The organism is Mesorhizobium sp. P2_A8, from assembly GCF_056404935.1.
Genome location: NZ_JBFUDB010000013.1, coordinates 1 through 56,942, shown reverse-complemented (window position 1 = coordinate 56,942; position 56,942 = coordinate 1). Strand labels below are relative to the sequence as shown.

At 57.5% G+C, this 56,942-nt stretch carries 52 protein-coding genes and 3 pseudogenes (1 of these 55 running past the window's edge); 20 read left to right on the top strand and 35 right to left on the bottom strand.

Annotation, left to right across the window (positions count from 1 at the left end; translation table 11 throughout):
• Nucleotides 1–230 carry the final stretch of a relaxase/mobilization nuclease domain-containing protein gene (locus tag AC1D10_RS32350; protein ID WP_477278875.1) on the top strand. Its footprint begins 2,008 nt before the window's first position, so only the last 230 of its 2,238 coding nucleotides appear in the window; its start codon lies off the left edge, out of view; the stop codon is at nt 228–230.
• A 205-nt stretch (nt 231–435) separates the two neighbouring features.
• On the opposite strand, the gene AC1D10_RS32345 is transcribed toward AC1D10_RS32350, so the two are convergent.
• Entirely contained in the window at nt 436–1,074 is a 639-nt protein-coding gene (locus AC1D10_RS32345) for an FMN-binding negative transcriptional regulator (RefSeq protein WP_477278873.1), read from the bottom strand.
• Nucleotides 1,075–1,101: 27 nt separating this feature from the next.
• The gene (locus tag AC1D10_RS32340; RefSeq protein ID WP_477278871.1) at nt 1,102–1,767 is read right to left on the bottom strand and encodes a helix-turn-helix domain-containing protein; all 666 of its coding nucleotides are present in this window, start codon (nt 1,765–1,767) and stop codon (nt 1,102–1,104) included.
• Between the two features lie 86 nt (nt 1,768–1,853).
• Here AC1D10_RS32340 and AC1D10_RS32335 point away from each other — a divergent pair, with 86 nt between their 5' ends.
• On the top strand, nt 1,854–2,990 hold the full coding sequence (locus AC1D10_RS32335) for a trans-sulfuration enzyme family protein (protein WP_477278869.1): 1,137 nt from the start codon (nt 1,854–1,856) through the stop codon (nt 2,988–2,990).
• 39 nt (nt 2,991–3,029) lie between these two features.
• A pseudogene (locus AC1D10_RS32330) lies at nt 3,030–3,667 on the top strand (LysE family translocator).
• Between the two features lie 407 nt (nt 3,668–4,074).
• Here AC1D10_RS32330 and AC1D10_RS32325 read toward each other — a convergent pair.
• Together AC1D10_RS32325 and eutB are read right to left on the bottom strand one after the other, a co-directional pair.
• On the bottom strand, nt 4,075–5,067 hold the full coding sequence (locus AC1D10_RS32325) for a cyclodeaminase (protein WP_477278867.1): 993 nt from the start codon (nt 5,065–5,067) through the stop codon (nt 4,075–4,077).
• A gap of 11 nt (nt 5,068–5,078) precedes the next feature.
• A complete protein-coding gene (gene eutB / locus AC1D10_RS32320; RefSeq protein ID WP_477278865.1) occupies nt 5,079–6,044 on the bottom strand; it encodes a hydroxyectoine utilization dehydratase EutB in 966 nt (321 codons plus the stop codon).
• A gap of 263 nt (nt 6,045–6,307) precedes the next feature.
• Here eutB and AC1D10_RS32315 point away from each other — a divergent pair, with 263 nt between their 5' ends.
• Nucleotides 6,308–7,489 (top strand): M20 family metallopeptidase, encoded by a 1,182-nt coding sequence (locus AC1D10_RS32315; protein WP_477278863.1) that lies wholly within the window; start codon nt 6,308–6,310, stop codon nt 7,487–7,489.
• 169 nt (nt 7,490–7,658) lie between these two features.
• Here the strand turns inward: AC1D10_RS32315 and AC1D10_RS32310 are convergent, their stop codons facing one another.
• The 5 genes and pseudogenes from AC1D10_RS32310 to AC1D10_RS32290 all read right to left on the bottom strand — a co-directional run bounded on the left by AC1D10_RS32310 (nt 7,659) and on the right by AC1D10_RS32290 (nt 14,761).
• On the bottom strand, nt 7,659–9,038 hold the full coding sequence (locus tag AC1D10_RS32310) for an aminotransferase (protein ID WP_477278861.1): 1,380 nt from the start codon (nt 9,036–9,038) through the stop codon (nt 7,659–7,661).
• 31 nt (nt 9,039–9,069) lie between these two features.
• Nucleotides 9,070–10,562 (bottom strand): annotated as a pseudogene (locus AC1D10_RS32305) (NAD-dependent succinate-semialdehyde dehydrogenase).
• A gap of 133 nt (nt 10,563–10,695) precedes the next feature.
• The gene (locus AC1D10_RS32300; protein WP_477278859.1) at nt 10,696–11,187 is read right to left on the bottom strand and encodes an Lrp/AsnC family transcriptional regulator; all 492 of its coding nucleotides are present in this window, start codon (nt 11,185–11,187) and stop codon (nt 10,696–10,698) included.
• A gap of 55 nt (nt 11,188–11,242) precedes the next feature.
• A complete protein-coding gene (locus tag AC1D10_RS32295; protein WP_477278857.1) occupies nt 11,243–12,256 on the bottom strand; it encodes a GlxA family transcriptional regulator in 1,014 nt (337 codons plus the stop codon).
• Nucleotides 12,257–12,286: 30 nt separating this feature from the next.
• Complete coding sequence (locus AC1D10_RS32290) at nt 12,287–14,761, bottom strand: GcvT family protein (RefSeq protein ID WP_477278855.1); 2,475 nt, start codon at nt 14,759–14,761, stop codon at nt 12,287–12,289.
• A gap of 118 nt (nt 14,762–14,879) precedes the next feature.
• Between AC1D10_RS32290 and AC1D10_RS32285 the strand changes: the two genes are divergently transcribed.
• Both AC1D10_RS32285 and AC1D10_RS32280 read left to right on the top strand, forming a co-directional pair.
• A complete protein-coding gene (locus AC1D10_RS32285) occupies nt 14,880–15,110 on the top strand; it encodes a hypothetical protein (RefSeq protein WP_477278853.1) in 231 nt (76 codons plus the stop codon).
• On the top strand, nt 15,107–15,487 hold the full coding sequence (locus tag AC1D10_RS32280) for a cupin domain-containing protein (protein ID WP_477278851.1): 381 nt from the start codon (nt 15,107–15,109) through the stop codon (nt 15,485–15,487). Before AC1D10_RS32285 ends, AC1D10_RS32280 begins: the two co-directional genes overlap by 4 nt.
• Nucleotides 15,488–15,542: 55 nt before the next feature.
• Here the strand turns inward: AC1D10_RS32280 and AC1D10_RS32275 are convergent, their stop codons facing one another.
• The 21 genes from AC1D10_RS32275 to AC1D10_RS32175 form a co-directional block, all read right to left on the bottom strand.
• Nucleotides 15,543–16,409, bottom strand: a complete 867-nt coding sequence (locus AC1D10_RS32275; protein ID WP_477278849.1) for a maleate cis-trans isomerase family protein — start codon at nt 16,407–16,409, stop codon at nt 15,543–15,545.
• A 33-nt stretch (nt 16,410–16,442) separates the two neighbouring features.
• Nucleotides 16,443–16,913 carry an Lrp/AsnC family transcriptional regulator gene (locus tag AC1D10_RS32270; RefSeq protein WP_477278847.1) on the bottom strand — a complete coding sequence of 157 codons (471 nt, stop codon included), beginning with the start codon at nt 16,911–16,913 and terminating at the stop codon, nt 16,443–16,445.
• Between the two features lie 218 nt (nt 16,914–17,131).
• The gene (locus AC1D10_RS32265; protein ID WP_477278845.1) at nt 17,132–18,313 is read right to left on the bottom strand and encodes a M24 family metallopeptidase; all 1,182 of its coding nucleotides are present in this window, start codon (nt 18,311–18,313) and stop codon (nt 17,132–17,134) included.
• Between the two features lie 30 nt (nt 18,314–18,343).
• Nucleotides 18,344–19,309 (bottom strand): glycine betaine ABC transporter substrate-binding protein, encoded by a 966-nt coding sequence (locus tag AC1D10_RS32260; RefSeq protein ID WP_477278843.1) that lies wholly within the window; start codon nt 19,307–19,309, stop codon nt 18,344–18,346.
• Nucleotides 19,306–20,817 (bottom strand): ABC transporter permease, encoded by a 1,512-nt coding sequence (locus tag AC1D10_RS32255; protein ID WP_477278841.1) that lies wholly within the window; start codon nt 20,815–20,817, stop codon nt 19,306–19,308. The genes AC1D10_RS32260 and AC1D10_RS32255 overlap by 4 nt, the downstream gene beginning before the upstream one ends.
• Nucleotide 20,818: 1 nt before the next feature.
• A complete protein-coding gene (locus tag AC1D10_RS32250; RefSeq protein ID WP_477279067.1) occupies nt 20,819–21,949 on the bottom strand; it encodes a quaternary amine ABC transporter ATP-binding protein in 1,131 nt (376 codons plus the stop codon).
• 314 nt (nt 21,950–22,263) lie between these two features.
• On the bottom strand, nt 22,264–23,295 hold the full coding sequence (locus AC1D10_RS32245) for a nitroreductase family protein (RefSeq protein WP_477278839.1): 1,032 nt from the start codon (nt 23,293–23,295) through the stop codon (nt 22,264–22,266).
• A 140-nt stretch (nt 23,296–23,435) separates the two neighbouring features.
• Nucleotides 23,436–24,215: a carbon-nitrogen hydrolase family protein gene (locus AC1D10_RS32240; protein ID WP_477278837.1), complete on the bottom strand. Its 780-nt coding sequence runs from the start codon at nt 24,213–24,215 to the stop codon at nt 23,436–23,438.
• 71 nt (nt 24,216–24,286) lie between these two features.
• A complete protein-coding gene (locus tag AC1D10_RS32235) occupies nt 24,287–25,249 on the bottom strand; it encodes a glycine betaine ABC transporter substrate-binding protein (protein ID WP_477278836.1) in 963 nt (320 codons plus the stop codon).
• 627 nt (nt 25,250–25,876) lie between these two features.
• A complete protein-coding gene (locus tag AC1D10_RS32230; protein WP_477278835.1) occupies nt 25,877–28,024 on the bottom strand; it encodes a type IV secretory system conjugative DNA transfer family protein in 2,148 nt (715 codons plus the stop codon).
• Between the two features lie 13 nt (nt 28,025–28,037).
• Nucleotides 28,038–29,063: a P-type DNA transfer ATPase VirB11 gene (gene virB11, locus AC1D10_RS32225; protein ID WP_477278834.1), complete on the bottom strand. Its 1,026-nt coding sequence runs from the start codon at nt 29,061–29,063 to the stop codon at nt 28,038–28,040.
• Nucleotides 29,060–30,523: a type IV secretion system protein VirB10 gene (gene virB10 / locus AC1D10_RS32220; protein ID WP_477278833.1), complete on the bottom strand. Its 1,464-nt coding sequence runs from the start codon at nt 30,521–30,523 to the stop codon at nt 29,060–29,062. Before virB10 ends, virB11 begins: the two co-directional genes overlap by 4 nt.
• Complete coding sequence (locus AC1D10_RS32215; RefSeq protein WP_057143246.1) at nt 30,523–31,320, bottom strand: TrbG/VirB9 family P-type conjugative transfer protein; 798 nt, start codon at nt 31,318–31,320, stop codon at nt 30,523–30,525. Before AC1D10_RS32215 ends, virB10 begins: the two co-directional genes overlap by 1 nt.
• A complete protein-coding gene (locus tag AC1D10_RS32210) occupies nt 31,317–32,036 on the bottom strand; it encodes a VirB8 family type IV secretion system protein (RefSeq protein ID WP_477278832.1) in 720 nt (239 codons plus the stop codon). The genes AC1D10_RS32215 and AC1D10_RS32210 overlap by 4 nt, the downstream gene beginning before the upstream one ends.
• Nucleotides 32,037–32,102: 66 nt before the next feature.
• A complete protein-coding gene (locus tag AC1D10_RS32205; RefSeq protein ID WP_477278831.1) occupies nt 32,103–33,146 on the bottom strand; it encodes a TrbL/VirB6 family protein in 1,044 nt (347 codons plus the stop codon).
• Between the two features lie 182 nt (nt 33,147–33,328).
• Nucleotides 33,329–34,063, bottom strand: a complete 735-nt coding sequence (locus tag AC1D10_RS32200; RefSeq protein WP_477278830.1) for a type IV secretion system protein — start codon at nt 34,061–34,063, stop codon at nt 33,329–33,331.
• Between the two features lie 9 nt (nt 34,064–34,072).
• Nucleotides 34,073–35,230: a transglycosylase SLT domain-containing protein gene (locus AC1D10_RS32195; protein WP_477278829.1), complete on the bottom strand. Its 1,158-nt coding sequence runs from the start codon at nt 35,228–35,230 to the stop codon at nt 34,073–34,075.
• Nucleotides 35,214–37,616: a VirB4 family type IV secretion/conjugal transfer ATPase gene (locus AC1D10_RS32190; protein ID WP_477278828.1), complete on the bottom strand. Its 2,403-nt coding sequence runs from the start codon at nt 37,614–37,616 to the stop codon at nt 35,214–35,216. Before AC1D10_RS32190 ends, AC1D10_RS32195 begins: the two co-directional genes overlap by 17 nt.
• A complete protein-coding gene (locus tag AC1D10_RS32185; protein WP_006339854.1) occupies nt 37,613–37,906 on the bottom strand; it encodes a VirB3 family type IV secretion system protein in 294 nt (97 codons plus the stop codon). Before AC1D10_RS32185 ends, AC1D10_RS32190 begins: the two co-directional genes overlap by 4 nt.
• 3 nt (nt 37,907–37,909) lie before the next feature.
• On the bottom strand, nt 37,910–38,224 hold the full coding sequence (locus AC1D10_RS32180) for a TrbC/VirB2 family type IV secretion system protein (RefSeq protein WP_023720448.1): 315 nt from the start codon (nt 38,222–38,224) through the stop codon (nt 37,910–37,912).
• 12 nt (nt 38,225–38,236) lie between these two features.
• Nucleotides 38,237–38,845, bottom strand: coding sequence for a lytic transglycosylase domain-containing protein (locus AC1D10_RS32175; RefSeq protein WP_477278827.1), 609 nt, complete (start codon nt 38,843–38,845; stop codon nt 38,237–38,239).
• Nucleotides 38,846–38,977: 132 nt separating this feature from the next.
• Between AC1D10_RS32175 and AC1D10_RS32170 the strand changes: the two genes are divergently transcribed.
• The 3 genes from AC1D10_RS32170 to AC1D10_RS32160 are packed head-to-tail and all read left to right on the top strand — an operon-like array spanning nt 38,978 to nt 40,286.
• A complete protein-coding gene (locus tag AC1D10_RS32170; protein ID WP_477278826.1) occupies nt 38,978–39,580 on the top strand; it encodes a hypothetical protein in 603 nt (200 codons plus the stop codon).
• Entirely contained in the window at nt 39,577–40,125 is a 549-nt protein-coding gene (locus AC1D10_RS32165; protein WP_477278825.1) for a thermonuclease family protein, read from the top strand. The genes AC1D10_RS32170 and AC1D10_RS32165 overlap by 4 nt, the downstream gene beginning before the upstream one ends.
• On the top strand, nt 40,122–40,286 hold the full coding sequence (locus AC1D10_RS32160) for a hypothetical protein (protein WP_164753924.1): 165 nt from the start codon (nt 40,122–40,124) through the stop codon (nt 40,284–40,286). The genes AC1D10_RS32165 and AC1D10_RS32160 overlap by 4 nt, the downstream gene beginning before the upstream one ends.
• On the opposite strand, the gene AC1D10_RS32155 is transcribed toward AC1D10_RS32160, so the two are convergent.
• Nucleotides 40,283–40,627, bottom strand: a complete 345-nt coding sequence (locus tag AC1D10_RS32155) for a hypothetical protein (RefSeq protein WP_127385701.1) — start codon at nt 40,625–40,627, stop codon at nt 40,283–40,285. The genes AC1D10_RS32160 and AC1D10_RS32155 overlap by 4 nt on opposite strands.
• 338 nt (nt 40,628–40,965) lie before the next feature.
• Between AC1D10_RS32155 and AC1D10_RS32150 the strand changes: the two genes are divergently transcribed.
• Together AC1D10_RS32150 and AC1D10_RS32145 are read left to right on the top strand one after the other, a co-directional pair.
• The gene (locus tag AC1D10_RS32150) at nt 40,966–42,579 is read left to right on the top strand and encodes an RcgA family putative transporter (RefSeq protein ID WP_477279065.1); all 1,614 of its coding nucleotides are present in this window, start codon (nt 40,966–40,968) and stop codon (nt 42,577–42,579) included.
• Nucleotides 42,569–43,594 (top strand): RcgR family putative quorum lactone hydrolase, encoded by a 1,026-nt coding sequence (locus tag AC1D10_RS32145; RefSeq protein ID WP_477278824.1) that lies wholly within the window; start codon nt 42,569–42,571, stop codon nt 43,592–43,594. The genes AC1D10_RS32150 and AC1D10_RS32145 overlap by 11 nt, the downstream gene beginning before the upstream one ends.
• 452 nt (nt 43,595–44,046) lie before the next feature.
• On the opposite strand, the gene AC1D10_RS32140 is transcribed toward AC1D10_RS32145, so the two are convergent.
• The gene (locus AC1D10_RS32140; RefSeq protein WP_477278823.1) at nt 44,047–44,574 is read right to left on the bottom strand and encodes a helix-turn-helix domain-containing protein; all 528 of its coding nucleotides are present in this window, start codon (nt 44,572–44,574) and stop codon (nt 44,047–44,049) included.
• 96 nt (nt 44,575–44,670) lie between these two features.
• Between AC1D10_RS32140 and AC1D10_RS32135 the strand changes: the two genes are divergently transcribed.
• The 3 genes and pseudogenes from AC1D10_RS32135 to AC1D10_RS32125 all read left to right on the top strand — a co-directional run.
• Entirely contained in the window at nt 44,671–45,273 is a 603-nt protein-coding gene (locus AC1D10_RS32135; RefSeq protein ID WP_477278822.1) for a hypothetical protein, read from the top strand.
• A gap of 56 nt (nt 45,274–45,329) precedes the next feature.
• Nucleotides 45,330–45,788 (top strand): hypothetical protein, encoded by a 459-nt coding sequence (locus tag AC1D10_RS32130; RefSeq protein WP_477278821.1) that lies wholly within the window; start codon nt 45,330–45,332, stop codon nt 45,786–45,788.
• 521 nt (nt 45,789–46,309) lie between these two features.
• Nucleotides 46,310–47,160 (top strand): annotated as a pseudogene (locus AC1D10_RS32125) (transposase); the annotation flags it as partial.
• Nucleotides 47,161–47,237: 77 nt separating this feature from the next.
• Here AC1D10_RS32125 and AC1D10_RS32120 read toward each other — a convergent pair.
• The 3 genes from AC1D10_RS32120 to AC1D10_RS32110 all read right to left on the bottom strand — a co-directional run bounded on the left by AC1D10_RS32120 (nt 47,238) and on the right by AC1D10_RS32110 (nt 50,398).
• Nucleotides 47,238–48,269, bottom strand: a complete 1,032-nt coding sequence (locus AC1D10_RS32120) for an NAD(P)-dependent oxidoreductase (protein ID WP_477278820.1) — start codon at nt 48,267–48,269, stop codon at nt 47,238–47,240.
• A gap of 259 nt (nt 48,270–48,528) precedes the next feature.
• Nucleotides 48,529–49,107 (bottom strand): aspartate/glutamate racemase family protein, encoded by a 579-nt coding sequence (locus AC1D10_RS32115; RefSeq protein ID WP_477278819.1) that lies wholly within the window; start codon nt 49,105–49,107, stop codon nt 48,529–48,531.
• A gap of 124 nt (nt 49,108–49,231) precedes the next feature.
• A complete protein-coding gene (locus AC1D10_RS32110) occupies nt 49,232–50,398 on the bottom strand; it encodes a M24 family metallopeptidase (protein ID WP_477278818.1) in 1,167 nt (388 codons plus the stop codon).
• Nucleotides 50,399–50,500: 102 nt separating this feature from the next.
• Here AC1D10_RS32110 and ehuR point away from each other — a divergent pair, with 102 nt between their 5' ends.
• The 6 genes from ehuR (at nt 50,501) to AC1D10_RS32080 (ending at nt 56,578) form a co-directional block, all read left to right on the top strand.
• Nucleotides 50,501–51,898 carry a MocR-like ectoine utilization transcription factor EhuR gene (ehuR, locus tag AC1D10_RS32105; protein ID WP_477278817.1) on the top strand — a complete coding sequence of 466 codons (1,398 nt, stop codon included), beginning with the start codon at nt 50,501–50,503 and terminating at the stop codon, nt 51,896–51,898.
• A gap of 298 nt (nt 51,899–52,196) precedes the next feature.
• Nucleotides 52,197–53,078 (top strand): ectoine/hydroxyectoine ABC transporter substrate-binding protein EhuB, encoded by an 882-nt coding sequence (gene ehuB, locus AC1D10_RS32100; RefSeq protein ID WP_477278816.1) that lies wholly within the window; start codon nt 52,197–52,199, stop codon nt 53,076–53,078.
• Between the two features lie 103 nt (nt 53,079–53,181).
• On the top strand, nt 53,182–53,967 hold the full coding sequence (ehuA, locus tag AC1D10_RS32095; RefSeq protein WP_477278815.1) for an ectoine/hydroxyectoine ABC transporter ATP-binding protein EhuA: 786 nt from the start codon (nt 53,182–53,184) through the stop codon (nt 53,965–53,967).
• Nucleotides 53,968–54,020: 53 nt separating this feature from the next.
• A complete protein-coding gene (gene ehuC / locus AC1D10_RS32090; protein ID WP_477278814.1) occupies nt 54,021–54,692 on the top strand; it encodes an ectoine/hydroxyectoine ABC transporter permease subunit EhuC in 672 nt (223 codons plus the stop codon).
• Nucleotides 54,693–54,696: 4 nt separating this feature from the next.
• The gene (ehuD, locus tag AC1D10_RS32085) at nt 54,697–55,356 is read left to right on the top strand and encodes an ectoine/hydroxyectoine ABC transporter permease subunit EhuD (RefSeq protein WP_477279063.1); all 660 of its coding nucleotides are present in this window, start codon (nt 54,697–54,699) and stop codon (nt 55,354–55,356) included.
• 100 nt (nt 55,357–55,456) lie between these two features.
• Nucleotides 55,457–56,578, top strand: a complete 1,122-nt coding sequence (locus tag AC1D10_RS32080) for a M14 family metallopeptidase (protein ID WP_477278813.1) — start codon at nt 55,457–55,459, stop codon at nt 56,576–56,578.
• The last annotated feature ends 364 nt before the right edge of the window (nt 56,579–56,942 follow it).

Genomic DNA, 56,942 nt, shown 5'->3' with positions numbered 1-56,942 from the left:
AGCAGCAGCGTCGTGGTGGTGGCGGTGGCGAGCCGCTCCCCGAGCGCGAGGCACGAGGCCGACACCTTCCAACTCGCGACGATTCCCGCCAGCCAGAGCCGCCGCGCACCGGCACTGAGCAGGAAAAGGTGAAAGCCAAGCAGAAGGACGCGAACAAACAGAAGGCTCAGCAGGCTGAAGAGCAGGACCGCAAGACTCAGCGCTCGAACGATAACGATTATGAGCGCTGAGCGAAGATTGCTTACCGGGCCTTGAGGCGCGGGAGAGTGCAGGGAAATGTCGCCGAAGCTCGTTCGTGCCTCCGAAGGCCAGGATCGACAATCACGCGTCTCATTGCGGGGCAGTCAGATGCTGGTCCGTTTCAAGCGAGCCGAGGCATTTGTCTCTCAAGGTCACCCGTTGGGAAATCCAGGACCTGTGGTTAGCACATAGTTGCTATTGGGATTTGGCCGCCGCAGCCTCGAGCATCGCCTGTCCCAGCTCATCAGCGCCTTGCGCAGTCAGAGTCTCACCGGCGTTCTGGATGTCGCGCACCTCTTTGTTCTGACTGAGCTTGAATTTTCCAACCAGGCTGGTGATCTCGATCTCCAAAGCCACGATCGCTTTGGTCATCGTGTCTATGAAATCCTTCGGCGCGTCGCCCATCTTCCACGGGGCCGGCTGGTTGGCCTCCTGCATGTGAGTGAGCTTCGCGACGTTGCGGCGCACATAGCGCTCATCGTCCCGGACAGTGATGCGACCATGGGCGTGGGCAACGAGATAGTTCCAGGTCGGCACCTGCTTATGGAATTCGTGTTTGCTGGGATACCAGTTCGGCGAGATGTAGGCGTCGGCCGCTCGGAAGACGACGAGGACTTCGTCGCCATTGACGACTTCCTCCCAGACAGGGTTTTTGCGGGCGACATGGCAATTGAGGACGCCCTTATCGCCCTTTGAGCGGTCGAGCTCGAAAGGGATATGGTTGGCGTCGAGTGCGCCTTTGCTGTGGGTGATCAGGATACCAAACGGGTGTTTTTCGATAAGATCGAAGAGCGCATTCTGATCGGGCACGGCGAAATGCGGAGGAACGTACAACGGGGATCTCCTGTCGCGAGGGGGTTGTTAGTGGTCTGCGAGGTCTTGCGAAACAGCCAGAGGCGACGTCGGTGCCGGCGAAGATGGGGCCGGAACCCGCTGTCCGCCGCGCTCAAGCACCGCCATCGAGAAGTGGGCGGGCACGTCGGATGCCGCGGCATACGAGTGGGGTTGATCGGTAACGAGGCGCGCACTCTCGCCTGCATTTAGAATGATCTCGTCGCTGCCCACCGTGACCTTGAGCGAGCCTTGGGTAACCGAGAGCAGTTCGCGCGTATCGGGACTGTGCGCATCGGCGGCAAACACATCACCCGGCATGAGGACCCAGCTCCAAAGTTCAAACATCGTGCGTCCCGAGGTCGATGTGTGAAGTTTTGCCTGGCTGCCTTTGGCACTCGTCCAAAGCGTCCTGGAAATACTTCGTTCGATCGGGTGTTCGGGTGCTGAGGATGGTTCGTCGTTCAGCAGATCGGCAACCGATAGGGAGAACGCCGCCGCTAGACGGCAAAGGATGGCGATACTCGGGTTTGCCTTACCCTGTTCAAGAGCCACAACCGTGCCTTTGGAAAGGCCGGTCAGTTTGGCCAATCCATCGAGCGTTAGTTTTTGGTCGCGTCTTAGATCCTGAATCCGGATCGCAATCGCCTGGCCCAGCTCCTGCTCGGTCTCTAAAGGTGTCGGAGTGTCGGTCATTATATTGACTTCGGCTTTTGCATCGCTTACGGTCAATATAATGACCGGCTCAAAATTGCAACCGCGCTTTTAAAAGGAATTGGCGAGTGCGCTTAGAAACGAAGGCAATCCATAGCGGTCGAGCTGTCGATCCATCCACCGGCGCGGTTTCATTGCCGCTTCATACCAGCACGACGTTCGAGCGCGGCGCGGACGGCTCGTTTCCGTTTGGGTTCGAGTACACCCGCGATGCCAATCCGACGCGCAATGCATTCGAGAAGGCGATGGCCGCGCTTGAAGGCGGACACGAAGGCATAGCCTTTGCGTCGGGCATGGCTGCAATCGCTGCTGTCTTTGAAAACTATCCCCCGATGGGACGGATCGTTCTTCCCGACGATATGTATTTTGGCATCCGCTCGCTGATCGACGAAACCGATATCGGGTCTCGCTTCGACTTCGCCGCGGTCGATATGCGGGATCTGGATGCGGTGCGTGCCGCGGTCACCTCAAAGCCGACTGGCCTCGTGTGGGTCGAGACGCCCTCGAACCCGATGATCCGCGTCGTCGACATTTCGGCCATCTGCAAAATCGCGCACGAGGCCGGCGCCATAGCGGTGGTGGATAATACCTGGGCAACGCCCGTGCTTCAGCGGCCGCTTGAATTCGGGGCGGATGCGGTCATGCACTCGGCAACAAAGTACATTGGTGGCCACTCGGATCTGATGGCGGGCGTCGTTGTTGTCCCGCAATCGTCGCCACTCGGACGGCCGCTACGGATGGTCCAGAAACACAAGGGCAGCGTCGCAGCACCCTTCGACTGTTGGCTGGCATTGCGGGGGCTGCAGACCTTGCCGATCCGCATGCGTGCTCATTGCGAAGGCGCCCAGAAAATTGCGGAGGCCTTGGCGCCTCATCCACGCGTCGAGAGAGTGCTCTTTCCAAGCCTGCAAGATGATCCGGGACACGATCTTGCTACGCGGCAAATGAGCGGTTACGGAGCGATGCTTTCCTTTATCGTTGAAGGTGGAACCGATGCTGCGATGGCCGTGGCTGGCCGCCTTAAGCTAATTGTCCGGGCGACAAGCCTTGGCGGGACGCACTCTCTGATCGAGCATCGCGCATCCGTGGAGGGTGCGAAGTCCAAAGCGCCAAGCGGACTGCTGCGAATGTCCGTAGGGCTCGAGCACCCTCAGGACATTATCGACGACCTAATGCAGGCCCTAGGCGCAACCCCCAATGTGTAAAGCAAGGCCAGATGGACCTCGTCGGGCAAAGGATCTGTGATGGGCCATAACCTAAGCCATCTCTTACTCGTCTATGCCGCCTATGTTATCGCAGCCGGCAGCCCGGGTCCGAGCACCATGCGGATCATGGGAACGGCGATGCATCAAGGCCGCCAGGCCGCCTTCGCTCTGGCCGCCGGCGTTGTCACCGGCTCGGTTTTCTGGGGCGTCATGGCGGCCACGGGCGTTTCCGCCCTTTTTGCCAGCTATGCCAAGGCTCTCGTCGTCCTGAAAATTCTAGGGCTGTTATCTGCTCTTTCTTGCGGTCAAGGCGGCGAGGGGAGCTTTGACACCCGACAAGCCTGACAGTGTGCCACAGCTGGGGGGCCAACCGGCCGGTGTCTGGCTTGGCGCTCTATAGGCGTGGTCTGCTGATACATCTAAGCAATCCCAAGTCGATTCTTGCCTGGATAGCGTTGGTCACACTTGGACTCGGCAAGGATGCCTCGGCGACGGACGTAATCCTCATTCTCGCAGGATGTGCGGTGCTGAGCGTGACGATTTTTTGCGGATATGCCGTCGTGTTTTCCACGCAACCCATGGTCAGCATGTATCGGCGGGCGCGGTGGGGAATTGAAGGAGTCTTGGCGGTCAGTTTCGGCTGTGCGGGCCTCGGGCTCCTGCTTTCTCGAATCTGAAAAACCTTCGTCTCTCCTGTACGACGGCGCATTCGAGCTTCAATCAATCGAGCTAAGGATACCAAGATCGACTCTCGGATCGAACCAAGCTTCCTCGCCAATTTCCGATGACGGTTCTTGGAGATGGAAAGCGCTGTTTGAAAGCTATCCGCAGGTGTTGACGGTGCCCCGAAAAACCCCGTTTTACAGGGCATGAAACTGACTTTGCCCGCCGGCACACGGTGCATCGTATATGACGTAAAGGACACTATGTCATATATCATCAGTCAGCCTTCAGACTTGGCTTTGGCAACTGCCAGGAGTTCAAACCAATACCCGATAAACTTGCCTATGGAGCAATAGCCGACTTCACAAGCGCCGATCTATGTCGATCGGCTGAAGGCCGCAAGTTATTAATCTAAGCTGTTTCAGTTCCAAATCGGGATCCCRGCATAGACTTTATTCGCTCTATGGAAGGCAAGCGATGCAATTGCGGTGTCCTGGATTCCCGTGCCAGTCAGGTCAGCGATTGTGATCTGGTTTCTCGTCGTACGACCGACCGCCAACCCCGCGACGAGTTGGCCGAGCTCCAAATGATGTTGGTCTGAACGTACGGCATTAACGGCAAGGGCGTGGTGGAGCTCGCCTAGCCTCCGCGTTTGGGCGAGGCTATCGGCTACATATAAATCTGCGCGCGCGATTGCGGCCGCATCGATTTCATTTTTGTGCTCAGCATCGGATCCCATGGCGGTGACGTGCTGGCCGGGCTCAAGCCAATCGGCAAACAAGATCGGCTGGATGGCTGGGGTTGTCGTTACAATAATGTCCGAGCCTGCAACGGCTGTACGGGGATCGTCACAAGCAAGGATCGGGAAACCCAAGCGGTCAGAAAGCTCCTCTGCCACGCTCGCAGCCTTCGAGCGGTCGCGAGACCACAGTCTGGCTTCGCAGATCGGCCGGACCAGGGCGAGGGCCTGCAATTGGAGTTTCGCCTGCACGCCAGCGCCGAGAACAGCCGCGATCGACGCATCGTCCCTGGCGAGGTGCCTCGCCGCTACGGCGCCAGCTGCGGCGGTGCGGATATCGGTCAGGTATCCATTGTCAAGTAAGACCGCACGCACAAAGCCGGTGGTGCTGGATAGCACTACCATCAGGCCGCTCGTGCTTGGCAGTCCGATGCGGGGGTTATCGAAAAACCCGGGTCCGATTTTGACGGCAAAGGTGTCAAGACCACTTAGATAAGCGGTTTTGACGTCGACCTCGCCGTGATGTTCCGGAATGTCCAGCCGCAATATTGGCGGCATGTTCACGGATTTCGTCGCGAGCGCGTGGAACGCGTCCTCGATGCAACGAATAGCTTCCAGGTCGAGTGGAACGAGATTTCGTAGGATTTGTTCGGTGAGGACGGTAACTTCTTGCATTAGCTGACCTGCTAGAAAACGTTGTGCGCGGCGGAGATAACCCGCCGGTGCAGCGCCATATCGATGTTTCCGCCTGACATAATGACCGCTACGGGACCTTTGAGGGCAGGGACCTTGCCTGCAAGAAGCGCCGCAAGGCCCACCGCTCCTGCGCCTTCGATAATCTCGCGCTCCTCGTCATAGGCATACCGGATGCCCTCGGAGATCTCGTCCTCGCTCACAAGTATAACATCATCAAGCAGGCTCTGGCATGCAGCGAACGTCAGCTTGTTCTGGAGACCGATGCCCCCACAGAGTGCGTCGGCAAGACTTGGAAATTCTTCCACCTCTACAGGATGGCCCGCATCAAGGCTGGCCTTCATGGCGGCACCTCGATCCATGGAAATCCCAATGATCCTGGCATTGGGCCTCAACGTCGAAATGGCCAGTCCAACACCCGCAGCCAGACCTCCGCTCCCCAGAGCTATAAGCACCGTCGCGACGTCGGGTAGCGCTTCGACAATCTCGAGGCCGATCGTGCCTTGGCCTGCGATGACCGCCGGATTGTCGGAGGGATGGATCATTTCAAGACGGTCATGGTCCGCGAGGCGTTCAGCCTCGCGCTCGGCTTGATCGTATGAGCTGCCCACGATCCGCAAATCGGCGCCGAGGCGACGGATCTCTGCGATTTTGTTTTCGTGGGCCAGATTTGAAACGCATACTGTGGCGCGTACCTTGGCCGCCATGGCGGCAGCCGAGACTGCGCGTCCATGATTGCCTGTCGAGGCTGTCACAACGCCCCGTTCTCTTTGCTCTACGGTGAGCTGTCGTATGGCGTTCGTCGCACCGCGGAGTTTGAAGCTCCCCGTCCGCTGAAGGTGCTCCTTTTTAAGGAAGACATTAGAACCGCATCTGTGCGAGAGCCCAGCGGAACCGACCAAGGGGGTATCGATTACGGCATCGCTGATCCGTTGGCGTGCGTCTTTGATGTCAGACAATTGTATCAAAGCGGTTTAATTCCTTACGTGGACCAGCTTGTGTGACGAGCGTAACCGTGCCACCGGGTGAAAAACTTCTTTGAGGGCGAAACGACCCTGGTGGGGGATTGAATTTTACGCACTGTAGCAAGATACGGAGGCGGATTTGACCATGAGTTGGGCCCCGTATGCCTAAATTGCGCGTAGAAACGCCTAATCAAGCGGTTTCGCCGCTTGTCATACGTGTAAAAATAAGATCTGCGCGTCCATTTTGAGAACATCAGATGACCGAAGTTTCCCGCCCCCTTCTGTCGAACGAAGAGCGTCATGCCGTTATTGAACTGCGCCACGCTATGCATCGCGAGCCCGAACTATCCAACAATGAATGGAAAACGCAGGCAAGGATACGCCAAGCGTTAGAAATGTTTGGCCTAACTGACGCGAAGACATTCCACGCGACGGGCCTCTATGTAGACATTCACGGACTGGCCGCGGGCCCTTCCCGGTCCCTGGCGTTGCGCGGGGACATTGATGCTTTACCAATCCAGGAACAACGGGATGATCTGGCGTACCAGTCAGCTATACCCGGCCGCATGCACGCCTGTGGCCATGACATGCATACCTCGATCGCGTTCGGAACGGCGGTGGCCCTCCATCGCATGAGGGCGGAATTTTCCGGGCGGGTGAGGGTATTTTTTCAACCTGCAGAAGAAATGGAGCCGGTGGGCGGCCTGACGGTTCTGAACGAAAGGCTTCTGGAAGGTTTCGATGCGGCCGTCGGGCTTCATATTTTGCCAAGTATCCCTGCGGGGGTTTACGGGGCGCGGGTGGGCGCGGCGACCAAGTCAGCCGACCAGTTCGACCTCGTTTTCAAAGGCGCAATGGCGCACGGAGCGATGCCGCACGAAGGGGTCGACGCAATCGCGATTGCTGCGGCCTTCATCAATGAGGTCCAAAAGGTGGTGTCGCGGGAGTTTCCCAGTGAGGACCGTGCCATTATCAGCGTCGGGACCATCCAGGGGGGTGAGGCTCGCAATATCATCTGTTCCTCCGTCTCACTGACGGGAACGATACGGACCACCAGCCTCGAGCGACGGGCGGATTTGGTGCGCCGGGTTCGCGAGGTCGCGGAGGGCATTGCGGCGACCCACCGTGGCGAGGCGCTGTTTACGTCGCACCTTGGCGATCCGCCCGTTGTCAACGATGCTGATATGGTTACGCTGTTTCGAGATCTCGTTGTCGAGACAGTTGGTAAGACCAAATTCGTTGAACCACCAACCCTCTCAGGAAGTGATGATTTCGGCTATTATTCCAGCTGCGTTCCATCCATTTACTTTTGGTTCGGCAGCCAGGAGCCGGGCAACGAAACGGGACTTCACACGCCGACCTTCGGAGCTTCCGACGACCTGCTCGCGCCGACAACCGAACTGGCGATTCGCTACTGCAAGAAGTTGCTTAGTAAGTAACGCACCTACTCAGCAATGCAGCTTAAGACTGCGGCTTGGGTCCACCAGGCGTGCCCAGAGCCAGCAAGTCCCAGATGCTAGCGCTTGGCAAAAGCAACGTTAGAGAGCGGATGGCGGCGCGGCGTAGAACCGCGCCTGCCGGACGTGGTTTGTAGGTCGGCAAGGGCATTTACAGGTTAGCAAAGACGGCTTTTACGGCTTCAGCGGTCTTCACAACTATGGTGTCGGCTTCTTCGCGCGTTAGGCAGAGCGGCGGCGCGAAGCCGAGAATGTCGCCCTGCGGCATGGCGCGGCCGATGACGCCACGCTCGCCAAGCGCTGCCGCGACCTGCGGTCCGATCTTTTGCGAGGCGTCGAAGAACATCCGGTCGTCCTTGTCGGCGACGAATTCGACCGCGGCCAGCATGCCGTCGCCACGCACGTCGCCGACGTTTTTGTGACCGCCGACCGCCCTGGCAAGCTCGGCGCGGAAATAGGCGCCGGTCTCGCCGGCGTTCCGCACCAGGTCCATCTCGTCGATCAGTTCCAGATTGGCGACGCCGGCGGCAACGCAGATCGGATGCGCCGAATAGGTCCAGCCGTGGCCGAGCGAACCGAGCTTGTCGGATCCTTGCACCAGCACCTGCCAGACCTTGTCTCCGACGATGACGCCCGACAGCGGCGCATAGGCCGAGGTCAGACCCTTGGCGATGGTGATGAGGTCGGGCTTGATGCCGTAGTGGTCGGAGCCGAACATGGTGCCCAGCCGACCGAAGCCGGTCACCACCTCGTCGGCGACCAGCAGCACCTCATACTTCTTCAGCACGGCCTGGATCTTTTCCCAATAGCCAGCTGGCGGCGGCACGATGCCCCCGGTGCCGAGGATCGGTTCGCCGATGAAGGCGGCGACGGTTTCCGGGCCTTCGGCGAGGATCATCTCCTCCAACTTGTCGGCGCAGTGTTGCGAAAACTGTTCCTCGCTCATCGAACGATCGGCGCGGCGGAAATAGTACGGCGCCTCGGTGTGCAGGATCGGTGCGCGCGGCAGGTCGAAGGCATTGTGGAACAGGTCGAGCCCGGTCAGCGATCCGGTCATCACGCCGGAGCCGTGATAACCGCGCCAGCGCGAGATGATCTTCTTCTTCTCCGTCCGTCCCAGCACATTGTTGTAGTACCAGATCAGCTTGATGTTGGTTTCGTTGGCGTCGGAACCGGAGAGGCCGAAATAGACCCGCGACATGCCTTGCGGCGCGCGGTCGATGATCATCTTGGAAAGCGTGATCGAGGCCTCGGTGCCATGGCCAACATAAGCGTGATAGTAGGCAAGGTTCTTCGCCTGGGTGGCGATGGCGTCAGCGATCTTCTCGCGGCCATAGCCGACATTGACGCAATAGAGACCGGCAAAGGCGTCGATGCTTTTTTTGCCATTGTTGTCCCAGACGGTGACGCCTTCGCCGCCGGCCATGATGCGCGTCGGGCTCTCGCCTCGCGCATGGGTGCCCATATGGGTCGAGGGATGGAAGAAGTGGTCGCGATCCCAGGCGGCGAGTTCGTTGGACTGGTCGAGCATTTTTGACTCCTTGAGATGTGGCCGGACGGACTTATGCGACGTCCAGGCAGAGATACTTCAGATCCGTGAAAGCTTCGAGCCCGTGGCGCGAGCCTTCGCGGCCGATGCCGGATTGCTTGACACCGCCGAACGGGATCGGCGCGCCGGTGATCTTGACGCGATTGATGGCGACCATGCCGTAGTCGAGCGCGCGCCCCAGGCGCTGCTGGCGGGCGCCATTCTCGGTCACGACATAGGCGACGAGGCCATATTCGGTGGCGTTGGCGCGGGCGATCACCTCGTCCTCGCTGTCGAACGGCGTCACCGCGGCGACCGGACCAAACGTCTCCTCGGACATGATCAGCGCTTCATCAGGGACATCGACAAGCAGCGTCGGCTCGTAGAACAGCGATCCCGCCGTGTGAAGCTTGCCACCGATAAGGCAACGCGCGCCACGGGCGAGCGCGTCGGCGACCTGTTCCTCAACCTTTTTAACGGCTCGCTCATGCATCAGCGGTCCGATATCAATTTTGTCGGCAAGCCCATTGCCGACCCGCAAGGTCTCGACACGGCGCGCGAACTCGGTGCAGAACCGATCATAGATTGGCCGCTGTACATAGATGCGGTTGGCGGCCAGGCAGTCCTGACCGGACGTGGCGAATTTGGCGTCGACTGCAATGCTCACCGCTCTGTCAAGGTCGGCATCGGCAAAGACGATCAGCGGTGCGTGCCCACCGAGCTCCATCACCAGCCGCTTCATGGTCGGCGCGCTTTGAGTCGCGATCAACCGTCCAATCTCGGTCGAGCCTGTAAAACTCAGGACGCGCACGCGCGGATCCTCGCACATCCGGCCGACGATGAACTGAGCTTTTCCCGTAACGACATTAAAGACGCCAGCCGGCAGACCAGCGCGCTCACCAAGCTCAGCGAGGGCCAACGCCGACAGGGGAGTTTCAGAGGAGGGGTGAGCGACCACTGGGCAGCCTGCGGCGAGTGCTGCAGCAGCTTTCCGCGTCAGCATAGCGCAGGGAAAGTTCCACGGCGTAACAACGCCGACGACGCCTAGCGGCTCCGGCGCACCATCATTTCTGCGTTCGGGAGGTGGCTGCTGACGCTCTCGGCGTTGAGGCGTTTGCCTTCTTCTGCGTACCACTCAACAAAGGATGCAGCATAGTCGATCTCGCCCAGCGACTCCTTCAGCGGCTTTCCTTGTTCCAATGTCATCAGCAGGGCAAGGTCGTCTTTTGCGGCAATGATCAACTCGAACCATTTACGCAGGATCCCGGCACGCTCTTGCGGCAACAGGGCACGCCAGGCCGGGAAGGCGCGCGCAGCGGCATCGATTGCCTTCGTCGTTTGCCCGGCATCAAGGCTGGCAACAACAGCCACAGTAACTCCGCTTGCCGGATCTGTGACTTCGAAACTTTCGGCGGCTTCGCTGGCGGTCCATTGGCCATCGACATACGCAAGGGCACGTAAAAGCCGCCGGTCATTGAGCCGGTCGAGTGCGTCATGGAGGATCGTGCGGGAAAAGTGCGCGGACATAATCTGAGCTCCCGGGTTTGTCTCACGCCGAGAGTAGCCACGAGAGAAGGACAGAGAGACTATTTGCCAGCGTACCTGGAGACGGAATCTCTTATATGCAGGGACCAACTAGATAATATCTCGGTTGGGCCCGTTACGGCTTTGTCGGGAGGAGACTCGCTAGAGGCATCACTGCTTCTTCTTTCACTGACTTGGTAACGATGTAGCTAAAATAACGATCGATCCCAATCTCGCGTTGAAGGAGGCTGTCAACCAGACGCTGATAGGCATCGATGTCGCGCGCCATCACTTTTACCACGTAGTCGACGCCGCCGCCCACCGACCAGCAGGTGACGATCTCGGGTATATCGCGGATGACGCGCTCGAAGCGGTCGAAGTCAGCCTGGCGGTGGCTGGCCAGCGTAACCTCCATCAGGACGGTTGCGACCGGCGCGACCACACGCATAGCGATGGTAGCGTGGTAACCCGAGATGATGCCGGCCTTTTCCAGCTTACGCAGACGCATCCAGCACGGCGTTGGGGACAGGCCGACCCTTTCGGCCAGCGCCAGCTTGGTGATACGACCGTCGCGCTGTATGGCTTCGAGGATCTTGAGATCGATCGGGTCGAGTTTGGCTGATGTCATGGGGTCAGATCAGTCACTCTCGCCTGTATCAAGTTGGCGACATGTAGATGCTCGTTTAGGCTGCAGCGGGGCCACGACGCAAACGCTCAAGGGCTTCTGCCCGCGCGACGCGCGGTGTCATTCCATAAATGTCGCGATAAGCCTTTGAAAAATGGGAGGCTGAGACAAAGCCGCAGGCCATTGCTATTTCGACGATTGGCATCTGAGAGTTGACAATGAGCAAATGAGCCCGCTCGAGCCGCATATCGAGGTAATATCGTGCTGGCGATCGTCCTATTTTCTGGGAGAAAATGCGCTCGATTTGGCGCCGGGATAAACAGTTTGCAGCGGCCACGTCTTTTAGAGCGATCGGCTCGTCAAGATGCGTCTCCATTTGCTCGATGATTTTCAACAAACCATCATGCTGAATCGCGGCGCCAGAATGCAGCGGGAATCGCTGCCGCTCTCCAGGCTGACGAACTTTGATGGCGACAGCCTTTTCGCTTACCCGGCCTGCTACAAAGGGATCACAATCTCCGCTGACTAAATGCACGAACATGTCGAAAGTGGCAACGCCGCCGGAGCAGGAGTATGTCTCCTGGTCAATCTCAAAGGCGGACTGAACTGCATTCACATTAGGGAACTGCTCAACAAATGCAGGATACTGTTCCCAGTGCACTGCACATTTTCGCCCGTCGGCCAAGCCAGTTTGCGCAATGCTGAACACACCGCTCGCGACGCCAGCCAACGCGAGTTTCCGTGCGCGGCACTCGCGTAACCAGCCCTGCACGATTCGATTCGGGGGCAGGGGGCGGCTCCCCCCGCACACGACAGCAACGGCGGGAAATAAGCCTATCGTTCCGACAAGACTGCGCTCGTCCTTGAGCGAATGATCGACCGAGATCATAAGCCCACAACTCGCCCTCACTGGGTGCCCATCATCAGATGCAATGCGCCAGGCATAAATGTCTGTCTCAAGCACCTCATTGGCCAATCGCAAGGCCTCCACAGCGGACGAAAACGCCTGCAGGGAGAATTCCGGCGCGAGATAGAAGCTGAACAGGCGCCTTGCAGTCATCATTTTAAGCATCGCTGCGCCTATCCTAAAGCCAGATGCTCGTCAGACCTTGGCTCTCAGGCCCTTCGGATCGAAAAAGGCCTGGAGCGAAACGTCTACGTCAAAAAGTTCACCGGCGATTTCGACCTGCCAGTCTCCGGCATCGATCCATTCACGGCTGACGCCATCGGCGTTGTTGACGTAGCCGAGGCCTATGGATGTGCCTAAGGTAAAGCTACGCACTCCTGAGGAGATGTACCCGACAATGGCGCCATTGTAGCGGATGAGTTCCTCACGGAAGAGCAAAGGTTTTGCATCCCGCAGCTTGAACGCCAATAGCCGCTTGCGCGGCGTTCCCGCTGCTTTCTGAGCCTCTGTAGCCTCTTTGCCTTGGAAGCCGCCAGCCTTCGACCAGTCGATCGTGAAGCCGAGGCCCGCTTCCAGAAGGGTGTCTACCGGGGTAAGGTCGAGCTCATACTCCCGATAGGCTCGCTCCGAGCGGAGGTGCTCAAGCGCATGATAGCCGGCGGTCCGTAGGCCATGTTCGGCGCCTGCCTCCCAGAGCACATCGAAAATATGCTGGGCCATTTCCGTGGGGATATGAAGCTCCCAGCCCAGTTCTCCGATATACGTCAACCTGTTAGCTATGATTCTCGCATAACCAACATCAATTTCCTGGCTGGTCGCGAAAGGAAAAGCCTCGTTCGAGAGATCGGTGTCGGTAACCTTGCTAAGAATTTCGCGAGATTTTGGCCCCTGGAGTGAAAGAACCGCATAGCCTGAGGTGACGTCCGTAAGTGTCACGTTCCAGTCCAGAGTTATATGCTTGCGAATCCAAGCTGTATCGCGCGGATGGACGGTGGCAGAAGAAATGATCAGGTATTCTGTGTCCGAAAGCCGGTTGACGGTGATGTCGGTCTCAATCCCTCCCTTCTCATTGAGCATGTGGGTATACACGAGCTTGCCAACGGGGACGTCGACATTGCCGGCGCAGAGCCACTGCAGGAACCGACAGGCGTCTCGGCCCTGGACGAGATGCTTCCCGAACGAACTTTGGTCAAACAGAACCGCGTCCGTGCGGGCGGCGCGGCATTCTTCGGCAGTGTTCTTGAACCAGTTAGGCTCCTGGTACGAATAAATATTCTCGGTAGACTGCCCCGGTTCCGCAAACCACATGGGGCGTTCCCATCCCATGCCCTCGCCAAAACTTGCGCCTAGTTTGCCCAAACGGTCATGGAGCGGGCTCTTTCGCACGCCTCGAGACGTCTCCCGCTGATGACTCGGCCAATGCATCTTGTAGTGCAGACCGAGGATTTCGGCCGTGCGGTCGTGAAGGTAGCGTTTGTTGATCTGGAACGGGTGAAACCGGCCCACATCGACAAAGCTGATATCCATCTGGGGGGATTTGGCGACGATCCATTCGGCCAAGGCCCTGCCGGCACCGGCGCCAAACTCAATACCTTCTGAGTTGTACCCAGAAGAAACGTATAGGTTCTTCAATCCTGGAACTTCACCAATCATGAACAACAGATCCGGAGTAAAGCTTTCAGGCCCGTTGAAAAACTTAGCAATCCCAGCGTTGGCCAAGTCTGGGACGATTTCGATTGCCTTGGTCATCGGCAGTTCAAAGTGGTCCCAGTCCTCCCTAAGCTCTATAAAAGCTGTGTCTTTGGGCAACTGGTTCATCGCGACCGGCTTGCCCCAAGGCTCGAACGCACCGACCAGCAGCTTGCCCGTGTCTTCTTTCAGGTAAACATGCCCATCAGTGTCGCGCAGGACGGGCAACGTCGGCCGGATGAAGTCCATCGGTTCGGTGACCACATAGAAATGCTCGGCGGCATAAAGCGGTACACGAGCACCGAGCTTGGCCGCGAGGTCCCGCGTCCAGAGCCCACAGGCGAGGACCAGCGTCTCGGCCTCAATCAGCCCATGGTCGGTCTGCAATTGATAGAGACCCTCGGGCGTCCGCCACAGATCCTTGACCTCCTGGTTCTCAAAAATCCGGGCACCGTTTTGCTTGGCGCCTGCAGCCAGCGCCATACATGTGTCGATGGGATTGGTCTGTCCGTCCCGGGGGATGAAGACGGCCCCCTCGATGATCGAGGCGTCAATCGCGGGATAAATGGCCTTGGCCTCGGCCGGCGAGATCATGTGGGCCTCCAGGCCAAAGCTCTTAGCGACCGAGGCGTTGCGAGCTGTTTCGTGCAGACGATCCTTGGTCCGGGCAACGCCAAGCGTACCGTTACGTTTCAGCCCCGTGGCCTGGCCTGTTTCGCCCTCGAGCGCATCGTACAGTTCGGCGTTGTATTTCGCGATTTCGGTGAGGGAATGTGTGCCGCGGGTTTGCATAATCAACCCGGCGGCATGCCAGGTCGTCCCTGACGTCAGGGTGTTGCGCTCCAATAGAGCGACGTCCTTTTTCCCCATTTTCGCGAGGTGATAGGCAACGCTTGCGCCCGCTATGCCGCCGCCCAGAATGACGATTTCGTGGTGACGTGCGGCCGGTGCGCGAGGACGAAGTGGCGAAGAATGTGTCATGGGACCCTGTAACCTAATGAAGGGGCTGCAATGACTTGCGCACCTTCCATTGTTTCCTCAGGGAAATTAACCGGGTCACAGCGCGGAAATTCCGCGTATTTGTTAGGATATGGGCCGGTTGGCCGCGACAATCGGCATTTGTTTGCGGCTGCTAGGCGCCGTGGAACACTATCATGACGCTGCGCGCAGTCAGGTAGCTCGCGCGGATCATGAAAATCGTTTCGACGTGCTGGACCGGCCTTTGAAAAACTTCTTTTGTATCGACCCCTTAGTGTCGCCAGTACGGGGCCATGGCTTCCAACCAGCCGAGATTTTGGCAGACGACGTCGATCCCGAGGTTAGCGCATGATGATGCCTATAGTTCTGCCGGCTTCCGCTTTGCCGCGGCGGCCTAAACCTACTCCAGTGCCTATAAATTGCCCCGCTGAACATCAGCTGACGGCTGCCGAGGGTATTCGGACGCGCCAGAAGCTTTTGTATGTGTCGCCCGCGGATTCCATGAGAATCCTGGTAACAGAATGGAGTGTCGGCGAATGGCGCCACGCCACAGAAGCGTTGGAATTCTGTCAAATACTGTCCGGGGTCGGGCGGTTTACGTCTGAAGAGGGTGACACTATATTGCTCAAGAGTGGCGATGCAGTCCTATTTCATCCGGGCACGAGCGGGAAATGGGTGGTGACCGAGACATTGAAGTGTCTTATCCTGACTGTGGCTCACACAGACTGACCGCAGTTATCTCTCGGCAGCTTACGGACCAGCCAAGGTCGGGCTCCGCATTAGGTCAGGCCCACTGTGCGTCGAGCAACTTACCGAAGCCCTTGATCGAAGCTTTATAGCTTGCGAGTTTCAGAGTGTGCCAAGCTAACGCCTGAGTGCTGGACATAACCTGTATACCTAGCTCACGCTCAAATCGTGCCAGGTGAGGCACGACAGGCATGGCCGTGCACGACAAGAACAAAACGTCTGCCGCGGATTGTTTGACCAGCGATTTCGCAGCGACCAAAATCTCCTCCACATCCAGTTCGCAGATCTCGATATCGGTTTTGCAATCGAAGACGCCGTCCGAAGCCACATGGATGCCGGCGTTCGCCAGGAAGGGCAGGAATTTTTGGTGGAAGTCGAAACCGTAAGGAGTGAGCAAGGCGACGCGCTTTGCTTGGATGTGTCGGATCGCTTCGATCATCGCGATCCCCGGTGAGGTATATTTAACACCGGGGCACGCTTGCTCGAGTTCGCGAAGCAAGGTCGGTATGCCGAGGGCCACCGTCCCGCTGGTGCAGCTGAATGCCAGCACGTCAAATCGATCGCTGGGCGGAAGAGTGTTGGCGATTTCCGTGAACGAGGTTGGCGTGGTAAAACCACCTCCTGCGTGGCTGTAAGCGGTCCTAGTCGTGTATACGGCAACATCGTCAGGCATTAAACGTTGGAACGCGCCTTCTCCCACCTCATCCGTATTCAAAAGGATCAAACCGATCCTGGCTCCCGGTACCGAGCGGCTGGCCTTCGGTGAAAACACAACCGTGGGCGATCGAACTCCCATTCCACTGCTCCATCTGCTGATCGTGCGCAAGCGATTGGCCACCAACATAAGGCTTGAACTGAGCCGTTTGGCAGCGTTCGCTAGAGCCGTTGCGCCGTCGAACGGCATCTCGCAGGCCAAGCAAGCATAAGTGGCACCCGCTCAGTCCGTTGGAATGACGCTGCCACGTTTGTAGACTTGGAGGCAAACGCTCGTGTTGATGCGTTTGATGTTCGGATTCATTTCAACCATCATTTGGGTAATGTGGTCGTATTCCTCCACATCTTTTGCAGTAATGATCACGGTCAAATCCGATGCCCCGGTCGTATAAAATGCCTGCTGGACGTAGCTCTCGCCTAGCAGCCATTTCTTGAGCTGAAGGAGCAGATCTTTGCGTTCCCGTTCAACTTCGATCGCAGCCAAAAAAACCAAAGGCCGGCCAACCTTCTTGGCATCGACCACGGCAACCGTTGCAACGATGACGCCTAAGTCTTTCAAACGCTTGATGCGACGCTGGACCGCGGACGCCGAGAGGTTCACTTCCTCAGCGATTGTTGAGGCCGGCCGCTCGGCATCTAACTGGATGATACGTAGAATTTTTCGATCATAATCGTCGATGTCTTCAACACTCACCGGCTGCCCCCGACCTCACGAAAATTGGCCCTACGATTTTTAGCTTGTGATGTAGCCTTCCGCCAGTATGCCGTCCCACGCGTAATCGGTGTCAGGTAATCCATCGAAGGTCGGCTGCCACGATGATCGCAGCGGATTTCCTTGCCCTTGAGGGGGGCAGGGACCAGCATGGAGGGCCGACGCGCCGCGGTGACATATCGCGGCGCGTCGAAAACCTTTCAGTTACGGGAGAACAGGCGATGGGGGACGGAAGACAGGCGTTGACCACCCCCGTCGGAGACCGCAAAAGTCTCCGACAGCGCTATCCCCTGCTTTTCCAGCCAAAGCCCGGATTGGAAGTGGAAACACATCCCCACCTCTAGCACGGTTCGGTCTCCGTCTTGGATGTTGGCGGTCTTTTCACCCCAGTCCGGCGGATACGCGATGCCGATCGGATAACCAACACGGCTGTCCTTCGACAGATTGTTCTTGCGAAGCACATTTTGCCAAATGTTCTCGACCTCTCCGCACGTTACGCCTGGTTTGGCCGCTTCCAGGGCCCGATCGACGCCCTCGATGATGACATCAGCAAGGCGATTCTGCTCTGAGGACGGTGTTCCCAACTGGATCGTTCGCGCCAGAGGGCAATGATACCGCTTCCTAACCCCTCCCAGTTCGATGACAACCATTTCATTGGTCGGCATCTCCCGGTCTGTCCAGTAGAGATGGCAAGCATGAGCGTCTTCACCAACCATCACAAAAGGGAAGGCTGCGGGGGAATCTCCATACAGCCCTTCGGTCCCTATAATGGAGGTGTGCAGGATGTCGGCCGCCACTTCGTAGCTCTTTTTTCCCGCGAGGAGATTGTCGATGGCCTGTTGCATGGCAACAGTCGTGATTTTGCCGGCCTCTCGCATATATCGGAGCTCCGCAGGCGACTTAGCCAACCGAACCCAATTAACGAGTCGACGGTTGTCGACGACCTTGGCATTGGGAAGACCCGCCAAAATGGTCTGGTGACAGCGGGCAGTATAATAGTCGACGTCCATTTCAACGCCGATCGTTTGGTTACCCCATCCCCTCGACTCTATATGCTCACATAGTGCCTTGAACGGATGCACGTGCTGCTGATGCAGCATCGTCTCGGGGTAAGGGAGCAAGTTCTGTTCCGGAAGACGGGTAGTAATCCTGACTGATGATGTGTCCATCATGCGCCCAAACCATAAAGGGGTGGGCTCGTCTTTATGCACGAGAAGAATCTGGGGCACATAGAAGGACAGGGCATCAAGGCCCGTCAGGTAGTTGATGTTGGCCGGGTCTGTACAGAGCAATAGGTCTATACCGGCGCCGTCCATGCGCTTTTTCACGTTGCGCAGACGCTTGTCGTATTCGCCAGCGTCAAACGGGATCACATATGACATTTGCATTCTCATCTTTCTGGGATCAGATATTTAATTGGCCTTCCCAGCCATCCATCCGAGGATTTTGGCATCGTTCTTTGCGACCCAATCCTTGGCAAACGTATCTGGATTGATCTTCTTGTTGCCAACCGCGTCGATCCATTGAGCGATTTCCGCAGGGTCGATCGTGATATTCTTCAGAAGGGAGACCAGCTTCGGATCCTTAGCTTCCAACTCATTGGCGTAGGCAATATTGACGGAGATCGGGGCCCAGGCGGTCGTGACCGAAGACATTGCAAGCCAGTTTGGATTTTGGTCTGGCTGGACAACTTTCCACTTCGCATCGTCATGCGCCGGCTCCTCGAGCATAACAACTTCCTTGCGCGAAAAAGTTGGGTGAGGGGTGTAGCAAATGCCGATCCATGGCTTGTCAGAACGGATTGCCTGCTCCAAGTCGACGATCGCGAGGCTCTCCTCAATTGTCGTCATTTCAAAAAGGTCTGCATATCCATAGTCCCGTGCGCGGATTAACTCGGTCTTGGACGAACTCCAGCCTGCGGGGCCGATCCACAGTTTCGGCTTTCCGCCTGCGGCGGTCTTGAAGATATCTGCGATATCGGGACGGGAGAGATCATAGATCGATTTCACGCCAAATTTTTCCTGCGTATGCCGAGTGGTGCACATTCCGGAAAGCGTCTGGAAGGTCATACTGCCAAGCTTCACAGTCTGCTTTTCCTTGACGTAAGCCTTTATCAAGCTATCGTGGTTTGGCGACCATATCTCCGGGAGGATATCGATCTCACCTTTGTCCATGGAAGCTAAGATGATGGGCAGTGTGCTGTTAACAACTTCTGATGAGGCACCAAAATATTTCTCGGTTATTTCCTTCAGTACACTGGACATTGCTTGGAGGGATGGCCAGTTAGAGGAGCCAATTTTGATTTTTTCCTGCGCCGTCGCCGGCGCGGAAAATCCCATTGCGACAGCGAGTGCGAGAATTGAAAGTCTGATTTTCATTGGTTTGTACTCCGTTTTCCCTGTATGAGACGATCGAGAATGATGGCGCAGATCAGCACTGCCGCCCCCACCAAGAACCCTTGTCCGACTGATGCGAACTGGAGTGCCTGTAGGACATCTTCTCCCAAGCCTCCCGCTCCGATGAGAGAAGCAATCACCACCATCGACAGACACATAAGAATGGTTTGATTGACGCCTGCCATGATCGAGGGCATCGCCAGCGGGAGCTCGACCTTCAGTAGGCTTTGCCAAGGCGTAGCACCGAAAGCGACGGCTGCCTCCCGAGTGCTCAGCGGTATTTGCTGAAGGCCAAGTGCGGTGAGGCGCGCTACTGGCGGCATGCCGAAGATGATCGTTGCAAGCACGCCAGGTGTTTTACCGATACCGAAGAACGCTATGATCGGTACGAGGTAAATGAACGCCGGCATTGTCTGCATAAGGTCTAGAATCGGCCTGAACAGACGGTACGCACGGGGGCTTTTGCCACATAGGATTCCTAGCGGAATACCGATGCAGAGCGCCAACACTGCAGCCGTGCCCAACAGCGCGATTGTGACCATGCTTTTTTGCCAGAACCCGAATAGGGCCAGATAGACCAATCCGATGCCGGTGAAAGCGGCGGTTCCACTCCCCGCAAGAAGCCATGCCGCGAAGACCGCAACTAGGACAGTGCAAATCCAGGGCAAACCTTGCAGCAGACTTTCGACAGACGCGACCAATGCCGAGATACTGCCCGTGATGGCATCAAATATAGAGCGTCCGGATTGCGTCAGCGTGGCGAAAAACTGGTCAAGCGCGGTCGCCGTCATTCCCGCTATGTCAGATGTGTTCGATTGAACAGCCAACATGCTGGCGAGTTCCGGCGTGCTGGCGCCAAAGAGGGCAACCACATAGATGATGCAAAGCAGAGCTGCGCATACAACGACACGAATATAGTTCCGGCCCGAAGGCGTGGCCCGATTTCGCCGCCAGCGCATGTATTGCCGCGCGTAAAGCCAGTCCCCTGCAATGGCCAAAATGACACGGAGCCCGAGGAGGGCGGCGGCAGTTGCCAGGATGAGTGTCGTCGCGGCCCGGGCCCTCACTTCAGCAGCCGCACGTTCTTTAACCGCAGACTGGCTCAGCGACTTTGACAATTCCAACATTTGATTGGCCGAGTCGGTGTTGCCCTTCTGACGCTCGTCATCGGCTTGGGCGAGACGAGCTTCTGACAATTTTTCAAGCGACACAGCACGGGCGACGTTATCAGCTGTGAGCCCCCCCGTGGCTAGAAAGACAATGCCGATCACGAGTGCGATCTCGATCAGTCCAGCCACGAGGAATGCCCCGTAGAGACCGCGCGAGGCAGCCCACAGCGGCCCAATAAATCCGGCGGCGAAATTCGGTCGGTATTTGGAACTGCTTCCTTTAAAGATGCTAATGAATTTCGACTGATAATAGCTGTCATTTGGGCCAGTGAACTCGGCCATGGAACCTGACCAGTCTTGATCCTTGAATGATCTACTCATGTCAGCGCACCTCTTTCATCGACAACAGCATTGTCTCTATTGTGACCTTGCCGACAGCTCGGCCCGATTGATCTTGAATCACAATGTCGGATCGGTTCTCGGCAGCCCTAGCGATCAGCTCCGATAGGGGCGTGTCGAGGCTAGCCATGGGAGTGTTATCTCCCATGGGGAGCGCTCCATGATCCAAAGGGCTCATGACATGACGCGCAGTGAGGATGGGAATCCTAGAGATGCCACGAACGAACTCTGCCACGTACGCATCGGCCGGTGATGTAATGATATCTGCGGCGGTTCCAATCTGGACGATCGCGCCGTCCTTCATTATGGCGATACGATCGCCCAGATGGAACGCCTCCTCGAGATCGTGGGTGATGAAAAGTGTGGTTTTGTGGAGGTCTCGAGATAGTTCCAAGAATTGGTCCTGGAGGTCGCGCCGGATCAGCGGGTCAAGAGCACCAAAAGGCTCGTCCATGAGCAATACAGACGGATCGGCCGCCAACGCCCGCGCGATACCAACGCGTTGCCGCATTCCTCCGGAGAGCTCTGAGGGAACGCGATCCTCCCAGCCTTTCAGATCCATCCGCTCGATCGCAGCTTGAGCTTTGGCCCAGCGCTCAAGTTTGGGTACTCCCTGCAACTCCAAACCAAATGCGACGTTGTCGCGGACGGTCCAGTGTGGAAGAAGGGCAAAATCCTGAAAAACCATGCCGACCTGTTTGGATCGGATCGACCTTAGCTGAGCCTTCGAAACCTTCGAAATGTCGACGCCATTGAGGCGGATGACGCCACTGGTGGCATCTATGAGCCGGTTTACATGGCGAACAAGAGTTGATTTTCCACTGCCGGACAGGCCCATGATCGCGAGGATCTCGCCCTTCTTGATGGAAAAGCTGACATCTTTGACCGCTACCACGCAGCCGAAACGAGCAAGCACCTCGTCCTTGCTCAGACCTTCTCGATTGATCGCAGCCATCGCTTCATCGGCACGCAATCCAAAAATCTTCCAAACACACGAACAGGATACGACTTCATCGCGCTGTTCTGAGCTCTGACCGTTATCGTTCGACCGCTGCGAGCGTCCGTTGGCTGACACGGCAGAGATGCTGAGTTGGGCGTCAGCGATTGTGTTCATAGTCAACTTTGTTCCCCTTATTGCCGCGCAGTATATTAGGGCTATTGCGCGGATCTGCAGCGTTTTTTCCGGATTTTGGCGGTAACGCCGCGCATATCGGGGCTGTTACGCGCATTCTCGTCGCCGGCGTGACGCCCACGAACCGCTCTTTGGCTCGCTCGAGGTGATAAAAGCTCGAAGAGGCTTGAGTAGGCTTTCTTTGATTTCGAGGCGAGAGGAGTAGCGCCCGGTTTTCTCGGCGGGGCGATCCTATTTTAATCAAGAGGAGGCTGCCCGCTGCGAATTCGATCTCGACGCGGCGGGCTTGTGCCGAATTACGGTTTCACTCTGATTTTGATTTCGCTCACCAATTCCTCAACGTCAGGGCCCGGGGAACATGCCACCTGGAATTTCTCGGGGACGTGGCCAACGCCGATGAACGTAATGATCACCTCATTATCAGGAATCGCAAACTCGTCACGGAATGCTTGATCGCGATCACAATCGACCGACCAGTTTAGCAGGCAAGTTCCCAATCGCGCTGCATGAAGCGCATACACAAGGGACATCGCGAAAAGTCCACCATCGATCCAACCCTGGTTCCGCTCACCAATTTCATACATCTCGCGCAAATCGGCCGTTACGATCAGAAGGGCGCCGAGTCTGTGACCAAAGCCCTTGTTGCCATTATGATAACTTAGGACGTGCTCAATGAGCTTAGCATCAGTAGCGGTATAGACGCGCCGCATTTCTCGATTGCATGTTCTTGGCGTCTTGGTTGCCAGACTAACGGCTTGGCGGATAACGTCTTGCGAGACAGGCTCGCCTGTGAGGTGTCTGACACTATATCGGGTCTTCACGAAGCGGTCGTAATCAAAATGCGTAGCCTGCTCCAAATCATCCTTCGTGATGGTGACAGTCCCGCCAGGGACTGGCTGTCCTCCGATTTCACGCGCAAATTCTCGCAGCTGAGCTTCGAAATTGGGCGGTAAAGCGTACCCTTTTTCGTCATGAAAGCGGACGTACTCTCTGAGAGAGCCGCGGGCGCCTGCTGTTGCAAACCTGGCATGATTGTCGCGTTCCAATTCGGAAATTGCCGAGAATATCAGGGGCAAAAACCGTTGGCCAAAACCGGCGCGGGTATGCTCCAACGCCAGAGCTCTCTCTATGGCGTGGTAAGCGGCAGTGAGAAACGACTCCAAGCCTGTCGGGCTTGGGTTGATCGAAGCCGTGCTCGAATGCTGGACGAATTTTCTGAGATCATATTCATAGTTTCGTCTGATTTCGTCCTCTGTGGCGTGCTTCGTGAAAAAGTCGTTCTCCATCACAAGTTCACGCGCCACTTTCCGGGCAGTCTCTTCGCTCATCCGCGGTTTCCTGCTGCTTAATTCTGATACCGACGGGCCCAAGACGCGATGCATAACCTCACGCCGCGCGGCCGCGCGAAGGTATCGAACGGCACCAACCCAAGAGCTATCGCGCCGCATCGGATTTGCTTATGGTACACCTACCGTGGCGAATAGATCGAGGGACGCCGAGCCGCCATCAAATCGTAGCGGTTTTTATGTTTCAAAGTGACATCGACGTCGCAATAGAGCATTTCCTCGCCAGGTCCTGCCAAGCTTATAATACTGCCATCAGGTCCGAATAGCGCGCTTCCTCCGCCGTCATTCGCCCGGTTTACACTTAAGATAAAGGCCCGGTTTTCATAGGCGCGAGTCCGCATCATGGCCGTGTTGATGCTGTTCGTTCTCGAGTGTTCGCTGAACCAATCAGTAGCCGTGGGATGCAGGATGAGATCTGCCCCTTTAAGCCTTATCGTCCGGGCCACCTCTGGAAAATGACGATCATAGCAGATCATCGCACCGACGTTCAGACCTTCAACGGAAACGACGTCAAAAGAGATCCCTGGTGTGTACGCGACGGCTTCATTGTCTTCCGCACATAGGTGAGTTTTCCTGTAAGTCATTGCAATTTGCCCGTCACGACCGATTAAAATGGCCGTGTTGGCGATACCTGAGTCGACTTTTTCGGCCAGCGACCACATGACCCAAATACGGGCCTTCCTTGCAGCAGCCTGAATATCCCTTATCTCTGGATCGCGTAAAGCCCTGGACCAGAGCGGCAACTCATCGCTCTCGCAAGCGTAGCCATCCAGAACACTCTCGGGGAAACAAACCAGATCGGCCCCATGCGCAGCGGCTTCCTCGATGCGAGCGAGAGAACAATTAAGGTTCGCCTGGACATCTCCAACTTCAGTCGTGATCTGCGCTGCTGCTAACTTCATGTCAGATAACCCTACTTTTTTCGCGGTTGGCGTGACGCCTCTTTGACTCGAAAAGCGTCACGCCGCCATCATTACGGTTTTGCAGCCATCCAACCGAGAATCTTGGCGTCGTTCTTGGCCACCCAAGCCTTGGCAACTTCGTCAGGATCCTTTTTCTCGACCCCGACCGCCTGAATCCAATCGGCAATCTCTGTCGGTCCAAATTGCATGTGGTCAATCAGAGCGGCCAATTTGGGGTCTTTCTGCTCCAGCTTGCTTGAGTAAGCGATATACTGGGACGTCGGCTTCCAAGCCGTTTGCACGGACGACATTTGAAGCCAGTTCACGTTTTCGTCAGGCTGGACCACCTTCCATTTCGTGTCATCGTGGGCAGGCTCCTCAAGCATCACAATATCTGGGCCTGAGAACGTTGGGTGGGGCGTGTAACAGATACCGACCCAGGGTTTGTTCGACCGGATGGCTTGTTCGAGATCCACTATCGCAAGGGGTTCTTCCACCGTGGACAGATCGAAGAGATCCGCGTAACCGTAGTCCCGCGCACGTATAATCTCGACCTTTGACGAGCTCCAACCCGTCGGGCCAATCCATAACTTCGGTTTTCCACCATCAGCTGTCTTGAACTGATCTGCGATTTCCGGCTTGGACAAGTCGTATATCGACGTTAGTCCAAGAGTTTGCTGAGTGTGTTTGGTGGTGCATAGCCCGGTTAACATTTGATATGTAATGTGACCGAGTTTGACAGTCTTTTTATCTTTAACATAGGTTTTTATAAAACTGTCGTGGTTTGGCGAGCCGATTTCGGCCAGTATATCGACGTCACCTTGATCCATAGATGAAAGAATTATAGGCAGCGTGCTGTTCACAACCTCTGCGTTATCGCCGAAATATTTCTCTGAGATAACCTTGAGAACACTCGACATTGCCTGGATCGACGGCCAGTTGGACGAGCCAATTTTGATCTTCTCCCCCGCGAAGGCGGGGACGGCAAAGCCGATTGCGGCGGTCAGCACCAGCATGCGGATGTGCATTTTCATTTGATTTCTCCTTATTCCCCTTTTTGATTGATGTGCGCGGCGCAAAGCCCAGCTTTTGCAGCCGCGCTGAGAGCTAAGTTTAGGACCAAATGGCGGGGTCACGCCGCGCATTTGGGTCGGCTTTCGCGGCAATTCCGCGTTTTGGGGGTTTTAACGTCAAATTGCCTCTTGCCTCATAGGTTGCGAAAAGCTTAGGGCATGAGGGCAGCGCGCGCTGGGCCCTGGCTGTGACCGGGAGACTCTGCCTTTATCAGGGAGCTTCTACAGGCCTGGCACCGGCGCCATTGCAACGCGTGATCGACTATCTGAACCGTTAATTGCCTCGAATAGGACGCAGCCGGTGGGTCAGGGCCAACGCCCTTGGATTCCGGTTTCGGAATGATAGTAGCAAAGAACAATAAATACCGGCAATTTAACATAATGGATATTATGAGAATCTAAGTCTCTGATTACAAATAGCAAACAATAGGACCATAATTAAACTTTCGCGATTTAAAAGCAAAACTGCCACTGAAACGCGGAAGCTACTCTGACCTCGCAGCTTAGGCCGTCGTGGCTGGTCATCAAGAATGCGGCCTGTGCGGTTGGGCGGGAGGCTCATTGTCGGCGATCGTCGTAGATTCTCGGCTAATCGACTAGATCAGGCAAAGCATCTTCGACGATGCTGAGATTTCGATCGAAAGTTTCGGTGTCGGATGCGTTGGCGCGCAGAGACCGCACCTTGTTCAGGATGGCCGCAACCGCCGCTTCCTTGTCGGGCGCTATGCGTGTTGTCACCGCTTTGGCCGCCAAAGCGGAAAAATCTATGGCGCCATAGGCTTGTGCGGCTGCAGCATCTGTCGCTTTCAGTCGTTCTTTTACGATTGCGCGCCGGCCCGGCGGCGGAGCTATAGGGCCCGCTTTTGCGGCAAATGTTGCGCCGCGCCGCAGGCGGGTTTGCAAGAGGCCTGAGCGGTACGCCGATGCTGTCGGCACAATGGTCGGGAGCGCACGGGATGGAACCGCCGCGGAAGCGTCCAACGCAGGTCTTTTCGTGCGCGAAACCTCGACAGAGGCGGGCAGGGGCATGAACGCGCGTTTGGCGAGCTGGCCGTCGGCGAAATAGAAATTGCGGGTGCCGAGGATCGGCAGTTCGCCGCGCGGCAATATGATGACCTTGTTCTTGTCAAGCGTGCGGATTTCATCCGGCCGCATCAGGGGCCGCCGCACTTGCTTGCGGTGCTCCGAGCGCGTGTAATATGTGTCGAACAACGTTGCCTTGGTGCGCGTCACGTCCTTTTGGACGTCCGACGTTTCGCCGAGCTGCTCGGAAACGTAGCGGAGATCGTCCGCGTCCTGCGCACCGAAAAAGATCTGCACGCGAGCAGCGTTGATGAGCGTCTTGCGCCCTTCCTGGCGATAGATCTCGTCTACGGCCTTCAGCGACTGCACGAAAAACCACATGGAGACCCCGTTGCCGCCAAGCACGCTCGCCATTTCGGTCACGTTCTCGAGCTTGCCGAGGTTCTGAAACTCGTCGAGCAGCACAAGCACCGGATGCTCGTCCGGACGCGGCATGGTTTCCGACATGAAGTTCATCATCTGCGTAATCAGGACGTTGAACAACGGCCCGAGGGAGGTGATCTGCTCGCGCCGCACGTCGAGATAGAGAGAGATCCGGTCGCGCTTGAGTTTGCGAATATCGAAGGTGCTGCGCGAGGTGGCTCGCCTCAAGCGCTCGTTGAGAAAGGGGGCCATGCCGGTCCGCACGCCGGCGTAGATTCCAGAAAACTGCCGCTCAGACATCTCGAAGTACGGCAACAAGGTTTGCAGCGTGAAGTGCGAACATTCGCGGCGGCGTTCCTCGCGCAGCGAGCCGATGAACTCCAGGAGCGGCTGCTCGGCACCATTCATGATCTCGAGGATTGTGGAGAAGGTCTTCTTCTCGTTCGGGATCGCAGGCGATTCCATGACGAAGGACGCGATGCCGGTAAAGAGAAGGCGGGCGTCGTTGACCCAGTAGGGATCCGCGTTGGACGGGGGGCGCGGAAACAGCGCCGCAGCAATGTTGCGAAGGTCGATATCGCGCTGAGCCGAGTCCAGCGAGATGAAGTCCATCGGATTGTAGCATGCCGTATTGCCGTCCGGATCAGCAGGTGCGAAACGCACCACGCGGCTGATGGTCGAACGGTAACCAGCAGTCGCCGCATAGGTCTCGCCCCGCAGGTCGAGAACCACGAGCGAATACGGCCAGGTCAGGGCGTTCGGGATGATGAGCGACGTGCCCTTGCCGGAGCGCGGCGGCCCTATCACGAAGCCGCCGACATCATCGCCATCAATCCACAATTTCTTGCCGCCGATCAGCTTGTGCTGCGTCAAGCGGATCTTGCCTGAGCGCTGATCGCGGCTGGGCGACAGAATTTCGGCGAGCCTGCCGCCGGCCCGACCGACGAAGACGCCGCCAACTTTTGTCAGGCCGGTTTTCGAAACGTCGCTCATGGTCATGAAGCGAGAGTCATTGCGCTTTGTCGGACGCATGAGAAACAAGCTGACCAGTGGCAACAGAAACCCAAAAAATCCCGCCGCAATGGCGTATTGCACCCGGTCAAAATTTCTCGCAGTCACGTCAGCCCAGGCCAGACGAACAACCGGCAAGGGATTGGCGTTCAGCTGATCGAACAGGACGTGGGAGCCAGTCCGGTACCAATCAGTCGCGGCATAGGCTACCGTGAAGAGCAGGACGCCCATGGCCATGGCCATAAGCACCATGAAAATTGCTGTTGCGATTTTCTGCATGGGTGGGGCCTCGCTAGATCGTCTCGGCCTTGGTGAACTTGATCTCGCTGATGCCGCGTCGTCCGCCTTCGGTGCGGACCATCTGGACGACCACCGGAATGACCTCGCGCAGGTAGTCGAGGATTTCACTCCGTGAGAGCCCCGTACTGCCCTGCATGACCATCAGCGCCAGCCGCTCGTAGGCGGACCGGGCGGAATTGGCATGAACGGTCGTGAGCGAACCAGGATGGCCGGTGTTGATCGCCTGCAGAAACGCGAAGGTTTCAGCGCCGCGTAACTCGCCCAACAACAGGCGGTCGGGCCGCATGCGAAGCGAGGCTTCAAGCAGTTGCTGGGCGGAGACCTTTGCGAGGCCCTGGTCGCCCTTCGAGGCTATCAGCGTGACGTTGTTGGGAGCAGGCAGCCTCAGTTCGCGGGTGTCTTCGATCGTGATGATCCGTTCATGAGGCGGGATCTCCTTCAGGAGTGCATTCAAGAACGTCGTCTTGCCGGTCGACGTGCCGCCTGAAACGACGATCGAGACGCGGTTGCGCACCGCATACTGGAGGAACTCCATCGGCGACGTGTCCTGCAGCATTTCGACAAGTCGCTTTTCTTCGGTCGAAAGCGCCAGGCCGCTGCCCATCGCCGTGTCCTCGAATGCGCCGAGATCCTTGTAGGCATCAAGGCTCATATCCATGATGACCTGCTTGCGGATCGAGATCGCCCCGCCTTCGGGAGCCGCCGGCGGCAAGATGCATTGGATGCGCTCGCCTGAGGGTAGTGCTGCCGACAGGACCGGTTTTTCTTCGTTAATGACCTGATTTGTCGCCGAGGCGACACCCGTCGCGATATGCCTAATCCAGCCGGGCGTGACCTCGCGCTTGACGACGTGCTCCATTTCCTTGGCGCCGAGGCGTTCGATGAACAATTCACCTGGCCTGTTGATCGCAATCTCGGAAACCGAGTCTTCGTTCAAATACGACCATATTGGCTCCAGATGAGCGCGCAGGACCGGGGCTCTTGCCCAAGGGTCGGGGAGGGGATGCACGGCGTTCATTTCACCGGCCTCCCATAGCCGGGATAAAAATGATCCTTTGGCGTCGCGTAAAGAGGCGTCGGATCGATCGCCGTCTTCGGCCGCCCACCTGCCTTCAGGCGTGCAACTTCTTCCTGAACGGGGTCAGCGTACAAATCCGAGAAATCGAGATCCCGCCGCACCAGCACGACAATGGATGTACCCTGGTCGACATAGACGGTCGGGCCAATGTTCTGCGTGTCGCGAAACGCCTCCTGCGCGAGTTGCTGCAGGGCGGTCGATGACTTGTCGAAGGCGATGCCGCGGGCGTCGCGCTGTGAGCCATTGCCACCATAAGTTACGGTCGTGGTCTCACCGGTTACGGGATCGATCGTCGACACTTGGCGCTGTTGTCCATCTTGGCCGCGATCGCCAAGCGAGGACAGATATTCAGAGACGCCGCCAACGACGGAAAGCATGATGGCGTTGCCATAGCGTTCAACCCAGTGCGTATCGACACGGCCGCCCATGCCACCGCGGCCGAGCGCGTCTGCACCAGGCGATTTGATATCGACGGAAATGCCGTCCGAGCGGATGACCCTGCTCCAGACGATGAAAACACGCTTTTGTCCGCGCGCAAGCCCCGAGCGGTATTCTCCGGTCAGACGCGATCCTTTCGGAATCAGAACACGCCTGCCGTCGAGCGCAAACACGTCCTCTCGCACGACAGCGCGCACGGCGCCGGGAAGGTCGGTGTTAACAGCGGTTTCTAGATAGCCGCGAAGGATCGTTCCTTCAGGGATCAACGCATCGGTGCGTCGGAAGATTTTGGCTTTGACGATCCCGGAAGAACTTGCCTCGGACTGCGCCAGGAATGCCTTGTTGGGATCACTGTCGGCGCCGGGGACCGGGACGATCTGACCGTCGGGCGCGATTTCGGCCTGTGCCGCCTGGGCGCCGGCATCCGTCGAGCCGGTTTCACCATTCGTCACCATCTGGTTGGACCGTAGGCGTTCCCACACGGCCTTTTCGTGCTCGGCCGCCTCAGCCTTGCGGCGAGCCTCGTCCTCAGCCTCGGCCTTGCGGCGGGCTTCTTCCTCCTCGGCCTTGCGGCGAGCTTCCTCGGCCGCCATTTGTGCCTCCAGCGCGCGCCGCTGCGCATCGAGATCCGCGCCCTCCTGCACGGTCTGATCGACATTATCGGCTTGCTGCGTGCCCTTCTGGTCGTCGGCCGGTGGCGGCACCACGATCTGGTCGATCGTGCCGTCGGCTGGTTGAGGCGGCTCGTTCAACGCCGGCGGGCGAAACTCCGGCGGGTTGAAGTTTTCCTCGCCATCGCTGCGAAGATCGCGCGATACCGGCTCCCGAGGCCAGTTCAGCCATATCAGCGCGCCCACCAGCACCACGCCGAGGCCGACCAGGGCGATCCTGGTACCCACACCCGCACCGCGGCGCGCGACCGTCGGGCTGCCGTCCAGTTGGTTATAGTCGATCTGCGTCATCACCGCCCTCCGCTGGACCCGAACAGGGTGGAACCACCTGTCAGTTTCGTTGGACCGTAGACCTGCTCGACTGGATCGATAGCGTTGGGTCGAGCCCGGTTGTAAAGGCAGAGTGTCTTGCCATCGGCTCGCAGGGTGAATTGCCGTGCCACCTTGTCGATGACGGTGTATTTGCCCTGAGTGCGAACGTTGACCAACGACTCATGGCGCTTGTCGTCGACCACGAAGATCGCCGGAATGTCACCCTTGAACTCCAGAAACACCTTGGTGCCGTCGTCGAACACGGTGCGCGGCTTCAAGCTGTCATCGCCTTTGTACGCATAGTCGTAATTGAGATCGGCATAGTTCAGGTCCTTCAAATCCGGATCGGCGGCGCTCTCCTTGGCCTGCGAGAGCAGGCGCGCGTTGATATCCTCGTCCGGGTATTTGAACCGGACCTGGAAGGATGCCCGGTCGCGGCTATTGTCAGTTGCCTGCAGCAGCAGGGAATAGACGCGCCGGTTGGTGACCACGTTGACGTTGGTCCAAGCATCGCGCTCCAGCGGCTTGACGAACAGAAATCTGGATCCGCGTTTGGGAATGATCGACCAGCCCTTCGTGTCGCCAGCCGAGACGGTTTCGATGACTTCGGTCGGACTGAGTTCGACCATCGTCGAAATACCGAGAGCGGCGCGCACCGACGTCACGTCGTCATTGTTGAAGGTGACATATCGGATGCGGCCATCGCGCGCCGCCGCGCTATGGGTCGCGCAGAAGAGAAGGGCGGCACACAGCGCCAGCTTCACGCGCCGTCTCATTGCAGGCTCCCCGCGGCCGGCGCCGATTCCTGGTCGCGGCGGTAATCCGTAACCTGAAATCCCAACGGGTTGTCGAAACGCCATTCGTTCTTGAGCGGCGTTGAGGTGTAGCGGAATTTTATCACCGCCACCCAATTGTCGGCGGTGGACGAATTGTCCCGCCGCGTCGTTGTGGCAAAGCGCACCGAGGCCGTGTTGCGATTGAGCAGGGAAACCGACTTGATCTCGACCGCGACGGTGACATTGCGGCCGAAAATCTTGTCCAGCGAGTGCGGATTTGCTGGCGTGTAAAGCCACGTCAAATCCTTGGACGCGGCATCGGTGGAGTAGAGCTGCGCCAGGTCGTAATTCTGTTTCAGTTCACGCGAATCGTAGGTTTCGCGGGCCCTGATGTAGCGCACCAGATTGGCCGCCGTGACGGCCTCGTTCTGCGACAGATCGCCAGGCTTGAGCGCGCGCATGATCTCGAGGTAGCCCGTCGATTTGTCGACCTCGACAACGTAGGGCTCGAACTGCCGGAGCGGCAGGATCAGCACGAGCGCCAACAGCGACAGCACCGCAACCAGTCCGGAAACGCCACTGACGATCCATGCTAATGTACGCGATCGGCGCATTGACCGGTGCGTGTCGTCTTCCCAGGTCGCGCCTGCCTTGTAATAGCGTCTGTCGACGACTTCGCTGCTGCTGTTAGCAGTCGTTTCCGATGGAGTTGACACTTGCTATTGCCTCGTTTGCGTGACGCATCCTGATCAAGGACCGCGATCGATGATCGTTCGTGTGTTCTAGGCCAGAGGCCTGGCGTTATCGCGCGCACCTTGCTGGATGGCTGACCGAGCCGCGTCGTCCGCCCTTACTGCTCGCGGAGATCGGAAGCTGTTTGCCGCTAACTGTCGGGCGCCCCGAGCGGTGCGGCCGGCGGCCCATTGGGCCCCAGAGTAGCGCACCGCGTTTTTGCCGAAGTTTCTATAAGGGTTGTATGCGCCCACGGTGCTGAGATACCCGCCGCCATTCAGGATCGAAGCAATCGAGGGTATCTGCATGAGAACATAGATCCCGATGATCGTCACCAAAACCAAGGGCAGTACCAGCGACATCTTGCTGTCCATGGTCGCTCCACCTGATGTGGCGGTGTTCAGCGCGGCATTAACGAGCGAGAAGTAGAAACCGAGAAAGCCGTAGATGAGGATTTGCTGGATCATCAGAAACGTGGTGAGCGAAAGGAAGCCTTCGCTCATGCGCGAGGACCATCGGTAAAGCCAAAGAATGATCCATATCGGCGCCAGAGCGAGCGTAATGAACAACATCACCTTGGCGGCGATGATCGCGGCAATGGCAAGCGCTGCGAAGATGATGGCCGACAGCAGGACGAGCAGCGACAAGAGCGCGCCAAAGATGTCATAGAAGGATCCGCTATAAACCTGATTGGCGACGTCCTGCGCCCCTTGGTAGAGGTTGTCGATAAGCGCTGGAATTGCCCCCTGGTCGCTGAGCTGATTGCCGGTGGCACGCGACACGGCGCCGATGATCACCTTACCGACCTCGTCTGGAATGCTTTGGACAAGCTGATAGATCGTCGCGGAAAATGTGCCCCATCCGGTCAGCAGCAGATAGATGATGACGGCGCGGCCGAGGCGATAGGCCGCTTCGAGCGGCGACATCGACTCGCGCCCGCTCAGGATCGAATAGCCCCACCACACGATATAGAGGGTGAGCATGAGGGTGAAGACGTTGCCCATCGCATTGCCCAACTGCATATAGACGGTGCGGACGAAGTCCTCGCCGATGTTGTCAATGCCATCCAGAATGCTTGCGGCGAGACCGTTCATGGATCCTCGTCAATGATGCTGGCGAACGGCGTTGAATTGACCGGTTTTAGCACGCCGCATTCGTCCGTGCGGGCATACGCCAAAGGCCCGCACGGCGCTTTCCGTTCGCGATTTGCGCATCCAAACAGCACTGCGCCGAGCCCAATTACAGCGCATATGCGCAGCACTCGCCTCGACAAGCGCTAGCCTCCGCTCTTGCCAAATTCCGCGAACGGATTGACGTTGCGCGGTGTCATCATCTTCTGGACCTGGCTCTGGCGAAGAAGGTCCCCCTTCAGCTTCTCATTCAGGGCCGCGACCGCGCCGTTCTGGACACCGATCAATTCGTTGACCGCGCGCGCATTTTCCAGCTGCATTCGCGTGTTCTGGTCCACCGATCCCTTGACGTCCTGCGACTGCCCGATCTGCCCACTCGCGGACTGCAGGGACTGTTGGCGCTGGGTGACGCCCTGCGAGGCCTGCGAAGTCAGCGCGCTTAGCAGCGAGGCCACGTTGACGCTGCCGCCATAGGCTGTGTTGACGGCGCTTGTCTCCTTGCCGGCAATCTGCTGCAGCTGCTTCACCAGCTGCAGCCCATTGATGACGGCGCCGGCGATTTTCTGGATTTCGGGCGACAGGCCACCAAACGAAAGCGCGCCGCCATTCAGGATCGAACCGAACGACGGCGCCTGGGCAATCGACATGTTGCCGCCGAGGCCCATTTGTCCGATGCCGAGCGAACCGTCACGACTGCCGCTGAGAGTCTGCAGGATCTCCTCGCTCTTTTTCAGGATATCCTTGTTGGAATCCATGATGGAGTTGGTGTTTTCCGCATTCTTGCGGGCGACATCGAGATTGGCGCCATCGATGACGGCAATCTGTGCGTGGGCCGTGCTTGCCCAAAGCGCCAGACTGGCAGCAATCGCGAATTTCTTCATGTCAGCCTCCTATTGCTGTAGAGAATTGATCACGCTGGCAGCGCCGGCAGGATCGCTGGTGATGATGATCGAGCTGCTGTCGGCCGAGCTTGCCGCCGCGTTCTCAAGTGCGCATGGTAGCCACCGGCCGCGATCGATCCTCAACCGCTCCAATTCCGCGGGATCACAAGAGAACGGGTTTGGAGAGCCGCTGTTCGGCTGTTGCACCAGCTTGGACGACTGCGAGGCCTGAACGTTCTGCAACGATAGAAGTTGGGCCAGCAACGCCGTAAAATCTCCCGCCTGGGCGAGGTACTGGTTGGTGACATCGGCGTTGATCCCCCGAGCCGACGAGTTGAGCTCCCAGGCGTCCTTGTATTCGCTCACCTGGCCAACAGAACCCGACAGCGCGTCGATTGCCGTGACGTTGGCGCCCATCTGCGATTCGCTTGCGTCGAGACCGCCGGCCGCCTTCCTCACCGCGCCCATGGCGTCGTTCTGGGCCGAGCCGCCCGCCCCGTCGGCGGTTACGATCGAGAAGGGTGGCGGTGCGGCGGCCGGAGCCTTGCCGCTCGATACATAGTCATTGAAGTAGCTGTTCCAGCGGCCGACACCGCCGGCCCACTGGTTCTGCTCGCCTGCGTTCGATCCGTTGTAGAAGGAGGCAAGACAGCTGTAACTCGTCGCGCCGCATTGCTTCACGCCCATTCCGAGATATTTGACGCCGCCTTCGACATTCTGCTCGTTCACGTCGCGGTCCAGTCCTATGGACTTGCCAGTGCCCTTGGTCAGCTGCATGACGCCTTTGACGCCGGTGTGGCTCCCGGCGCATGTGTCGAAGCGCGATTCCTGATAGGCAACGGACAGCGCCAGGCCTTCGGGCACGCCGTATTTTTGCGCGTAGTAGCGGATTAACTTTACGTTGCCTGCGTCACGCTGCAACGCTTCGGCAGGCGACCGGTGAAACATTTGTGAGCGGTATTTGTTCGAATAGGTGCAGACGACGCTTTTCTTCTTGTCGGTTTCGTCCTTCTTGGCTTCGTCTGACGTTGTGCTGTGCTGTTCGTCCTCTTGCCGCTTGTCGAGATTCGGCCCGTCGATGACCGCGATCTGAGCGACAGCCACGGTCATGCTTCCCGCTGTCGCGAGCGCCACGGCCAGACAAAAGCTGCTAAGCCGCTTCGTCATGCTCGTCCTCCCATCCGCAGAAGTACGGCAACCACATCTCCGGCTCGTCGCCGAAGGTTTCCCGCAGGCGTGCACATTCCTTGCTGTTGGCCTCGTTCGAGGACAACACCTTGATGAGATCGGGCATTGCCGACAAATCGAGCTTCGCTACGATCGAGTCGCTGTCGTGCTTGACGAGGAAGGTGCGTGTTTCCTTCGCGGTTCGGCGCACGAACTCGAATTCCTTCGCTGTCAGCGAGAAGCGCTCCATGTAGGACTCCTTGCTCGCCTTGGGGTTGGGGAAGAAAATATTGGTCTTCGTTTGCTCGATCAGTGACGACGAGATGGAGGAATTGACGACGTCTTCCGCCGTCTGCGTTCCAAAGCCGACCACGCCGTTGCGGCGACGAATGGTCTTCAGCGTCTCATTGATGAAAGCGGCGAAAACCTCGTCGTCCAGCAGCTTCCAGCCTTCATCGAGGAAGAGCATGATCGGCGAGCCATCAATGACTTCTTCAAGACGGTGGAAGATGTACAGCAACGCCGCCGAACGCAGCTTTCGGTCACTCAGGATCTTGGTCATATCGAACCCGACAACCGGCTTCGAAAAATCGATGAGATCGACGGGATTGTTGAAAAGCCAGCCTTTGTCCTTCGGGTCGAGCCAGGGCTGTATCCGTGCGGCCAGATCGTTCATGCCGGGCATGAGCGAGCCGCGCAGCACTTCGGGTAGCAGGTCGAAGGTGCGCTGTTCGCGCGGGATCTTGTAGATCATGTCGACGGCGGCGTTGATGACGCGCATCTCCGCCACATCAAGCGTGCCGCCTTCCGGGCTCAGAATGTAGAGGAGCAAATCTTCCAGGAAAGAACGGTTTTCTGCCGTGTCATCAAGCTGCAATGGCGCGAACCCGGTCGGCTGGGAAGGTTCCATCACCTCGTAGCGACCGCCGAGCGCCCGAACGAAAATTTCAGCACCGCGCATATAGTCAAAATAAACACATCGCGGCCGCGGCATGATGCGCATGGCCTGCGCCATCAGGAACGACAGCACCACGGTCTTGCCCGATCCGGTCGGGCCGAACACCGTGAAGTGCCCGACATCGTGAACGTGGAAATTGAAATAGTATGCCGTCTGGCTGGTCGTTTCGAGCAAAGCGATGGGCCGTTTCCAGTGCAGCCGCTCACGTTGGCCGGAGGGGAAATTGTGTCCGGAGAAAAGGCCGGCGAAGTTAAGCGACGAGATCAACGCACGTCGCGCGATGTAGCTGAAATTTCCCGGCAACTGCGCCCAGAAGGCCAGTTCCGTGTTCAGTGTCTCGCGGACCGGCACGATCGACATGCGCGAAAGTTCGGCCGTGATGTCGGATAGCGCACGATTGAGACCAGTCATGTCCGGCGCCAATGCCATGACGCTCATGTGATGTTGTCCGAATACGACTTCGCCACCGGCCAGCTTGTCGGCACCGTCGTGGACGGAGACCTCGACCGTCGTGCCCGCCTCGTCGGAACCCTCGACCTGGTTGGCGATAGTGTTGATCCTGCGCATCGCCGTGACACGGTCTTCGATCGCGAAACTTTGCGTCAGGACAAACTCATGCGGCAGTCGCAACAGACCGTCCAAAGAGCCCGGCGCGGTGAACGGCGGATATTCCTTGATCGATACCATGGCGCCGAGCTTGCCTTGGTCCGGACCGCGAAGTTCCAGCGCCGACTTGCCGAAAAACAGCTGCCGCGTCGCCAGCACATCGCCAAGGGACATGCGCGGCAAAGGCATTTCCACATCGCCACCACCGGCGAGGATTTTCGCCAGAAATTCGGCGGGCTCGGAAAAGAAGCTGTCGCGGCGCTTCACGACACCAAGAAGACGCCCCCCATAAGCGGTGAAATCCTTGACCATGCCGTCGAGGATGTCATGCAGTTCGACTATTGCCTCTTCGCGGGTTTCTTCGCCGGCGGTGCTGATGCGGAATGCATTGAGCGCCTTGTCCACCCAGCCGACCCGGCCGACCATCGGGCGCCGTATGACCGTCAGATACGCCTCGTTGACGAAAAGGTTCTTCGACCCAAGCCCATCCATGTAGCGGGCATCGAGTTCGGCCACGAAAGGATTGTCGAAGTCGCCTTCGATCTCCGGCGTCACGTGGCGGCGGATGATGGTTGTGTAGACCGCAAAGCGAGATGTCGACAGGTTGCGGAAGGTGGTGTTGCGGTTGAACAGTCGGCTGTTCAATTCGGCCTGATCCATCGTCTGGAAGGGCAGGCCGCTTAGCTGGATGACGCCGACCAGAAAGCCGCTCTTCGTCACGATCAGATTGTCATCGACATGGCGAAGGTAGGGGATGTGCATCGCAGCCGGCTTTTCGCGGCGGCGCTCACGGCCAAATTTCAGGTCTGCATCGAGGCTCATGGCGAATAGCTCCTCGCCCCCCAGAAAGTGAGGTTCGCCACCGCTCCGCGTTTGGAGACGCGCCGCTCGAAAATATGAAAGATGTAGGGATCGCGCTGGCACAGATAGGCGCTGACCAGATGCACCACGCCGAACACGCCAAGACCGAGCATGAAGCTGCTCGTGGCGATAAAGCCGATCACCGCCAGGATGCCGTTCAGTGCAAAAACTTCATAGCGCACCCCCCATTTCATCGGTGGGCGTGTCAGGGGCAGGCTGACCGGCTCGACATAGACTTCCTCGTCGTCCATGGCTCAGCTGCCTCCTGCCGTCGCGCGAACTGCGTCCACCAGCTGGGCAGCGCCAAATATCAGAGCGATGCCAATGATGATGGAAAAAGCCATCATCCACGCCAGGCGCCCCGTCATGGCGAGGAAGCCGAGAAAACAGACCGCGATGATGGCGAATGAGCGCGCTATGTTGCCCTGCAGAACGCCGACGAACCACTCCAGCACGTTTTCGACTGGCGCCGCCGATTGGGCGTAAGCGGTCGCCGGCGCGAGCGCTATTCCGACGGCCGAGGCCAGGGCGAGTTTCAGAGCAAATTTGCCTGCTTTCCTGTATTCCACCCTTGGCTCCTTTCAGTTGCCGAAATCCATGACATGACCGTCCTGCCAAGCGTCCTCACTTGCTGGCGGAGGGGTCGCGAGCATTTCGGATTTGGTCAGGGCGGACTTCTTCACGACACCGCCGAACTTCCAGCGGTTCAGTATCTTCACGATGTATTCCGCTGTCTCCGGATTCACCGGAATGCCCTGCGCCTTGTAGACGCTGTTGGGCCCGGCGTTATATGCCGCCAGCATCAGCAGCGGATCCTGGAACTCGTCATAGAGTGACTTCAGGTAGCGCAGGCCAGCCCGAACATTCGCCTGCGTATCGCAACGGTCGCTCACGCCGAGATCGGCCGCCGTGCCCGGCATCAACTGCATGATCCCAAGGGCTCCGACCTTGGACGGACCCTGACTGGCGCCGAGATCGCTCTCAGCCCATGCAATCGCCTCGGCCAGATCGGCGTCGAAGCCTTCGTCTTGCGCGATTGAGCGCACGAGCTGGGAGACCTCTGCGCGATTTCCGGTCTTGCAGGCCCCCGGCCTTTGCGCCCCGACTGAGGCAAGGGCTTGCGCCGGCGTTGCAAAGGCGACTGCGACGCGGTCTGATGCCAGATCCCGGCCGTGCGCTTCCAAGGGCATTGTAGCAGCGCAAAGGGTCAACAGAAGAGCTGTTCGAGTGTTCATACTGTCGCCAAAATTTAACACTTTACTATGGCTACACTCAGCCCTAGTAAAGTGTCAACACCATATGCACCGCAGGGACGGATTTCGATGAAACAGATTGCCCTTTGCACGGCTTTGCTGCTCCAGGGCACCGCGGCTTATGCTGCCGACGCCGACGCTCCAAATGCCTTCGCGCAGCCGTCGGAACACTACCTGCTCCAGTTTGCCAAGCCGGGCAAGAAGGTGTTCGTCTATGAGCGCTACGATGCCAAAGGCGCGCTCTTTCAGCGCGACGCGGCGACCCTCAGTTCGCCGGTTAAGGCGTCGTCGGCGACCGAGCGCGTCATCAACGGCGTGGCCTATCGACTGCGCGGCCTTGCCGCCTGCCCAAATCCAAAGATTACCTACAAGACGCAGGCGTGGGACTGCACGAAGGCCGCGCAGGACTATGAAGAAGGAATCTACAACCATCGTGCTTCTGTCGTGCTTTGCAAAACGCTTGTGCTGCAGAGCAGGAAGGGGGAACCCGACGCCGTGTCGTGTTTTTCTCTCGTGGGTGCGGGCAATACAAACGACCCGTACAACGTCGCCTACGACGATGACGAAATGGTTTTCTTGGGCATGGCCGCAATCGGACGCAACAAGGACGGCAAGTCGCTGCGCCCCGATCTGGAGCACTCCGCCGACCTCGGTGGACAGTTCCAGGAATGAAACAGGCGCGCTTTGCAGTGCTGGCCGCTTTTGGTTTGTGCGCATCGGCACAGGCCCAGGATGCATCCGAATCTGCTGCGCAAACGCCCTTCGCGGTATCGAAATCGGCTCAACTGCTGACTGGAGATACCTGGCGTGACGGCGACCATCTTTTCCGCCTCTATGGCGTGCAGTCATGTCTTCGCGGCACGTCGGCTGAACAGCCAAATGGGAACAAACTCGATTGCGGGAACATCTCGCTGGCGCATCTGGCAGCACTGTTCGATAGCGCGGCGGTGACATGCCAGCCAATCGGCTACGCCCTCGACAAGGCGGCCTTTGTCGTGTGCGGTGCGCAGCTGAATGGCGACACAATCGACGTCGGCACCGCGCTCATAGCGACCGGATACGCGTTTGCCGCAACGACAGCAAAGGGCAAAGCCGTCAATGAGAACTACCTCGTCGCGGAAATCAACGCTAAGATGAAACGTGCAGGTTTGTGGGGCACGACGTTTCAGCATCCTGTTCAGCTGCTGCTAAATAAGCGGCCGGAGAGACAAGAATGAAGCACGACGATGAGGCGCACAAATATTACTATCCCGTGGAAGGACGCGGTGACGGCGCTATTGGCGGAGCCGCGGCGTTCTTGGCAATCATCTTGGTGCCTGCAGGGCTCTATGCGGCCTGGAATACCGTGGCCTCATGGATTTCAGCGCTCTTCTCCTAGGCCTGCAGTTTCACGAAAGAACCGAGCAACGCGCGCAAATCGTCGACGTCAATCTCGCACCAGTCGTTCCCCAACAACCGACAGAAATAAGCTGCCTTCATTTTCATCTCAACGACATCGGCCACCGGCGCAGCGGCCGCGCGCCGACGCGCGATAACCTCTTCCGCCATGACCGAATCCAATCGCCGGCCGGTCAGGGTCGCGTCCGGCCCTTCGGCCCCCATCCATCGCTTGCCGAGACGTTCAACCATGGCGACTGCTTGACGATGCGCCGCGATCAGATTCGGGACCCCGTCGGCCTCTTCCACCACTCCGTTGTTACAGACCACTTGAATGGGCATCGATTGGCTCCACGCTCATGACAATTCGTAAATGATACCTGGGGAGGCGAGAAAAATAGGGATGGCTTCATCCCTCTGCTTCTCAGGCTCCCGAAGCCCTGGCTTCCCCTACTTTTCGCTCGTGCGATCGCGACCGATCCGGGCAGCTCAGTGCCTTGGCCGGCGGTTTGCGAAAAATCCCCCCACAACAACCGTGTTCAGCCTCTCCAGCGGGTCACCAGTCATCGATCGTCTCCCGTGCCGGCCAAAATCGACTTGATAAAAACGTTGATTGAGGACGAAGGCACGATAGGATACGAAGCCTAGCGAAACGGAACGAAACTAGAGCCTATAAGTTGTTGTTTAAGAACGGAAAGTTATTTCTCCCTCCGCCGAGAGACGGGAGTGATTTCAAAGAGTTATTCAAACGACTGGCGGCGGCGGGTGCGGGTCGACTGTTGGACAAAGACGGGTTTCCTGCTGGCCCATGGACGCCCGAACTCCTTGCAGAGGCGATTTCACTGATTGATTCCAACCGGGTTGGAGTCGATCTGCGAACGGTGCAGCTTTGGTTTCAAGAGAACGAGAAGGGAATTAGCACTGCCAACATTCGTTGGCTGGCGAGGATTTTTGGATGCGATGATCCGGTCGCAACTAGCGAATGGCAGATGGAGCTTAGTGAGGCGCAATCGCGGTTATCGGCCAAGAGACGAGAATGGAAGAGAGCCGGAAGCAGCGTTGCGCAGGAGCTTCCAGATACGGCAGTGACTGCGACCATCGATGACGAGACAGACTCCCCGGTAGAGCTGATACTGGATACTGACCCCAAGGGGCCGAGCCGGCGCTTTAGTTTGGCGAGGAAATCGGAGGCGTTTTTTAGTCGCGGATCTCCCCTGAATTTACCAGCGTCGGTGTTTGCGGGTGTCACCGCTCTTGGGTTTTTGTCGTATCTTACGGGGATTCACAGCGTGACGTATGGCCGGGCGGATGGCGTCGTCAAGCAGGTTGGGTTTCTTTGGACAGCGAATTGGACATTCGTCTTCATGGTATTTTTGCCACTGTTTTTTGCCTTCGTGACCGAGCTGGTGACCTTTTGGAAAGATGAAGGCCGCCCAAAGCTTGTGACGCAGGGCGACAAAATGGAAAGCGATGATGCCTGGGCGCGCACCGTACAAGCTTCTTCGTATTCATATTGGGCGGTTTTTTTGATTTGTGTGGTGTTCGCCGGTCTTCTTCAGTGGATCGGCGTGTCTTTAATCCCGTTGCTAAAAGGGGGTAGCAACTATGCGACGGATTGGGGCTCGTTAGCGATTGTGCGCCCTGAGGTTATATCGGTGCCGGAAGCGGTCGTGTTCACGGGGCTCGCTTACCTGTATATGTGCCTCTGTTTTTATCTGTTCTTCGTAGGCCTGATTTTGCTTTATACGGTGACCCATGATCTTTGGAGTATTGGAGAGGCAGCGAGTAATCGGCTGGAGGTGGACTATCAGCACAAGCTCCATGAAGCCAGCCTCAGGGTTATGCGTGCGATTTTTCGGTGTACTGTTTTGGGACTTCTGATCGCCATAGTCATGAAGCTCCAGAGTGCTTACCTGACATCGCGTGGAGAGAATATTGTGTCTTGGCTGGTCGGCGATATGTCTTCCGCCTTTGATGGGCGCAACGATGTGGGCGCCGGGATCATCTACCGTAGGCCGACCCATTACAGTAGCCTTCTTATCGCTATTTCGACTTGTGTGGTATTTGTGTACAGCTCCATCCGTTTAGGTGTCGAACGTCGGCTTTATATGTCTGTGTGGAGGATGTCAGCGATTGTAGCGTTACTCGTGGCTAGCTACTTGCTGATCGATGCATTTGCTGGCTTTTCCATCCTTCTGGGGGTTGGACTGCTGTTCTCAATGTACAGCCTGTTTGATCCAGGGTTGGGGCGAGGGCAAGCGAGTAAGTTAGGAAACAATCAGAGTGTATCATAGTTGGCTTGATCGTTGGGATGAGCGGCGGGCGCGGCGCGGTGAGGAAGGGAAGAAGCCATCGGATTTCGCCCTTGACGCGGAACTCGCCTTTCCAGGTGCGAAGAAGATAACAAGTATCGAGGAGTTCTGTGCCTTTGCGGACCAGGCCGTGGCTGATCGAGCCTTTTTCGATTACCCGAATGTGAGTGATCAGGGGTTTGAAAGACTAGATGGGTGGCTCAAATTTCCATCGGACATTTCTACTGATATCGAACAGAACAATGTCGTCTCGGCGAAAATCACAGAAAGCGGGTCGTTCGATCAGGCGATGGTGATTTTTCACCATTGGAATGCAAGCTCCCGGAATCGACAGATTGCAAACTTTTTCTCGCAGCGTGGCATCACGGTTGTCGAGATCGCTATGCCTTATCACTTCGAGCGCAGCCGTCCCGGCTCCGCGCACGCTGACTATATGCTTAGCCCTAATCTCGGTCGAACGATTCAATCTGTAAGGCAGGCAGTGTTAGATGGGCGAAAGCTCATACGTTGGTTGAAGATCGAAGGCTATCGAGAGATTTCAGTTCTCGGTATGAGCTTAGGCTCCTGGGTTGCGGGCCTTCTCGCGGCGCACGACTCGGCTGTGTCGAAAGCCTCGTTGTTTCTCACGGCGGGGAGTCTAGCGGATATGGTTTGGACGGGTCGCGCGACACGATTGATACGTGCTAGTCTCGAGCCAGCGATTAAGCTGACCGAGCTCAGAAGGGCTTGGGGTCCACTTAACTTGGAGAATTACGCAGATAGTTTGGCACGGCCTGATCTCGGTCTTCACGTTGTGTTGGCTAAGAGAGACAAAGTGGTGTTGCCAGAGCTATCGGAGAGGTTCATGCAGAGGCTGAAGGACGCCGGAGCTAGGCCAAATATTTTGGAATTAAACTGTGGTCATTATTCGCTCGCCATGCCGCCATACATTTTGTTGGCCGGTTTGTGCTTGAAGCGCTTTCTGTCGCGTGCTGACAAGTCTGCCCGGCAAGCATGAGTTTGGCGTTGGCCGGTCAGTTCACCAGCAAATTCTCTGGTGGGCATCACGACACTAAAGCGATGAATCTGGGTCGCCCCCTACCTGAACCGACCCCTGGAATTGGCCGACAACGGTGCAGGCGTGACACCGGCAAAGTCGCGACATTCTACTCTTCACGCTCCGGCAATCACACCGGGCTAGGTTTGACGGCTTGTTCTCATATGGTTTCGACCCTCAAGAGGAAGCTCTTCATCAGCAGAATTCCCGACGCCGGCACAGTCGTCCATTTGTTAAAGTCCCTTATCATCCCCGCCGCTGCAACAGGCTAGCAGCCGACGATGACAGCAGCGGCTCGACAGCCGCGGCGGGGTGCTAGTCTAAATTCGGCCGTGGGCCTGACGGGCAGGGGCATGGGAACGGTCGCCGGCTGGGGGCGTATTACAGGCCCTTTAGGAACACTCGTCAGGCGGCTAGATGTCGGCTCCGCCAGGCGGGATCTTTTCGGAAAAGAGGAAGGTCGCTGGATCAAGTTTCAACGCCTTGGCGATCGCCGCAATGGTGTCCACGCTGATATTGCCGCTCGCGCGTTCCAGTTTCGTGAATGTCGCCTCCGCCACCCCGATTAGTTCGGCCATCTCATAGCGGTGCAAAGTACGTCTTTGCCGCTCAAAATCGATGATGTGCGCCAGCCGCTTGCGGATCGCATTGTCGTCCAACCGATGCGCCCATTCCGGAACTTTCTTATCGCCGGCGAGCAGTCCCGCAAAAGACAATTGCAAGCCGTTTGCCATGACCTGCAGCGTCGTCAATGTGACATTATTTTTCTGACGCACAGTCTGAATATAGGTTCGGTAGGCGAGTTTTTCGCCCTCGGCGGTCCGAAACAATTCGGCCATGTGCATATGAGACAGGCCGCGTCTGGCTCTCTCCCGCTCAAGCGTCAGAGCAATGTTGGCGCGCAACGGGTTGTTGACCACGCCTCCGTCGTCTCGTTTCATAAATCGATGTAGTCGCACAAACCTGCCTTTTCGACCTGTCCTTTTCCGCGCGGATCATCCATAGTAAACTGTCAAATCCGCAGCGAGGAAAAGGCTATGACTATACTCAAATTCCTACTGGGGGGTGCCGTCGCCATCGCGGGCGCCGCAGCTCTTCCATCCCAATCAAAAGCGGCGGAATGGGGCTGTCAGGTCCTCCTATGTCTTTCCGGCGATTGGCAGGGTACCCCCTCGTGCCACCCGCCAATTTACAAGTTGATTGCGGCGATGGAAGCCCCGGGTTTTAATTGGCCGACCTGTCCGCAAGCCAACTCAAGCGCGGCGAGATTTGAGAAGTATGAGGATTGTCCGTCTGGCTGGCAAGCAGTTGGCAGCTCCGAATCCGATCGGTCGGGCTTAGGTCAAGAACTGAACATCTGCCGCATCGCGGCCGATAGGCTCTCGTTGCCCGTCGTTGTCAAAAACGGCGGCCTTGGCGGGAATCGTGGAGACGGATTACGACAGGTCCAAATCGAAATCGACGGTAAGGTGGTTGCGGCAAAAATCCAGACCGCGGGGAACGACCAAGGGCATTCCCTTGGTAATGGCCCCACCTACTACACCATCCCTCGACCGATGCGCGGAAAGCCCTGGTCCATCGAGTATGATGATGCGAACGGCGTGCGCGAGAAAAGCTGGTTCAATCTCAACATGCCATGAGCCAGGCGATCACGCAGGACGAGGTGCTATGGGGTCGGAATTCAGGGAGGTTTGTAGTGTTCAAGGCGCTTTTCCTGTCCACTGTGATTTTGAACACCGGCGCTGTGTTGACGGCGGCTGGTCAGGGCGACAAGCCGCGCTCAAGCGTGGACAATCCTATGTGGCCCGCTTCACTGAAATGGGATTGCAAGACCGCCGCCAAGATCGTGTGTGAGCGTGATGGCAGTTGCTCGGTGGCTGAGGACCACACTGGATTTGTGTTGAACTATGGCAGCAACGAAGCTGAGTTCCCGGCCAGCAATGTCCGGATCAAACGCCACTATCAACAGACCGTGCAGGCAAGCCCTTTGCAGCAGGAGGTTAAAGTCGAACTGGCCGACAATCGCGTTCTTTGGCTGACGGCCGTGGATGCCAGCCGCACTTATTCGGAAGCGTGGGTCGGCGCACTGAGCGAGTTGAAGGGTGGCGCGGTACTGATCGAATCCGAGGGAGTCTACTGCATGCCGCACAAGTGAGTGCGCCGAAGGACAGGCGAGCGAAGGCCGATATGGTCTTACCTCGGGCGCGTACCCTGGCGTTGCACTTGAGTTTAGAGGGATGCGTCGGCGTAAATCTTGACCGACTGCCGGATTGGAAAGGCCTGCACCTACACTGAGATGTCAAGTATCAAACAAGTCGGTGAGAACCGCAGCTTTCTTTCTGTTCCGAATCGCAGACCCGCTGGCCAACTGGTTATGGTGAGGCCGCCCGGCTCCGCCCATGTGGACTACGCCCAAAACATGGCCGCCGAGGACATGCCGAGGCACCTGCGGAATCGCACCGATAGAAGTTTGGGTGAGGACCATCTCTCCCAAGTATGACAAACCGGGACAAAGATGTCCCAGGGTCGTGTCCCATCAGGTGGTGTAGCTGTGGGGTTACGAAACCGCTCACGAGCGCGCCGTTAGTAGCGTTGTAGCGAGTGAGCGGTGGGTCGGTGTCGGCGCTTTCCGGTAGGGTTTGGTTGTTGACGCCAAACATTTCGGAAGGACCACCGATGACCGACGACATGATGAACCTGCGCACGCTCGTGGAGAAGACCCCGGATGCCAATCTGCTGCGGGAGATGATCGGCTTTGCCGCCGAGCGGCTGATGGAAATGGAGGTGGGCGCGGCCACCGGCGCCGGCTATGGCGAGAAGAACCCGCTGCGGCTCGCCCAGCGCAATGGCTACCGCGACCGGGACTGGGAGACGCGGGACGGCACGGTCGAGCTGCGCATCCCGAAGCTCAGGAAGCGAAGCTACTTCCCGGGTTTCCTCGAACCGCGCCGGATGGCCGAGAAGGCGCTGACCGCCGTCATCCAGGAAGCTTATGTGCAAGGCATCTCGACCCGGTCGGTTGACGACCTGGTCAAGGCCATGGGCATGAGCGGCATCTCCAAGAGTCAGGTCTCGCGCCTGTGCGAGGTCCTAGGCATGGAGATTAGCACATCGCAGGCCGAGCCGATCTGGACGAAGTTCCTGCGCGAGCTGACACGTCGCGGCCTGCGCGGCGTCAAGCTCGTCGTCTCCGATGCGCACGAAGGCCTCAAGGCCGCCGTCACCAAGGTGCTGTGCGCGACATGGCAGCGCTGCCGCGTCCACTTCATGAGGAACGTGCTGGCCCATGCCGGCAAGAGCGGCCGCAGGGTCGTCTCAGCCTTCATCGCCACCGCATTTGCCCAAGAGACCTCGGAAGCCGCCAGCACCCAATGGCGCGCCGTCGCCGACCAGATCCGCCCGAAGGTGCCGAAGCTGGCGACAATCATAAACGACGCCGAGCCCGACGTGCTGGCCTACATGACCTTCCCGAAGGAACATCGCGCCAAGCTCCACTCGACCATCCGATCGAGCGTCTCAACGGCGAGGGCACGCTAAATGCCCATCCATGTCTGGCTGTGTATCAAGCGCAACCGTGCTCTACGACAGGACGAGCGCAGAATCTTCAGTAGCCTAGATCTAGGCTGACCTCCCGCTTCATCGGTTTTCCAGCAAAGAATTCAACCAGGTTTTCTGTACCCCATTCGATGTTGCGCTGGAGCACGTCTTCCGCGTTCGCGGCCTGATCGTCTGAAGTGAGCACATTTGGAAGCTTGTGTACTCCCAAGCGGGAGCCCCAAGGGGTCATTGGGAAGGTCCGCCCGTAGTCGTAATGCCACCAAACGTCAGCTGCAAAGCCGGCAATTTGGCCGGAGGTCAAAGCGTCATAAAGCGGCTTCTCCTTGATCAGCATTCCACGAGCAATGTTGATCAGATAGGCGGAAGGCTTCATTGCAGCAAGTTCAGCAGCTCCAAAGAATCCATGCGTTTCTTTAGTGTCGGGCGTCGCAAGAACGACGTAATCACATTTCGGCAAAACACTGTGCAATTCGTCGATGCCGTGCATGACGTCCACGTAGTCCACCGGCGGGCCAGCCTTAGAACGCCGAACGCCAAGAACCTGCATATCGAATGCTTTGGCATGCTTAGCGATGCGTCCGCCGATATTTCCCACGCCAATGACGCCAATTGTTCGGTCATGGAGCATCGAAGACTGGGTGTCTTGTGCAAAGATAGGAAATATCATCCTACCTTCATCCATGGCGCGATGCTTAAATAATGTCCTCTTCGCGAGTGCAAGAACGAACATCATAGCATGTTCAGCAACCGCAACCCCGTTAGAGCCGCTGATATTAGCTAGTTTTATGCCGCGCTTTTTAAATAGGTCAACGGCCCCCGATGTCACGAGATCGTCGACACCTGAATGCATCCAAGAGAAGATCTTCAACTTCTCGGCAAGCTTGAGCAGGCCATCAGGTAAGCTGAGGCCAAGGATGGCATCGGCGTCAGGCGCCAAATGTTTCACGTCATCTAGTGCACAATCGAACCGAGAAAGGTATTCCCCCTCCGGGGCGATAACTTCTGTTCCATCAGGCAGCATTGATTTAATTGCCCGCTTCTCATCTTCAGATGCGTACCATAAACAAAGTACTTTCATTATCCGTCTCTCCCATAGTGAGTTGTTATGAAATGCGACTTGGCGATATTGCGTTGGGCAGACCAGGGGCGCTGTTCCGCAGCCAACAACTCAAGCGATGAAAACGGGTACCATCTGGCGTCCGCAAAAAGTGCCGGTTTGCGGCTTGCCGAACCGGAATCTCCAAAGACTCTGAACTTTCTTTCGGCAATGAAAGCCGTCGCTTCGACCCCGAGTCCTGCACCGGTGGGAATTGAAAGCGGCTTAGTGCTTCGAGTGATCATGACGGCGACAACGACGCATGTGCTGCAGAAATGATGTCAAAGGTGGGCCGTTGAAGCAGACTCTGGATCTTGGGAACAAACGGCGAAAACGCGCAGCATTCGACGATGATCGCGCCAAGATTTTCGCTGCGCAACGCGCTTTCGCAAAGTCGGCCCAGGGTGGCGCCTATCAGATCCCAGTCGTAAATGGCATCGGGGCGGTTTATGTGTCGCCACGCTTCCGTTCCCTCAATCCCAGCCTTGATAATCCTGTCTGCCTGCAATTCAGGCCACGCGGCACGCAAATGCGCGTCAGACAACGCTGTCGAGTCAAAGCAGATGATTGCAATCTTCTGCGTCGCAGGTGTGATAGCAGCGACAACCGGTAGAAGCAGCAGGCTGGACGTCACGGTGGGGAGGCCGACGGTCTCTCTGATTAGGTCGTGATATAAAACCGAATACCCGCAGTTCGAGATAATCGCGGAGCATCCGCGATCCTTCAGCCGGCGAGCGGCTTTGAGATAAGCATCCCGCACATGGGAGAGATCGTGAATGATGTCGGGTACCGATACCCCTTTAACAATCTCCTCGATCATACCCTGTGCGAAAATTCCCTCCTCGCCCAAACACCGGGACGGACAGGCCCCTGGTTTTGGCTCGTCGAGGCGAAGTAGCCCTAGCGGATTTAGTGCCCGGCTCGAAGTCAAGAAAACGATCCCTTTAGGAGACGACGAACAATTCACGCGGCATTCGGGAAAAAGATTCGTAGCCCTTATCCATCACGCGAATGGTCTCGCTCAGGACAAAGCTGAGTTCACCTTGCCACATCCCAAGAATGACGTGAAAAACCATGTTGGGCTGAAGTTCGGTTGTATCGCCTGGTCGCAGGCTCGCTGTGTGCTCACCCCAATCGGGCGGATAGCCCAGGCCAATGGAATAGCCGATCCGAGATGGTTTGGTCAGACCGTGCCGCGAAATCACGCTGCGCCAGACCTCCTCAATTTCCGAGCATACCCGTCCCGGTGCGATGGCGGCGAGCACAGACTCCATTCCTTCTCGCACAACGGCAGCAAGTTGGCGCAATTGCTCGGGTGGAGTGCCCAAATAAACACTTCTTGCCAGACCGGCATGATAGCGAGCCCGACAGCCGCCGAGTTCGATGTTCGTCACAACGTTATGGCCGACGGGATCGTCGGTCCAGGAAAGGTGAGGGGCGTCCGCGCGGGGACCGATCCCCATGACCAACCCGCCCGGCACTGCACCTCCGAATGACTCTGTCCCGGTGATCTGGGCCTGCATGATCCGCGCAGCCAGGTCGCATTGCCTGATGTCCGGCCTGATGGCGTCGATTCCAACTCTCATCGCGAGGTCCGCTATGACGGCCGCCTGTTTGATGAGCTCGACCTCAGCCTCCGACTTGACGATGCGGACCCAGTTGACCAGGTTCGAGCCGTCCTTGAACGTGCATTTGGGCAGCGAGGCCTGCAGCCGCTCGAAGCATCGCGCGGTAAAGTAGTAGTTGTCCATTTCGACGCCAACGACGCGGTTCCCGAGTCCTCTTCGGTCAAGCTCTTGAGCGACGAACTCCATTGGATGTCGCTCCGTCGACTGAACATAGTGGTCGGGGTATCCAATCACATCGCTGGACGGCAGATAGGCCGTGCTGGTCGCACATGGAACATCGATGCCACGGCCCACCCAAACCGGCTGATGATCGAGCGCGACGATGACCATCTGGTGCGTATAGAACGACCAAGCGTCGTAGCCCGTCAGATAATTCATATTCTCCGGCGAGGTGATGAGCAGCACCTCGATCCGTCGCTGCATCATCTCTTCCTTGGTTTTCGCAAGGCGCCGCGCGTATTCGTCTAATCCGAACTGGGGCATGGTGGCTCACTTTGCTTTTCGCGGCACAGGTGATACGACGCTTGGTGACCATGTCAATTGCTGTATTGGATCATCTCATTATTTGGCGAAGAGGGAGCGAGCATGCGTTGGACCTGGAAGCCGGTACTGTCCTCATCAGCGGGCGCGAGGTACCAGGCGATGGCGGACGCCATCGCTGCCGCGATCGCTTCCGGCGAGCTTCGGCCGGGGGAAAGACTGCCTCCCCAGCGCGACCTGTCGTTTCGAATGGGCGTCAGTGTTCAGACCGTCTTTCGTGCCTATGCCGAACTCGAGCGCCGGGGTCTCGTATCCGGGGAGGTCGGGCGCGGCACCTACGTTCGGTACGCCAATCTGGACAAGGTACCTGGCTCAATCGTCGACAAAAGAGAAGAAGACGTTTTGGACTTCTCGACCATGGCGCCAATCGTCGGCGAGAAGCATGTCCCGGCTCTTCGAGATATGCTGGCGGCCCTATCGAAATCGCGGGAGCTTGAATCCCTGCTCTCCCACAGGCCGATCGTGGGATTGCACCACCATCGAAGCTTGGGCGCGGATTGGGTGAAGACCTTGGGCCTAAAGGCTTCCGCAGAAACGATATTGATCACGAATGGCTGCCAACATGGCCTTTGGGTCGCGCTTGCATCTGTGACGGAGCCAGGAGATGTGATTGCTAGCGATCATCTGGTGGACAGCAGCGTCATCACTTCGTCCACCATCCTCAAGCTCCAGCTGCGCGGGTTGGCGAGCGACCAGGCCGGCGTACTTCCGGACGCGTTTGCCGCCCTGTGCGGCCGCGAACGGGTAAGCGCCCTTTGCCTCACCCCAACCCTTAACAATCCAACCGCCAGTTTTATGGACGAGGACCGCCGTCGCGCCATCGCTGCAATCGCGAGAAAGTTCAACGTCTGGATCATCGAGGATGATGTCTTCGGTCCGCTTGTCGAGAAGAAGCCGCCTCCCATGGCCGCGCTCGCTCCAGAGCGGACATGCTATGCGACGAGCTTTTCCAAGAGCGTAATGCATTCCCTTAGAACCGGTTATCTGCTCGTCCCCGAGGAGTTGGTCTCGAGAGCGGTTTCACGGCTAAGGACGACAGGTTGGATGTCGAATTCTTTCGTCGCCGAGATCAGTTGCAGGTGGCTTTCCGATGGGACGACCGCGGAATTGATTGCCTGGCAGAGACAGAAGCTGGCGCAGCGCCACAAGATCCTCGGTCGGGCTCTAACAGATGTTGAAAAAAATACCCATCCGACATCGCTACACGTCTGGTTGCCCCTGCCTGGGCTCTGGCGCACCGGTCCTTTCGTCGAAGAGGCGAGACGGAAGGGTGTTTTGGTCACAGGACCGGATCCTTTCATCGTCGGTCGGGAGGCCGACCCACACGCGGTCAGGCTGACCATCGGCGATTCTGTTCGCGACGATGATGATTTCAAGCGCGGCGTCGAGACGTTGTCGCAGCTCCTAGCCAGCGACCCTGAGCCGGGCTTGCCACCTGTTTGAACGACAGTTGATCCCGTCGGCGAGATCTCGCAATCAGATCGAAGCAGTCGCCGCTGACGGCAAACAATTGAAATCGGTGGGAAAAGAGGCGGTGTGACCTCTGCGGTCGATTGGATCATACCAATTTGGTAATTGACATGCATAGGCCCTGCTGGAAATGTGAGGACAGTCGGCAAAGCGAAGGTCGTGCGCACAACCGGCGTTGCAGGCACGCAGCAGACATGCCGCTTAAAGCTTTGACCGCCGACTTCGATGCGGCGCGTAGTCACCTCAAAAATGAAAACAAAGGGGAACGAACATGAAAAACTTCTTCAATCTCATTTCTCACGGACGCACGTTGCGGGTGCTGGCCGGAACTGCCGTTCTTGTGCTCACGTCGATGGGCATTGGGGCAGCCAAAGCCGAGGATGTAATCAGCGCGCTCAAGCAGAAGGGCACAATCACCTCAGGCGTTGCGAACGAGGCGCCGTGGATGATCGTGGGTTCGGACGGCGCGCTCTCAGGCATCGGGCCTGACATTGATCGTGAGGCGCTCGCGGCAACCGGCATCGCCAATTATTCAGCGCAAGTAATGGACTACGGCGCAATGATCCCGGCGCTCCAGGCCCGCCGTGTCGATATCATCTCGTCAGGTGCTCTAATCATCAAGCCTGCCCGTTGCGAGCAGGTAGTCTACTCGGAGCCGGTTGTTTGCAATTCCGAAGGCTTCATGATGAAGAAGACCCTTCTGGGGAAAATTCAAAGCTACAAGGATGTCGCAGATGCGAACCTTCGCATAGGCGTCTGTGGCGGCTGCTCTGAGCAGAAACTTGCGACTGATGCCGGCATTTCGCCCCAGAACATGGTCATCTTCCCTGACGGCGTTAGCGCGGTTAAGATGCTTCAAGACGACCGAATTGACCTCTTCGCATTGCCGGATGGTTCCTTAGAGGCTTTGCAAAAGCAGAGTGCGGATGCCAACTTGGCAGTTGTCTTTCCTGTCAAGGGCACTCCGATCGGCTGTGGCGCCGCCGCATTCAATAAGGAGGACGTAGCGCTCCGCGACGTCTACAACCAAGGGCTCGCGAAGATCGTCGCCAACGGCCGGTATGCAGAGATCATGGCAAAGTATGGTCTGACAGCGCATGTAGCCCTGCGAGAGGGCCAAACGACCGCTGCTTTGTGCTCCGCCTCGAAATGAAGTCTCGCTGATTGGTGGCGTCCAGCAACGACACGTTGGACGCCACCGTAGCGGGTCTTGAGCGCATATCCGTTTAGTTGGACGCAAAATGCAAGGATCCGGTATGACGAACCCTGCCGTGGAGTTTCGGGGCGTCCGCAAGCACTATGGCGGGAAACCCGTCCTCAATGACCTGTCGTTCTCTGTGCAGAGCGGAGAACGACTGGCATTGATCGGGCCTTCGGGCTCGGGCAAGACCACCGTGCTGCGGATCCTGATGACGCTGGAGAATATTGACGGCGGCGAGGTACTTGTTGGAGGACAATCGGTATTCTCAGAGGTGAGAAACGGCTTGAAGCAAGCAGCGTCAAGTCGGCATTTGAGCCGCATGCGAAGCCAGCTGGGAATGGTGTTTCAGCACTTCAACCTCTTTCCCCATAAGACGGTTCTGGAAAACGTCACCCTGGCACCAATCCTGACCAAACAGAGCAGCCCGGCAGAGGCGCGACGAGCCGGCCTAGATCTGCTTAAGATGGTCGGGCTTGAGGACAAGGCGAACGAACGTCCAGCAGCATTGTCTGGAGGGCAGAAACAGCGGGTCGGCATCGCACGGGCGCTGGCACTAAAGCCGCAGATTCTTCTGTTCGACGAAATTACGTCCGCCCTGGACCCGGAACTCGTTGAGGAGGTGCTCGCCGTGATCACCAAACTGGGAAAAGAGACGGATGTGACGATGTTGCTCGTCACACATGAGATGAGCTTTGCCCATGATTTCGCTGACCGTGTGGTTTTTATGGACGCAGGCTCAATCGTCGAAGAGGGTACACCCGACAAGATCTTCCGCGAGCCGTCCTGCGAAAGGACAAAAGCGTTCTTGAAGAAGATCATAGCGGCCGGCCAGCGTCTTTGACTGGCTGTTGACGGCTGGTTGACCCAGGCAGAACCAGCGAAGGCATGTTCTCAATGTGGTTGTTCGATCAAGGGTTCGGTTACTTCCTACTCATCCTTCAAGGTGCGTGGGTGACAGTAGAAATTACAATCTCAGGTAGCCTTGTCGCTCTGCCAGCGGCGCTGCTCGCCGGTTTGGGCAGGTTGTCGCGCGTTGCGCTAATTCGCTGGGTTAGCACCGCCTACATTGAACTCTTCCGCGGTACATCCGTGATCGTTCAGCTTTTTTGGGTCTATTTCGCATTGCCACTGTTTGACGTCCGCCTTTCTCCTTTCCAGGCGGGCTCGCTGGCGATCGGACTGAACGTGGGAGCCTATGCAGCCGAAGTCGTTCGGGCAGCCGTGCGCGCAGTGCCGAAAGACCAGTTGGAAGCGGCGGTTGCCTTGAATCTCAGCCGCATTCAGTCGATGAGGCACATCGTCTTGCCGCAGGCCTTCGTGATCATGCTGCCAGCTCTCGGCAATGCAGGAATTGAACTCCTGAAGGCAACGTCAGTTGTTTCGCTCATATCGCTCGCGGACATGACCTTCAACGCTCAAATCGTACGAATGCAGACCGGCCGGACAGCAGGCCCATACATCTCAATCCTCATCATGTATTTCATTTTGGCTTCTCTGATCGCGTGGGGCACGCGAAGCCTGGAGCGGCGCGTCAACCTTGGCCTCGACCGAAGCTGGAAACCCTGACCTCATGACTTGGGACTGGCAATTCGTTGGAAAAATCCTGCCGGACATGTTGGCTGGCTTGTTGGTCACGATCGAAGCCACGCTGCTTGGCTCGGTTCTCGCGATGACGCTTGGTTTGCTTTTCGCCTTCGGTCAACGCGTTCAAAGCACCGCCCTACGGCGCCCGACCAGGTTTTTCGTGGAGTTCATTCGACGGACGCCACTGCTCGTTCAGTTGTATTTCTTATACTATATTCTTCCGGATTGGGGCATTACCCTGTCTCCACTCATTTGCGGAGTTTTCGGTCTTGGCTTGCACTATGCTGCATACACATCTGAGGTCTATCGCGGTGGCATCGACAATGTCGCGCGGGGCCAATGGGATGCTGCGAAAGCTTGCAACCTGTCATCCTGGCACACTTGGTGGCAGATAATTTTGCCCCAGGCCATTCCACCGATGATACCGGCTCTAGCCAATTACTTCATCGCCATGTTCAAGGAGACTCCCATCTTGTCAGTGATTTCTCTCATGGAGGTTATGGGTGTGGCGCGACAAGAGGCAAACATCTACTACCGCTATCTCGAACCCATTACATTGGTCGGGCTGCTGTTTCTGACGATCAGTATCCCCGGGGTAATACTGACGCGGTACCTGGATCGCTATTTCAATTCCGCGCCACGCTAGGAAGGCGACGCGAACTGTAGTCTACCAGATCAGGCCAAGCTTCCTTTTCCCGAATTTTCCCTAAGCCGCGCGTGGGGCATCGGCACTGGAGTCGAGTGTGATGTCAAATTTAGAGAACTGTTTCTCGGCCGACTATCAGCAAGCAAGGCTGAAGTTCCGTGATGCCGCTACGCAAGCGGGGGCCGCACTTGCCGAGTTTCGCCATCCCGGCCGCGGACCCAGCGACGAAATCTTGTCAACCGATGTTGCCACTCTGGGGGACGCGTCCCTGCCGAACTTGGTGGTCGTTCTGACAGGACTACATGGCATTGAAGGGTTTTGCGGATCAGGAAGCCTTGTAGGTCTTTTGGAGCAGGGGATCGTCAAGGAGCGAAGGAGCGACACTGCAATAATGTTGGTCCATGCGCTTAACCCCTATGGTTTCGCACATCTCAGGCGAGTGAACGAGGACAACGTTGACCTCAATCGAAATTTCATCGACCACGGCAAGCCGTTTCCAAGAAACGATGAGTACCGCAAATTGCACGCAAGCCTTCTCCCGGAATGTTGGGAAGGGCCCTCTCGCGACGCCGCAGAGCGCGCGCTCCGCCTTTACGAAGAGACTAACGGATATGACAATTTCATTTCGGCAGTGACGCGGGGTCAATACGAGTTCGCCGACGGACTTTTCTATGGGGGCCGATCGCCTGCTTTTTCGAATTCGCTATGGCTGCTGCTGCTATCCCAGCATGCTTCCCAGCGAAGACGCGTGGGTGTCATCGACATCCACAGTGGGCTTGGCCCTCGCGGGTATGGTGAAATTCAGTTCGAACGTGGTCCTTTAGATCCAGAATACCAGCGAGCTCAGACCTGGTATCGAGGCGAGGTAACAACCGCAGAAAATGGTTCGTCTTCCTCGGCGGAAATCACCGGCTACAGCGCCGTCGCTGTCTCGGAAACGCTCCCCTCCGTGGAATGCACCTGCGTAACCCTTGAATTTGGCACGGTTGAGGTAGGGCAGGTCTTGACCGCTCTCCGAGGAGACCACTGGTTGCATGCCAAGGCGCCGTACGACGAGCGTCTGAAGCGAAGGATTAAGCAGGAAATGCGCGACGCATACTATTGCGACGACGTCGCGTGGAAGCGGGACGTAGTGGATCGTACAGTCGAGGTGTTCCGTCGGAGCTTGCAGGGACTGAGCGAAAACGGCGTGAGCACCTGCATCTCCGCGGCCGATCGTTGATCACAGGCGTTGGATCAATGGACACACGTAGGCCATTTGTTCGGGGCACTTAGGTTTGCGATCGACGCCGATTGCCAAGTCGCGCTTCAAGATAGAACGCACCCTGCTACAACTCATGTTGCAACCAAGTTCGAATGTCGTGCTGCCAGCAAAGTAGAAATGTCGCAAAGGGGCAATTCGCGGGGCGGGGGCGCAGCAATTTAGAAACGCGACAGTGACGCGCTTCTTGGCGCCGACATGAGCGCCCGATCGGGCTTCAGCTGGTCGGGGTTGCGCAGCCCGATCGGGTGCGTTCCAGCTTGGCTCCCTGGCTTTAGCTTTGAAAGCCGCCTCACTCGGCAGCGGCCACCCTTGTCAGTGCCTG

What these genes read in the sequence shown, in the direction of transcription:
- AC1D10_RS32245 (WP_477278839.1), bottom strand. Translation starts at nt 23,295, where the DNA reads ATGAGCGAAGAGACTGCCCGGAAAGTGGCGCGTGAACTTGTGATGGAG.
- AC1D10_RS32310 (WP_477278861.1), bottom strand. Translation starts at nt 9,038, where the DNA reads ATGCTCGACCAGTCCAACGAACTCGCCGCCTGGGATCGCGACCACTTC.
- AC1D10_RS32235 (WP_477278836.1), bottom strand. Translation starts at nt 25,249, where the DNA reads ATGAAAATGCACATCCGCATGCTGGTGCTGACCGCCGCAATCGGCTTT.
- AC1D10_RS32110 (WP_477278818.1), bottom strand. Translation starts at nt 50,398, where the DNA reads ATGCCCCAGTTCGGATTAGACGAATACGCGCGGCGCCTTGCGAAAACC.
- AC1D10_RS32215 (WP_057143246.1), bottom strand. Translation starts at nt 31,320, where the DNA reads ATGAGACGGCGCGTGAAGCTGGCGCTGTGTGCCGCCCTTCTCTTCTGC.
- AC1D10_RS32155 (WP_127385701.1), bottom strand. Translation starts at nt 40,627, where the DNA reads ATGCCCATTCAAGTGGTCTGTAACAACGGAGTGGTGGAAGAGGCCGAC.
- AC1D10_RS32315 (WP_477278863.1), top strand. Translation starts at nt 6,308, where the DNA reads ATGACCGAAGTTTCCCGCCCCCTTCTGTCGAACGAAGAGCGTCATGCC.
- AC1D10_RS32340 (WP_477278871.1), bottom strand. Translation starts at nt 1,767, where the DNA reads ATGACCGACACTCCGACACCTTTAGAGACCGAGCAGGAGCTGGGCCAG.
- AC1D10_RS32115 (WP_477278819.1), bottom strand. Translation starts at nt 49,107, where the DNA reads ATGATCGAGGAGATTGTTAAAGGGGTATCGGTACCCGACATCATTCAC.
- AC1D10_RS32165 (WP_477278825.1), top strand. Translation starts at nt 39,577, where the DNA reads ATGAAACAGGCGCGCTTTGCAGTGCTGGCCGCTTTTGGTTTGTGCGCA.
- AC1D10_RS32205 (WP_477278831.1), bottom strand. Translation starts at nt 33,146, where the DNA reads ATGAACGGTCTCGCCGCAAGCATTCTGGATGGCATTGACAACATCGGC.
- AC1D10_RS32185 (WP_006339854.1), bottom strand. Translation starts at nt 37,906, where the DNA reads ATGGACGACGAGGAAGTCTATGTCGAGCCGGTCAGCCTGCCCCTGACA.
- AC1D10_RS32120 (WP_477278820.1), bottom strand. Translation starts at nt 48,269, where the DNA reads ATGAAAGTACTTTGTTTATGGTACGCATCTGAAGATGAGAAGCGGGCA.
- ehuR (WP_477278817.1), top strand. Translation starts at nt 50,501, where the DNA reads ATGCGTTGGACCTGGAAGCCGGTACTGTCCTCATCAGCGGGCGCGAGG.
- AC1D10_RS32280 (WP_477278851.1), top strand. Translation starts at nt 15,107, where the DNA reads ATGATGATGCCTATAGTTCTGCCGGCTTCCGCTTTGCCGCGGCGGCCT.
- ehuA (WP_477278815.1), top strand. Translation starts at nt 53,182, where the DNA reads ATGACGAACCCTGCCGTGGAGTTTCGGGGCGTCCGCAAGCACTATGGC.
- AC1D10_RS32290 (WP_477278855.1), bottom strand. Translation starts at nt 14,761, where the DNA reads ATGACACATTCTTCGCCACTTCGTCCTCGCGCACCGGCCGCACGTCAC.
- AC1D10_RS32230 (WP_477278835.1), bottom strand. Translation starts at nt 28,024, where the DNA reads ATGCAGAAAATCGCAACAGCAATTTTCATGGTGCTTATGGCCATGGCC.
- AC1D10_RS32135 (WP_477278822.1), top strand. Translation starts at nt 44,671, where the DNA reads ATGACTATACTCAAATTCCTACTGGGGGGTGCCGTCGCCATCGCGGGC.
- AC1D10_RS32240 (WP_477278837.1), bottom strand. Translation starts at nt 24,215, where the DNA reads ATGAAGTTAGCAGCAGCGCAGATCACGACTGAAGTTGGAGATGTCCAG.
- AC1D10_RS32160 (WP_164753924.1), top strand. Translation starts at nt 40,122, where the DNA reads ATGAAGCACGACGATGAGGCGCACAAATATTACTATCCCGTGGAAGGA.
- AC1D10_RS32175 (WP_477278827.1), bottom strand. Translation starts at nt 38,845, where the DNA reads ATGCCCTTGGAAGCGCACGGCCGGGATCTGGCATCAGACCGCGTCGCA.
- ehuD (WP_477279063.1), top strand. Translation starts at nt 54,697, where the DNA reads ATGACTTGGGACTGGCAATTCGTTGGAAAAATCCTGCCGGACATGTTG.
- AC1D10_RS32140 (WP_477278823.1), bottom strand. Translation starts at nt 44,574, where the DNA reads ATGAAACGAGACGACGGAGGCGTGGTCAACAACCCGTTGCGCGCCAAC.
- AC1D10_RS32190 (WP_477278828.1), bottom strand. Translation starts at nt 37,616, where the DNA reads ATGAGCCTCGATGCAGACCTGAAATTTGGCCGTGAGCGCCGCCGCGAA.
- AC1D10_RS32195 (WP_477278829.1), bottom strand. Translation starts at nt 35,230, where the DNA reads ATGACGAAGCGGCTTAGCAGCTTTTGTCTGGCCGTGGCGCTCGCGACA.
- ehuC (WP_477278814.1), top strand. Translation starts at nt 54,021, where the DNA reads ATGTGGTTGTTCGATCAAGGGTTCGGTTACTTCCTACTCATCCTTCAA.
- AC1D10_RS32265 (WP_477278845.1), bottom strand. Translation starts at nt 18,313, where the DNA reads ATGTCATATGTGATCCCGTTTGACGCTGGCGAATACGACAAGCGTCTG.
- AC1D10_RS32080 (WP_477278813.1), top strand. Translation starts at nt 55,457, where the DNA reads ATGTCAAATTTAGAGAACTGTTTCTCGGCCGACTATCAGCAAGCAAGG.
- virB10 (WP_477278833.1), bottom strand. Translation starts at nt 30,523, where the DNA reads ATGACGCAGATCGACTATAACCAACTGGACGGCAGCCCGACGGTCGCG.
- AC1D10_RS32250 (WP_477279067.1), bottom strand. Translation starts at nt 21,949, where the DNA reads ATGAACACAATCGCTGACGCCCAACTCAGCATCTCTGCCGTGTCAGCC.
- AC1D10_RS32300 (WP_477278859.1), bottom strand. Translation starts at nt 11,187, where the DNA reads ATGACATCAGCCAAACTCGACCCGATCGATCTCAAGATCCTCGAAGCC.
- ehuB (WP_477278816.1), top strand. Translation starts at nt 52,197, where the DNA reads ATGAAAAACTTCTTCAATCTCATTTCTCACGGACGCACGTTGCGGGTG.
- AC1D10_RS32200 (WP_477278830.1), bottom strand. Translation starts at nt 34,063, where the DNA reads ATGAAGAAATTCGCGATTGCTGCCAGTCTGGCGCTTTGGGCAAGCACG.
- AC1D10_RS32275 (WP_477278849.1), bottom strand. Translation starts at nt 16,409, where the DNA reads ATGCCGTTCGACGGCGCAACGGCTCTAGCGAACGCTGCCAAACGGCTC.
- AC1D10_RS32260 (WP_477278843.1), bottom strand. Translation starts at nt 19,309, where the DNA reads ATGAAAATCAGACTTTCAATTCTCGCACTCGCTGTCGCAATGGGATTT.
- virB11 (WP_477278834.1), bottom strand. Translation starts at nt 29,063, where the DNA reads ATGAACGCCGTGCATCCCCTCCCCGACCCTTGGGCAAGAGCCCCGGTC.
- AC1D10_RS32295 (WP_477278857.1), bottom strand. Translation starts at nt 12,256, where the DNA reads ATGCTTAAAATGATGACTGCAAGGCGCCTGTTCAGCTTCTATCTCGCG.
- AC1D10_RS32255 (WP_477278841.1), bottom strand. Translation starts at nt 20,817, where the DNA reads ATGAGTAGATCATTCAAGGATCAAGACTGGTCAGGTTCCATGGCCGAG.
- AC1D10_RS32170 (WP_477278826.1), top strand. Translation starts at nt 38,978, where the DNA reads ATGAAACAGATTGCCCTTTGCACGGCTTTGCTGCTCCAGGGCACCGCG.